This window comes from Massilia sp. HP4, assembly GCF_005222695.1.
Lineage (GTDB): Bacteria > Pseudomonadota > Gammaproteobacteria > Burkholderiales > Burkholderiaceae_D > Telluria.
On the sequence record NZ_STGG01000047.1, the window covers coordinates 113,533 to 169,335 of the forward strand.

Below are 55,803 nucleotides of genomic sequence, written 5' to 3' on the forward strand. Positions count from 1 at the left end.
GCCGAAGCTCGAACGCGTGCTCAACGGCTACCTGGACGACGGGGAAGTGCGTGAAGAACGCCGCGGACAGTGATCTCGCGCGCCTGCGCGATATCGTTCGTACGTTCGTGGACGAGCGGGACTGGGACCAGTTCCACACGCCCAAGAACCTCGCCTCGGCCTTGAGCGTCGAGGCGGCCGAGCTGCTGGAGCATTTCCAGTGGCTGCAGTCGGGCCAGCTTGGCGAGCTCGGCGCCGCCAAGCTGCAAGAGGTGCGCCACGAGATGGCCGACGTGCTGGTCTACCTGGTGCGCCTGGCCGACAAGCTCGACGTCGACCTGTTCGCAGCCGTCGAAGAAAAAATGGTGCTCAACCGCGCCAAGTACCCGGCCGACAAAGTGCGCGGCGACGCGCGCAAATACGACGAATACAAATCGTAGGGTGGAAGGCTTCGCCTTCTACCCGTCCAACCCACGCCGGATATCTCCCGGCTCCACATCCGCAAAAAGCCGGCCCCGATCGGGATGACCGGGGCCGGCCGTTGCACGCGCGCGATCAGGCCTGGCGCATCTTCCGACGACGCGCAGCCGCCAGGCCCAGCAGGCCGGCGCCAAGCGTGAACAGCGTGGCCGGTTCGGGCACTTCGGCCGCCGGCAGCGCGTTGATCGTGGCCGTCAGGGTCGAGTAGGCAAACACCACGTCTTGCGGAACGACGCAGCCGAAGATTGGGATGCAGGTGCTTCCCACGCTGATGGAAACGTTCAGGAGGCCGCTCTCGAGCAGCGATGTCACCAGGTCGAAGGTATAGACAGCGCCTTCGTAGGTCACGTTCTGGACCGTCCTCGCATCGTTGCCGCTAAAAAGCAGCGTGACGGTTTCGGGGAACTTCACCCAGCCGCCGTCGGTCACGTCGAACAGGCCGACGTCCAGCTTCGCCGATTCGATGACTTGCGTCTCAGGAACGCCGAACCGCGTCAGGGTATGGGTGTAGTTATAGGGGAAACCCGTGACGACAGGAACAGGGAGGAACGGCGTATGCGTGTCGGTAACGACGATTGCTTGCGCAGCGCCTGCGCCGAACACGGTCAATGCCACAGCGGCCAGCAAGTTTTTCAGGACTTTCATGGTTTTTCTCCGTTTTGGTTTTATATCGAGTCAGTTTCGCTTCATGAGGAAGCGAGAGTCACTATGCAATTCGCGTGCCACTGATGAGCACTTGATTAGAATCAACGAGTTACCCGAAGAGCATGGAAGTTTCATCGACGGTATGTAAGTTTGCTCGACACCATGAATTGATAACCGGAGGCTTGGCGTGAGGTCTTTTTCCAACATTTAATTGGACAGTAGCTATTTCGTGATGGCCCCGTAACGTGTGGGCAGGGCTCGCCGGTTAACGTTAAACTTTTGACATGGAATCGTAGTTTCTAGCGGACCGGTGCGAGGTGGATGCCCTGTGCCCAGTCTGGATCAAAAGGCCCTCGCGCCAGGACCGGCTTGCTGCGGTCGCGCGCGTTCATCACAAGGTAGAGACCATGCGCCCCATCGTCATCGTTCCCGCATGCACGCGTGATTTCGGCGAGCACCCGTACCACGCGGCCCAGCACAAGTATGTCGACGCCGTCACCCTCGGCGCCGATTGCGCTTCGTTCATTCTTCCTTCGCTCGGCGCGAACCTGGACCTGGAAACCCTGTTCGGCACCATCGACGGCATCATGCTGACCGGCTCGGCATCGAATGTGCATCCCAGTTATTACTCTGAAGAAGTACTAGATCCATCGCTGCCGCAGGACCCGGCGCGCGACCAGACCACCTTGCCGCTGATCCGCGAAGCGGTGCGGCGCGGCGTGCCGATCATTGCGATCTGCCGCGGGTTCCAGGAGATGAATGTGGCATTGGGCGGCAGCCTGCACCAGGCGGTGCAGGCGGTGACGGGCAAGTTCGACCACCGCGAGAATCCCGAACTCGGCATGGACGAGCAGTATGGCGACGCCCACAATGTTTCGCTGTGCCCGGGCGGCCTGCTGGACCGCATCCTCGGCGTGCCCGAGATTCCCGTCAATTCGCTGCACGGGCAGGGCGTCAATGAACTGGCGCCCGGCCTGACGGTCGAAGCCCTTGCAGAAGACGGCCTGGTCGAAGCATTCACGGTATCGAACGCGCCGGGCTTTACGCTCGCGGTGCAGTGGCACCCCGAGTGGCGCATCCAGCACAACCCTTATTCGATGAAGATGTTCGGCGCCTTCGGCCAGGCTTGCCGCGAGTATCGCGAACGCCGCGTGGGCGGCGCATGAATGGCAAATGAGTGGCAAATGAGTGGCAAATGAGTGGCAAATGAGCGGCCAATGAGCGGCACATGAACGTCTTCGTTCAACGACAGTGAGAGACACAATGGCAATTCGCGACAATTTCAGCTATACCGATATGGAAGAGTGGCTCGACGCAAAGCGGGTCACCGAGATCGAATGCCTGGTGCCCGACCTGACCGGGGTAGCGCGCGGCAAGATCCTGCCGCGCGTAAAATTCACCGACGACCGCGGCATGCGCCTGCCCGAAGTGGTGCTGGGCATGACCGTCACCGGCAATACGCCCGAGCGCGATGCCGCCTACGAGCGCGCCATCTCGAGCATCGACCGCGACATGATCCTCAAGGCCGACCCTACCACCATCACTATGGTGCCGTGGGCGGCCGATCCTACCGCGCAAGTGATCCACGATTGCTATTACGCCGACGGCCGGCTGGTGGACTTCGCGCCGCGCAGCGTGCTGCGGCGCGTGCTCAAGCTGTATGAGCAGCGCGGCTGGAAGCCGGTGGTGGCGCCCGAGCTCGAGTTCTATCTCACCGCCAAGAACATCGATCCCGACCTGCCGCTGGCGGCCCCGATCGGCCGCAGCGGCCGCGCCGAGACCAGCCGCCAGGTGTACAGCATCGACGCGGTCAACGAATTCGATCCGCTGTTCGAGGACATCTACGATTACTGCGAGATGATGAACCTCGATGTCGACACCCTGATCCACGAGATCGGCGCCGGCCAGATGGAAATCAACTTCCAGCACGGCGAGCCGCTCGGCCTGGCCGACAAGGTCTTCTATTTCAAGCGCACCCTGCGCGAGGCCGCGCTCAAGCACGATATGTACGCCACCTTCATGGCCAAGCCGATGGCCGGCGAACCCGGTTCGGCGATGCACGTGCACCAGAGCGTGGTCGACGCCGAGACCGGCAAGAACATCTTCAGCAACGACGACGGTTCGCCGTCGACGCTGTTCCAGCAGTATATCGGCGGCCTGCAGCGCTATATGCCGTCGGCGATGGCGATCGTCGCGCCCTACGTCAATTCCTACCGCCGCATCGTGCGCGAGACGGCGGCGCCGATCAACCTACAGTGGGGCATCGACAACCGCACCGTGGGCTTCCGGGTGCCGGTCTCGGGCTCGCAAGACCGCCGCGTGGAAAACCGGGTAATCGGGGCCGACGCCAATCCCTACCTGGCGCTGGCGATCACACTGGCCTGCGGCTACCTTGGCATGACCGAGGCGCTTGAACCGTCAGCGATGGTCGAAGGGAACGCCTACGATATGCCGGTGGAGCTGCCGCAGGGGCTGTCCGAGGCGATCACCCTGCTGCGGCGCGAGGACCGGCTGCGCGACGTGCTGGGAGAGAGGTTCATCGACGTGTACACGGCGGTGAAGGAGCTCGAGCATCGCGAATTCATGCAGGTGATCAGCCCTTGGGAGCGGGAGCACCTGCTGCTGCATGTTTGATTCAACGATCGCGATCAGCCCTGCGCTTCCAGCACATCCTGCGTCTGCCCACGATTCTTGAACACCTGCGGCGCCAGCGACCCCGCCACCATGCCGACGAAGGCCGCGATCAGCCCCGCCAGCTGGCCCGGGAAATGCTCGCCGAGCGCCGTGATCTGCTCGAAGAACAGGATCCAGGTAAACAGCCCCGCGCCAATCGAGAAGATGGCGCCCTGGGTGGTGGCGCGCTTCCAGTAGATGCCCATCACCAGCGGAATGAAGGCGCCGACCAGCGGCACCTGGTAGGCGCCCGACACCAGCTCGTAGATCGAGGTGCCTTCCATCGCGATCGCGTACAGCAGCACCAGGGCCGCGAACACCACGATCGAGATCCGCATCGCGAACAGCTGCTCACGGTCGGTCATGCCGGGCCGCAGGTTCTTGAGGATGTTCTCGACAAAACTGGTCGACGGCGCCAGCAGGGTGGCCGACGAGGTGCTCTTGATCGCCGACAGCAGGGCGCCGAAGAACAGGATCTGCATGAACAGCGGCATCTGCGTCATCACGAAGGTCGGCAGCAGGCGCTGGTAGTCGTTCTGCGCCAGGTCGAGGGCGGTACTGCCCATCACGACCACGGCGGCGGCCACGATGAACATCGGCACGAAGGCGAACACGATGTAGCTGGCGCCGCCGACGATGGCGCCGGTGCGCGCGGTCGGCGCGTCCTTGGCCGACATCACGCGCTGGAACACGTCCTGCTGCGGGATCGAGCCGAACATCATCGTGATCGCGGCGGCGATGAAGAACAGGATGTCATTGAAACTCGGCTCCGGCAAGAAACGCCACAAGTCGGCCTGCTGCGCCATTGCCAGCACATTGCCGGCGCCGCCGGCCAGGTCGGCGGCGAACCAGGCGATCACGCTCATGCCCACCACCAGCACGATCATCTGGATGAAGTCGGTCACGGCGACCGCCAAAAAGCCGCCCACCACCACATAGATCAGCACCGTCAGGGTGCCGACGATCATGCCCACGGCCGGCGACATCGCGCCCGCGGTCAGCACCGTGAACACCAGGCCCAGCGCGGTGATCTGGGCCGCGACCCAGCCCAGGTAGCTCATGATGATGGCGACCGAGCAGAACACCTCGACGCCCTTGCCGTAGCGCTGGCGGTAGTAGTCGCCGATCGTCAGCAGGTTCAGTTTGTAGAGCCGGGCGGCGAAGAACATGCCGACCAGGATCAGGCACATGCCGGCCCCGAACGGATCCTCGACCACCGCGTTCAGGCCGCCCTGCACGAACTTGGCCGGGATGCCCATCACGGTCTCGGCGCCGAACCAGGTGGCGAAGGTGGTGGTGATCACCATGACCAGCGGCAGGCTGCGGCCGGCGACGGCGAAGTCGCTGGTATTCTTGATCCGCGTGCCCGCCCACATGCCCAGGGCAAGCGTACCGAGCAGGTAGAGCGCGACGAAGGAAATGAGGGTGATATTCATGCTGGTGAATGCTCCGGGGCCAGGAATTATTATCGGGCGGAAAATCCGCGATTATAAAGGCAGAACCCGGCGGTATGATCAGATTGCGCTGATTTGTTTTCGTGAAAATGCGGTCTAGATCGCCATCTCGCGCAGCAGCTTGGAGGCCTCGCGGTTGGCCCCGATGCAGGCGCCGTCGCGCATGCGGATCTGCAGCTGCGACTGTTCGTCGGCGCGCATCGACTCGACGAAATCGAGGTTCACCAGCGCCGAGCGGTGCACGCGGATGAAGCGTTGCGGGTCGAGCTGGGTTTCCAGCTCCGAGATCCCGATCCGCACCAGGAAATGCTGGCCGCGCGCCACGATCACCGTGTACTTCGAATCGGCCTTCATGTATTCGATCTCGCCCACGGCCAGCGGAAAGATGCGGCCGCGGTCGCGTACCAGGATGCGCTCGAGCCGCGCCGGTGCGCTCGCCGCCCGTGCCAGCGCGTCTTCCAGCGCCGGGCGCTCGTGCGCCGCGCCTTCCATCAGGCGCGCCACGCTGGCCGCGAACCGCGCCCGCGTGAAAGGCTTGAGCAGGTAGTCGACCGCGTGCAGCTCGAAAGCGGTGACCGCGTACTGGTCGTAGGCGGTGGTGAACACGATTTGCGGCAGGTAGTCGAGCCGGCGCAGCACTTCGAGGCCGGTCATCTCGGGCATCTGGATGTCCATGAAGACGACATCGGGCCGCAGCAGCCCGATGCGCTCCAGGGCGCTGGCGCCATCGGCGGCTTCGCCCACCAGGCGCAGGCCTGGATGGGCATAGATGGCGTCGCGCAGCACGTCGCGCGCCAGCGGTTCGTCTTCGGCGAAGAATACGGTCTTGGTCATGGTGTCAGGCAAGGGGCAAGGTGATGCAGGCGGCGAAGCCGGCGCCGGGACGGGAATCGATGGCCAGTGCAGCGCGGCCGGCGTAGTCGAGTTCGAGACGGCGGCCGATGGTGCGGATCCCCAGGCCGGGCGAGGCGGCGATCGTGTCTTGCGCGGCGCCGGGACCGTCGTCGCGCACCGTCAGGCGCAGCAGGCCGGCATCCAGGTCGCGCCGGCCTTCGATGCGCAGCATGCCGGGCCGGGTGTAGGGATTGAAGGCGTGCTTGATGCTGTTCTCGATCAGCGGTTGCAGGGTCAGGGCCGGCAGCACGAAGTCGCCCATGTCGGGATCGACATCCCACTGCACCTGCAGGCGCGTCCCGAGGCGCAGCTGCTCGAGCTCCAGGTAGTCGCGCACGAACTGCAGCTCGGCATCGAGCGTGACGCGGTCGGCGCCGCCGCGTTCGGTGTCCAGCACATAGCGCAGCATGTCCGAAAACTGGAATAGCGCGGTCTCGGCCGCGGCCGGATTGCGCTGGGTGAGGGCGATGATCGAGTGCAGGGTATTGAACAGGAAGTGGGGATTGAGCTTGCTGCGCAGCGCGCCCAGCTCGGCGGCGACCAGCAGGGTTTGCGCCTGCTGGGCCGCCAGCGCCTGGCGCTGGGCGGCGGCATTGGCGCGCACGGTCTGGAAGATGCCGGCCATCAGGGCGTAGCCCATCACGCTGTACATCAGCGGCCAGGCATGCCAGGACAGCGGGCGCCCGTCGCCCTTTTGAAGTGACAGGATGATCAGGTGCGCAAAAATCGCGAAGGCGACGGCCCCGGCCAGGTGGATGGCCAGGCGCGCGCCGGTGGACAGGTCGCGCCGCTCCATCCAGCCGGTGAGCGGCCATACGAGCGCCAGCAGCACGCCGCCGGAACCGGTGGTGACGAAGGCATAGGCGATCAGCATCGGATCGAACCGCCCGGCGGCCAGCTCGTCGGCCTGTACCACCAGGCCCACCAGGACCACATAGGTGACCCAGGCGCCGATATAGATGCGCCACATGGGCGAAAGTGACATGGGCTTGGTGAAGTTCATTCCCGCAGTATCGTCGAGATCGGGCCGCCTGCGCCATGCCATGCGCCCGGATGCGGGAATATGGCGCGAATTGCCAGCTACGCGTGACGAGTCGCGGCGGTGCGTGTTTTTGCATGTTGTTGCACGAATCTGCATGTTTGCGTAAAGTGAGGCACCGAATTCGAAGGAGCGAACCCATGCAATTGCCAGAAGAACGGCGCCAGATGATCGTCGACGCCGTCGAGCGCGAGGGCCGGGTGCTGGCCGCCGAACTGGCGGGCCGGCTGGCGGCGTCCGAAGACACCATCCGGCGCGACCTGCGCGACCTCGACGCCGCCGGCCTGCTGCGGCGCGTGCACGGCGGCGCGGTGCGGCTGCGGCCGGCGGCGAACTTCGGCGCGCGCGCCGAGACCGACCTGCCGCGCAAGCAGCTGCTGGCGCAGGGCCTGCGCGCCTGCATCCGTCCCGGCGACACGGTGCTGGTCGACGCCGGCTCCACCCACCTGGCGCTGGCGCGGCAGCTGGACGACGGCTGCGCCGCGGCCATCGTCACCAACAGTCCGCAGATCGCGCTCGCGCTGGGGCATTTCCGGCGCACGCGCATCGTGCTGCTGGGCGGGACCTACCATCCCGACGAAGGCGCGACCTATGGCGCTGCCACCCTGGCCGAAGTCGGGCGCCTGCGTCCCGACCTGGCCCTGGTCGGCGTCTGCGGCGTGGACGTCGAGCGCGGGCTGGCGGCCTCGAACCCTGAAGAAGCGGCGCTCAAGCACGCGATGCTGGAGGCCAGCGCACGCTGCGCCGCGGCGGTGCTCAACGAACGGTTCGACGACCGCGCGCCTTTCGTGTTCGGCGCGCTCGACCGGATCGACCAATTGGTGCTGGAGTGCGATGCGCCGCCGCCGGCCGTCGCCCGCCTGCGCGCGCTCCATCCTGCACTCGACCTCACATTCACCACCAAGGCCCAAGCATGACCCACGTCACCACTGCCATCCCCCGCGGCGTCGAGGCCGGCCGCTGGGCCATCTCGACCGTCTTCCTGCTCAACGGCGCCGGCATCGGCCTGTGGGCGGCCCATGTGCCGACCGTGCAGGCGCGCATGGGCATCGATACCGGCATGCTCAGCCTGGTGCTGCTCACCATCGCCGGCGGCGCCCTGATGGCGATGCCGCTGATGGGCGGCCTGACCGGGCGCTGGGGCACGCGCCGCATGGTGCTGCTGTCGGGCTTTGCCTTCGCCCTGATGACGGCCGTGATCATGAGCATGCCGAGACTGCCGCTGCTGTTCGTGGCGGCCTTCCTGTTCGGCGTGTCCAACGGCGCGCTCGACGTCGCGATGAACGCCAACGCCAGCGAGATCGAGACCGCGCGCGGCCTGCCGACCATGTCCTCGTTCCACGGCTTCTTCAGCCTGGGCGGCCTGTTCGGCGCCAGCCTGGGCGGGGTGCTGGTCGGCCAGGGCCTGGGCCATGGCGAAGGCGCGCTGATGGTGGGCGTGGCCACCGCCGTGGTGCTGGCCCTGACGGCGCCGCGCGTGATGGGCTTCGCCGCGCACGCCAGCGGCAGCCACTTCATGCTGCCGCGCGGCGCGGCGCTCGGACTGGGCATGCTGGCGCTGCTGTGCTTCGCGGTCGAAGGCGCGCTGGTCGACTGGAGCGCGCTGCTGCTGGAAGAGCGCACCGGCGCCTCGCCGGCGTCGGCCGCGCTGGGCTATTCGGCGTTCTCGATCGCGATGGCGGCCTGCCGCTTCGCGGGCGACCGCATCATCCTGCGTGTCGGCGCGGTGCGGGTGATGGTGATCGGCGGCCTGGCGATGTTCGCCGGCCTTGCCCTGGCGGTGCTCAGCACGAACTTCGTGGTCTCGAGCGCCGGCTTCGCCCTGGTCGGCCTGGGCGCGGCCAATGTCGTGCCGCTGCTGTTCGGCGCCGCCGCGCGCATCCCGGGCATGCATCCGGGCGCCGGCGTGGCGGCGGTGGCGACCCTGGGCTATGGCGGCCTGCTGCTGGCGCCACCGGTGCTGGGCTGGGGCGCGATGCACTCGAGCGTGATGGTGGCGCTCGGCGCGCTGTCGCTGTCGGGGCTCGTGATCGCGCTGAGCGCGCGCGTGCTCAAGAAGTAGGGTAGTGGCGCAGGACGGTGTAGATGCCGTCGCGCGATTCGACCAGCGCATAGCCGCCCACGTCCCAGGCGATCGGTGCGTCGATCCCGGGCAGGGCGACGTCGCCCGCGCGGCGCGCCATCGTGACGTGGGGCCGGTAGGCACGCGCCTCGGGCTGCAGGCCGAGGTCGGCCAGTGCCTTTGTCAAGCGCCCGTGCAGGGCCAGTAACTGCGGTGGCGTCGCCAGCGGCTCGAGCACAGCAATCCCGTGCGGCCATAGCACTGGCGTGCCGACGTCCAGCCGGAACGGTTCGAACGGCACGGAAAATCCATCCACGCATCCGGGCAGGCGCTCGGTCGGAACGCTGCCCAGGAAGTGCAAGGTCAGGTGCAGCTTGTCGGTGTGGACCGGCGTTGCTCCGCGCGGCCAATGCCAGGCATCGCGCGCTTCGCGCAACTGGTGGCGCACGGCAGTGTCGGGCCACAGGGCCAGGAACAGACGGGAAGTCTCCTGCTGGCCCATGCCGATCCCCTTAGAAGCAGTGCTCCGGCGCCGGGAAGCTGCCGTCCTTCACCGCCGCCACATAGGCCATCACGGCGGCGTCGATGCTGGTCTGGCCGTCCATGAAGTTCTTCACGAAGCGCGCCTTGCGGCCCGGGAACACGCCCAGCAGATCATGCATCACCAGCACCTGGCCCGAGCAGTCGGGGCCGGCGCCGATGCCGATGGTCGGCACCGACAACAGCTCGGTGACTTCCTTGCCCAGCACCGCCGGCACCGCCTCGAGCAGCACCACGGCGGCGCCGGCCGCCTGCAGCGCCAGCGCATCGGCCTTCAGGCGCTCGGCGCCTTCGCCGGTCTTGCCCTGCACCTTGAAGCCGCCCAGCTGGTGCACGAACTGCGGGGTCAGGCCGATGTGCGCGCACACCGGGATGCCGCGCTCGACCAGCAGGCGCACGGTGCCGGCCAGCCAGGCGCCGCCCTCGATCTTGACCATGTGGGCGCCGGCGCGCATCAGCTGCACCGCGCTGTCGTAGGCCTGCTGTGGATTGCCGTAGCTGCCGAAGGGCATATCGGCCAGCACCAGCGCGTTCTTGTTGCCGCGCGCGACCGAGGCCGTGTGGTAGACCATGTCGGCCACCGTCACCGGCAGGGTCGAGTCGTGGCCGGCGCAGACCATGCCCAGCGAATCGCCGATCAGGAGGATCTCGACGCCGCAGCGGTCCATCAGCGAGGCGAAACTGGCGTCGTAGCAGGTCAGCATCGCGATCCTGTCGCCGGCTGCGCGCTTGGCGAGCAGCGCGGGAACGGTCACGGCCTTCGGCAATGCCGGCACCGGCGTCGGCACCGTGGCCGCTGCGGTCGGGGTCATGTCGTTACCCTGCAAATAAGAGCTCATACAAAAAATCCTTTGAAAAACGGAAACGTCCAGACTGCGTAGTGTAATGCGGCGCCCGCGAACGTGCATGCGGGCGTGGAGATCCGGGCAAGCGCCCGGCGCCCGCCCGGCGCGACCGGTACGGGACACCTATCGAAAAACCCATTCAATTAAATCATGTAATCACTCCGCCTTTCGGCGGAGTCGAATATATTTACAGTGCATAAAAGCCGGAAAGTCGGATCGCTGAATAATCAATGGTTTATGCGGTTGGCATGATTCTGGCTTTGCGATAAATCACGCAAAACGACCAGAAAGGAAAATGTAAAACCGACGATTGGATAAGTTGCAAACAACAGCTTGAAATGAAAAACTCATATCCCTGAAAGGACAAGCAAAATGTTGAATCTTCGTTCCGCAATCGGCACCATGACCCTCGCTTTTTCCCTCCTGGCCGTTGCCGGCAATGCCAGTGCAATCACGGTACAAGGCAGTTCGAGTGGCACGTTCGATCCGCTTATTCCCATATTCAATTGCCTTGGGACTTGCAGTACCACGCCGGATGGCAAGCAGATCGAATGGGGGCAACTCGCCACCCCCGGATCCACCCTCAGGACGAACGATCAGGCATGGACCGAAGAAACCAATGCCGTCGGCGTCGTACTGGGTGAACTGGTATGGCTGAACCGTACCACGGCGGATCTTTGGACGCCGGATTTATTCAACGCCATTTTTACGCTGAATATCGGCTTTAGCCAGCCGGATATATCGGACGATAGCGAGCAATTCAATTTCTCCATCACTAATACCAGTAACGGAGACGATACCATCCAGGGCTTGTTGCTGGATGACCTCGATAATTTATCGTTCATCCTTGGTAATGTTACCGTTTCCAATATCCGGTATTCGCTGGTGCCGGGTGCAGGGGAGTTCACATCGAATATCTGGTCCAATGAAGAAGGCGGCACTTCCACCTTGCGCATCCTGGCCGATTTCACCGAAGTGGTCGTCAGCGAAGTGCCTGAACCCGGCTCGCTCACGCTGCTCGGCGCCGGATTGCTCGGATTCGGCCTGCTGCGCCGGCGCCGCAATCATTAATTCGCTGCTGCTGCTGCCGCCGCCGGGTTGCCGGTGAAATGAAAGGGTTGCGCCTTTGCGCAACCCTTTGTCGCTCGTCCTCAGGAACGGAAAATGAAATACACGGCTCCAACCAGGCACAGCCCCGCCCAGACATAATCGAGCTTGAACGGCTCGTTCATGTAGGACATCGCGAACGGCACGAACACGGTCAGGGTGATCGCCTCCTGCATGATCTTGAGCTGGGCCAGCGAGAACTGGGTGTGGCCGATCCGGTTGGCCGGCACCTGCAGCAGGTATTCGAACAGCGCGATGCCCCAGCTGATCAGCGCCGCCACATACCAGGCGCGGTGCTGCAGGCCTTTCAGGTGGCCGTACCAGGCGAAGGTCATGAACACGTTCGACAGGATCAGGAGGCCCGTGGTCTGGGCCCAGACGGGCAGGTTCATGGCGTGTCTTCCGGGGCGAGCCTGGCGATGACCTGGCCGGCCACCAGCGCTGCGAAATTGCGCGCCGGGCCGTGGCCGGGAATGACGATGTCGGGTGCGATCTCGAGCAATGGCTGCAGCACGAAGGCGCGTTCATGCATGCGCGGGTGCGGCACGCTGAGGGTCGGGCTGGCGATCGTCTCGTCGCCATACAGCAGCAGGTCGAGATCGAGCGTGCGCGGCGCGTTGTGGTAGGGCCGCTCGCGGCCATGGGCCTGCTCGATGTCCTGCAGCGCCTTTAACAGGTCGTGCGGCGCCAGGGTGGTGTCGAGGCAGGCCACGGCATTGATGTAGTCGTCGCCGCCCGAATCGATCGGGGCGGTGCGGTACAGGCTCGAGGTATGCAGCAAGGTGCTGCCATCGAGCCGCGCCAGGCGCGCGAGCGCATCGAGCACGTTCGCCTGCGCGTCGCCCAGGTTGGCGCCGATCCCGACCCAGGCCTTCATTCCGACGAATCGCCCGGTGCCGATGGCGTGCCTGCGCCGCCCTCGCCATTGCTCTTGCGCGGACCGCGGCGCGGACGACGCTTCTTGGGCGCACCGCCATTGGCGCCGCCTTCGCGCTCGCGCGTGCTGGCCACGGCCACCAGGCGTTCGCGGTCGCCGCCTTCGGCCGCATAGAACTCGGTCCACCATTCGCCGACTTCGGCCGGCAGTTCACCCGAGGCGCAGCGCAGCAGCAGGAAATCGTAGCCGGCGCGAAAGCGCGGATGTTCCAGCAGCTTGTACGGCGCGCGGCCGGCGCGGCGCTCGAAGCGCGGCTGCATGGCCCAGATGTCGCGCATATCGGTGGCGATGCGGCGCTGCAGCGCCAGGTTCTCGGTCTGCGTTTCGAGCACGGCGTCGGCCGCCAGGTGCAGTGCCGGGATCGGCGCTTCGCCGGCGGCGCGGTAGGCGGTCCATTTCTCGAGCACCTGGTGCCACAGGAGCGAGGCGAACAGGAAGCCGGGAGAGACGCCCTTGCCGGCTTTGACGCGCGCGTCGGTCGAGTCCAGCGCCAGGGTCACGAACTTCATGCCGATCGGCTGCTCCAGCACCACGTCCAGCAATGGCAGCAGGCCGTGGTGCAGGCCGGCCGAGCGCAATTCTTTGAGGCAGGCCAGAGCGTGGCCCGACAGCAGCAGCTTGAGCATCTCGTCGAACACGCGCGCCGCCGGCACGTTGTCGATCAGCGGCGCCATCACGGGGATCGGCGCGCGCGTGGTCGGCTCGATCGTGAAGCCCAGCTTGGCCGCGAAGCGCACCACGCGCAGCATGCGCACCGGGTCTTCGCGGTAGCGCGCCTCGGGCATGCCGATGATGCGCAAGGTCTTGGCGCGGATGTCCTCGATGCCGCCGTGGTAGTCGAGCACCGACTGCGTGGCCGGATCGTAGTACATCGCGTTGATGGTGAAGTCGCGCCGCGCGGCGTCTTCGTGCTGCGGGCCGAAGCTGTTGTCGCGCAATACGCGGCCATGCTCGTCCTTCGGCGCGTTGTCGCTGCCGTTGCCGCGGAAGGTCGTCACCTCGAGCAGGTCTTGCCCGAACATCACGTGCACGATCTGGAACCGGCGGCCGATGATGAAGGCGCGCCGGAACAGTTTTTTCACCTGCTCGGGCGTGGCGTCGGTGGCGATGTCGAAGTCCTTGGGCTTGACCCCCAGCAGCAGGTCGCGCACGGCGCCGCCGACCACAAAAGCCTTGAAGCCGGCTTCCTGCAAGGTCTGCGTGACGCGGATCGCGTTGGAAGAGACGTTCTTGGGGTCGATGCCGTGCTCGGCGGGGCCGAGGATGACAGCTTCGGTCGTGTCGCGCTGGTCTTTCACACCCAGGATTTTACGGATGAATTTTTTAATCATTGAATAGTTGGATGGTTGGCCAGCCCTGCGTGCGCGCATGGGTCGCGAGCGCGGCGCTCGGATTGGTCGCGACCGGATGGGAGACGATGGACAGCAGCGGAATATCGTTGTGCGAATCGCTGTAGAAATGGCTGCGGCCGAAGCTGCCGAACGGCTGCCCCAGGCGTTCCAGCCAGGCGTGCATATGCGTGATCTTGCCCGGGCCCGAGGTCGGGGTGCCGGCCAGGCGTCCGGTGAGTTTGCCTTGTGCATCGACCTCGGGCAGGGCCGCGATATGGTGCTCGACGCCGAAGGCGGCCGCGATCGGCGCCGTGATGTAGTGGTTGGTGGCGGTGATGATCGCCACCAGGTCGCCGGCGTCCTGGTGCTCGCGCACCAGCTTCAGGGCTTGCGGGGTGATCGCCGGCTCGATCACTTCGCGCATATAGCGTGCATGGAGGGCGTCGAGTTCATGGCGCGGAAAGCTCGCCAGGGTGCCGAGCGCGAACTCGAGGTATTCGACCGGGTCGAGCACGCCGGCGTTGTACTGGGCGAAGAAGGCGTCGTTGCGGGCGCGGTAGGCATCGCCGTCGACCGCGCCGACCCGTGCCAGGAACTCGCCCCATTCGTGGTCCGAATCGAGCGGCAGCAGGGTGTGGTCGAGGTCAAACAGGGCAAGGTTTTTCATTCTTTGGGTTCGAGCGGCAGGTTCTCTTGCAACAGCAGGTCGCGCAGCAGGGGCAGCGTGACCGGGCGCTGGGTTTCCAGCGAATACTGGTCCAGCGCGTCCAGCATGGTCGACAGGGAACGCATGTCGCGTTTGAAATGAGACAACAAATAGGGTAACACGCTGGCCGACAGCGTCAAACCGCGCGCCTCGGCGGCGTGTGTCAGCGCTTCGATCTTCTGATCGTCGGACAGGCCATGGATCTGGTACACCAGGCCCCATCCCATGCGCGTGCGCAGGTCTTCGCGTACCCCGAGCACGGCCGGCGGCACCGGGCCGGTGCAGACCATATAGGCACCGTGTTCGCGGATCTGGTTGAACAGGGCGAAGGCGTCGATCTGGCGCTGCGGGCTCAGGCGGTCGCAATCGTCCAGCAGGTAGAGCGTGACGTCGGGGGCGTGCAAGAAAGAGGCGGCCGGCGCGTCGGCCGCGATATAGCGCGCGCCGGGGCTGGCCGCCAGGCCGTGCAGCAGGTGGGTCTTGCCGGCGCCGGTGTCGCCCCACAGGTATGCGAAGTGCTCGCGCGAGCTGCGCTCGGCGAACAGGTGCATCAGGTGCGCCAGTTCGGCATTCGCCCCGACCTGGAAGGTGTCGAGGCTCTGGGCCGGCTCGGCGCCTAAATCGAGCACCAGCTGTTTCATGGCGTGGGCCGTTTCATGCCTGACGTGGGGAAAAATGGCATGCCAGTAAGGTCAAGTTTCGTTGTTATCTTCGTTAAACGGCTTATGAGTGGAACCGTTTTGCTAAAATAGTGGATTGACCAGTTTCGCCGGTCGCCTCCTATTTTACCGCCTCCGCTGCCAAATACCATGAGCCAACCATCTAATGTTTCTCTCTCCTACCGCGACGCGGGTGTCGATATCGATGCCGGCGACGCCCTGGTCGAAGCGATCAAGCCCCTCGCCAAGCGCACCATGCGCGAAGGCGTACTGGGCGGCATCGGCGGCTTCGGCGGTCTGTTTGAGATCAGCAAGAAGTTCAAGGAACCGGTCCTGGTATCCGGCACTGACGGCGTGGGCACCAAGCTCAAGCTGGCGTTCGAACTGAACCGCCACGACACGGTCGGCATCGACTTGGTCGCCATGAGCGTCAACGACATCCTGGTGCAGGGCGCCGAGCCGCTGTTCTTCCTCGATTACTTTGCTTGCGGCAAGCTGGATGTGGCGACCGCCACCGCCGTGGTCTCGGGCATCGCCAAGGGCTGCGAAGAGTCGGGCTGCGCCCTGCTGGGCGGTGAAACCGCTGAAATGCCGGGCATGTACCCGGACGGCGAATACGACCTGGCCGGCTTCGCCGTCGGCGCGGTCGAAAAATCGCAGATCATCGACGGCTCAAGAATCGTTCCCGGCGACGTGGTGCTGGGCCTGGCGTCGTCGGGCATTCACTCGAACGGCTACTCGCTGGTGCGCAAGATTATTCAAGTAGCCAATCCCGACCTCGAATCCGATTTCCACGGCCGCAAGCTGGCCGACGTGCTGATGGCGCCGACCCGCCTCTACGTCAAGCCGCTGCTGGCGCTGATGGCGTCGATGGAAGTCAAGGGCCTGGTGCACATCACCGGTGGCGGCCTGGTCGAGAACATCCCGCGCGTGCTGCAAGACAACCTGACCGCGGTGCTGGACGGTTCGTCGTGGACCATGCCGCCGCTGTTCAAGTGGCTGCAGCAGCACGGCGGCGTGGCCGATGCCGAGATGCACCGCGTGTTCAACTGCGGCATCGGCATGACCGTGATCGTCTCGAAAGAGAACGCGGATGCCGCGTTCGCCCAGCTCGAAGCGGCCGGCGAGACCGTGTACCGCATCGGCGAGATCCGCGCCCGCGAAGAAGGCCAGGCGCAGACCGTCGTCCTGTAAGCGCATGACCTTGCCCGCGCCGTCCACTCCCGTCCTTGGCGACGAGCGGCGCGCGCGGGCCGGCCACGGCGGCGCCGTGGTCTGGATCACGGGGCTTTCCGGCGCCGGCAAGACCACCCTGGCCGAAGCCGCCGAGCGTGCCCTGTTCGAACGCGGCTGCAATGTGTTCGTGCTCGATGGCGACAAGGTGCGCGGCGGGTTGTGCGCCGACCTTGGTTTTTCCCTCCCCGAACGTTCCGAGAATATCCGCCGCATTGGCGAAGTGGCGCGCCTGTTCCATCGGGCGGGCCAGGTCGTGCTGGTGTCGGTTATTTCTCCGCTGCGCGCCGACCGCGAGCGTGCGCGGGCGCTGGTGCCGGCGCCAGATTTCATCGAAGTGTATTGCCGCTGCCCGCTGGCGGTGTGCGAAGCGCGCGACCCGAAAGGCTTGTACCGCAAGGCGCGGGCCGGCCAACTGCCGGAGTTCACCGGCATTTCCTCTCCCTATGAAGCACCCGAGACGCCAGAGGTGCTGGTCGACAGCGCCACCTCGTCGGTCGGCGACGAGGTGGCGAAGCTGCTGGACGCGTTGCAGCGGCGCGGCATCATCGCCGCCTGAGATCAGCGCGCGGCGCCGCTGCCGATATGCTTGTCGAGGAATTTCTCGACCCGGGTATAGAAGTCGATGCGGTTCTTTTCCAGGCCCCAGCCGTGGCCTTCGTCAGGATACTCGACCCACTCGACGTTCTTGTTGGTGCGCGTGACGGCGTTGCGGAAGCCGGTGCCGTGGTTGATCGGCACGCGCCGGTCGACGCCCCCATAGGCCAGCAGCAGCGGTTGCGTGATGCGCGCGGCCTGCTGGATCGGCGACGTGGCCTTGAAGCGCTCGGCATCCTTGACCGGGTCGCCGATCAGTTCGGGCATGCCGTATACCTTCCATTCCTCGGACATGTCCGAAGTAAAGTTCCAGCCATTGTCGAACAGCAGGCCGATGTCGGTGACGCCGACCCAGTTGATGCCGCATTTGTACAGGTCCGGATCCTTGACCAGGCCCATCAGGGTGGCATAGCCGCCATAGCTGGCGCCGGCGATGCAAACGCGCTGCGGGTCGACCGTTCCCTGCTTGGCCAGCCAGTGCACGCCGTCGGCCAGGTCGTCCTGCATCGACAGGCCCCATTGCTTCCAGCCGGCCTTGAAGTGCTTGGCGCCGTAGCCCGTGCTGCCGCGGAAATCGGGCTCCAGCACGGCGTAGCCGCGCGAGGCGAGGAATTGCGCGTCCGGGTTCCAGCCCCAGGAGGCGCCGCGCACATAGGGGCCGCCGTGCACCAGCATCACCATCGGCAGGTTCTTGTGTCCCTTGCCGGGCGGTAGGGTCAGCAGGGCGGGGATGTCGAGGCCATCGCGTGCCCTGTAGCGCACGAACTGCTGGCGTCCCATCCGGGCCGGGTCCAGGCCGGGGCGGGAGTCGCCGATCTTGTTCAGCAGGCCCGTCGTCTTGTTGTACAGGGCGTAGCTGGGCGCATACACGTCCGAATACGAATACACCAGCACCCATGGCGAATCGGCCTGGGCCGGCACCGAGACCAGGTTGATGGTGGCCGGCAGCAGCTTGTCGAGTTTTTCCTGGACCTGCTTCATGCCCGGGTCGAACCATTCGTTCGAAGAGGCATCGGTAGTGAAGGCCACGCCCAGCATGGCGGCGCGGTTGGCGACCAGCCGGCCCGCGAAGTCGTAGCCGGGCGCGACCAGCACCGGCTCGGGACCGAGCTTGCCGGCGGCGACGTCGAAGGTATGCAGGGCGGTGGTGTCCTTGCCGTTGCGCGCCGCCACATACAGCGTGCCGTCCGGCGCGAAGCCGACCGGTTCGATGGCGTGGCTGCCGTCGCCATAGGCCTTGTAGCTGGTCATCACGCGCCAGTCGCCGCTGGCCGGCTCGCGGTAGTGCAGGGTCACGGTGCCTTCGGCGATGGTGGTGACGATGCGCGGCTCGCCCTTGTGGTCGAGCATCCAGCCGCGCGCATTGCCGGGGCGCGGGACGGTCCGGCTGAAGCCGGTCACCGTGTCCACGCGCAGCAGGTCGACGTAGCGTGGCTCGCCGCGCATATCGAAGGCGGGCTGGACGACGTAGATTTCGTTCGAATCCTGCAGGCCCTTCTGGCCCAGCAGGAAGGTATTCCAGGGCAGCAGCTTGCGCGCGGCCCTGGGGCCGCCGGCCACCATGCCGCCGCCGGTGCGCTCGGCCAGTTGCACGAACCTGCCGCCGTCGCGGTCGACCGCGTACAGGCCGGGGGCGGTGCGCATATTGCCCTGGCCGACCGTCCGGTCGCGGGTGTCGAACACGATGCGTTCATTATTGACCCACTCGAATTCCCCGACGTCGGAGTCGGTATACGAGGCGACGATCTTGCCGCTATTGTTCTGCAGGTCGACCACGACCAGGAAATCGCGCTGGTCCTTGGCGCTTGAACGCGCCGCCAGGTAGCGGGCATCGGGCGACAGCTTTGCGCCGCCGAGGGCGACATTGGCGTAGAAGGCGGAGATCGGCGGCGGCGCGGCCGCGGCGGCTGGCGCCTGGGCCAGGGCCGGGACTGCGCACAGGGCGGACGCGGCAAGAAGCGCGGCGCCTACGGCGCGGGTAAATACAGGCATGGGGTTTTTCCGTGAAAATCGTTGTTATATGGCCGGTGTCGGCAGTGCCAGCCTAGCATTTCATGTGTGGCTGAAATCTCATCAATTTTCACGACCGAGGCAGCGTCTTTGAGTTGTCATGCTGAAAATACCACGGGTATCGATTGTTGTTGTTGCCTTGAGGCTACTTCTCAAGCATTATCGGCCGATACTCGATCGCGTTACCATCCTGCCTGTCGGTGCCCCATGACTTCCTTGCCTGCCGTTTCACAGCAAAAATTCCATTTCATCTCCGGCCTGCCGCGCTCGGGCTCGACCCTGTTATCCGGCATCCTGCTGCAAAACCCGCGCTTTCATGCAGGCATGAGTAGTCCAGTGGGGTCGCTGTGCAATGCCGTGTTGGGCCAGGTCAGCGCCGGCAGCGAATTCGCATCCATGGTCGGGCGCGACAAGCGCCGCCAACTGCTGCGCGGGCTGTTCGATTCCTATTATTCGGATGTCGGACGCGAGGTCGTGTTCGACACCAGCCGCTCCTGGTGCGCCCGTATGCCGCTGGTGCGCGATCTGTTCCCGGAGGCGAAAGTGATCGCCTGCGTGCGCAGCGTGGCCTGGATCATGGACAGCTTTGAACGCCTGTACCGCGCCAATCCGTATGAACACACACGCCTGTTCGGCAGCGCGGGCGCGCGCGGCACCGTGACCAGCCGCCTGGAAGGCCTGGGCCAGCACGACGGCACCGTCGGCCATCCCTGGGCCGCCCTGCGCGAAGCCTTCTATGGCGAGCATGCGTCGTCGCTGCTGCTGGTCGATTACGAATTGCTGGCGCGCGCGCCGGCCAAGGTCATCCCGCTGGTGTACGACTTCCTGGGCGAACCGCATTTCGCGCATGACTTCGACAACGTCGAGTATGACGCCGAGGAGTTCGATACCCGGCTCGGCGCGCCGGGGCTGCACAAGGTGCGCTCGCGCGTGGAGTACAAGCCGCGCCAGACCATCATCCCGCCCGATTTGTTCGACCGATTCGACAAGATGTCCTTCTGGACCGATACGGTCGGCAGCGCCGCCAATGTGATCGCACCGCAGAACGCACAACAAGGAAAACAAGCATGACGTCCAAACACCAGCAGGCCGCCCTCGGTGAATTGTTCATCGCATCGACCCCGAACCCGGCCATCGACGCCGCCGTATTCAGCCAGACCGTGCCGGAACTGGCAATTGCCGCCGCGCGCAAGGAAATCGTCTTCATCGACGATCAGGTGCCGGATATCGAGGTGCTGGTCCGCGGCTTCGGCGCGGGCAAGGAGATTGTGATCCTGGACTCGAGGCAGGACGGGTTGCGGCAGATCGCCGACGCGGTGGCGGGGCGTACAGGCATCGATGCCCTGCACATCATTTCGCATGGGGCCGAAGGACGCATCGCATTGGGGTCGACGACCATCGACGGCGCCAACCTGCCCGCCAACAGTGCGCTGCTGCAGACGATCGGCGCCAGCCTGGCCGAAGGCGCCGACATCCTGCTGTATGGCTGCAAGGTCGGCGCCGGTGCCGGCCAGGCGTTGGTCGACCAGTTGGCGATCGCCACCGGCGCCGACGTCGCGGCGTCGGATGACCTGACCGGCAACGCGGCGCTCGGCGGTGACTGGCGGCTGGAGATCAACAGCGGCGACATCGAGACGGCGGCCCTGGTCGATCCAGCGCTGGCGGCGCTGTACCAGCACACCCTGGCCATTTCCAGCACCATCAACTTCAGCACCGCCGGGAACTTCGACAGCAAAGGTACGCAAGTGTACGCGAACGCGAACGCCGCCTACGATGTCGTCTATAACGTCCGCGGCGACAGCAACTATCAGTTGACCATCGATGGGAAAACCCGCGATGTCGCGTTCTATGACAAAGGCTACGTTGGGAATGACGTCCAGGGCAAGCATGAGACGATGCTGACCTTCTCGTTCGGCGCCGACAAGGTATTCACGCCCAATTTGATCAGGATCGCCAATGCCAATACCCAATTCCAGGTGCAGAATCTGATTTTCCAGGCCTATGACGCCAAGGGCGACCGGATGGGCGCTCCCGTGCCCTTCGATACCATCAGGACCGGCAACGAAGTCGCCTACGTCGATGTGTCGTTCCTGAACCTGGTCGGCATCGCCAAGCTGACGCTGAAGGCCGACCAATCGTCATTCGGCGGCATGATGTCCCCGCTGATGATCGACGAATTCGTGGTGTCGGACATCCGGCCCGCGGTCACCGTACCGGCCGTGGTCTCGGTGTCGGCCGCCCCGGCGTACGACACGGCCCATAAGGAGGGCGGCACCATCCTGGTCAGCGTAACCTTCGACCAGGCGGTCGACGTCACCGGCACCCCGGCCCTGCTGCTGGCAACCGGCGTCCCCGGCAGGCAGGCGACCTATGTCGACGGCAGTGGCACCAAGGTGCTGGTCTTCAGCTACACGGTGGCCGCCGGCGACGACTCGCCTGATCTCGATTACGCCGGCACCACGGCGTTACTGCCCAACGGCGGCAGCATCCGGCTCGCCGGTGACAGTACCGACGCCGTGCTGACCCTGCCCGCGCCGGGCACAGCCGGCTCGCTCGGTGCCAACAACGCCATCGTGCTCGATACGACGGCCCCGACGCTGGCCATCACCGATAACGCCAGCGCCCCCCTGAAGGTCGGCCAGAGCACGACCATCAGCTTCACCTTCAGCGAAGCAGTCAAGGATTTCACGACCGAGGACATCAAGGTCACCGGCAGCGGCGGCATCATCACCTCCCTGACGCCCAATGGCAACAACACGATCTTCACCGCCACCTTCAACCCGCAGGCGGGTGTGGATAATGGGTCGGCAACCATCACGGTGGACCCGGGCGTTTACACCGACCAGGCCGGCAACGGCGGCGGCGGCAACTCGGATGCGATCGCCTTCGATACCAGGGCGCCGGGCACCACCGTATCGAACGTGACGTTCTCGGCGGATACCGGCGTCCCTGGCGACCTGGTGACGTCGGTTGCGGCGCAGACCCTCAGGGGCGCGATCAGCGCCGACCTCGGCGATGGGGAAAAGGTCCAGGTATCACTCGATGGCGCGACCTGGAACGAAGCCACGACCAGTGGCCGTACCTGGGAACTGGCCGCGACGCTGGCCCTGGCAGAAGGCACCCTGCGGGTGCGCGTCGTGGACGCCGCCGGCAATGCCGGCCCGGTCTTCGACGAAGACTACCGGTACGACTTCAGCGCGCCAGGCAAGCCGTCCACCCCCGACCTGACGGATGCGTCGGACAGCGGCAACGACAAGCAGGACAACATCACCGGCGTCACCACGCCCACCGTCACCGGCACCGCCGAGAAAGATGCGACCATCACCCTGTATGCCGATGGCGAAGCGGTCGGCACCGCCAAGGCCGATACCGACGGCAAGTGGAGCGTCACGGTCGACGAGGCGCTTGGCGGCGGTGCCTATGCCTTCACGGTCAGGGCGACCGACCTCGCCGGCAACCAGGGTGTGGCCTCGGATGCGCTCGACGTCACGATCGTCACCGCCTCGCCAGCAACGGTCAACCTGAGCTTCAGCCTGGAGATGGACACCGGCATTCCGGGCGACCGCATCACCAACGTCGCGGCCCAGCTGCTGCAGGGCGAGCTGTCCGCCGCCCTCGGCGCCGGCGAGAAGGTCCAGGTCCGTATTGCCGATGGCAGCTGGCAGGAAGCCACGATCGTTCAGGGCACCACTGGCTGGACGCTGCACACGACCCTCGCGCCGGGCGCGAATGACGTCGAGGTGCGGGTCATCAATGCAATCGGCAATCCCGGCCCGGTCAGCGCATACGAGTATGAGCTCGACACCGACGCGCCGACCATCGAGATCGAGAGCGACAAGCTTGAGCTCAAGGCCGGCGAGACCGCGACCATCACCTTCACCTTCAGCGACGCGCCAGGCGCGGCATTCACCGAGGACGACATCGAGGTCACCGGCGGCACCCTGTCCGAATTCGATGGCGAGGGCCTTGTCTGGACCGCGCTGTTCATGCCGGATGCCAACACCGAGAATGGGACGGCCAGCATCTCGATCGGCGCCGACCTGCTCACCGACCTGGCCGGCAACAAGAGCGCGGCCGCGGTGCCGGTGGCGCTGACCTTCGACACGCTGCGGCCCGTGACCAGCGCGCCGGTGCTGGCGGCGGCTAGCGACATCGGCTGGTCGAACGCAGACGGGGTCACCGCCATTTCACGGCCGAACTTCACCGGCACCGCCGAGTCCGGCGCTACGGTCACCCTGTACGACGCTAACGACAACGTGATCGGCAGCGGCACCGCCGTCAACGGCAACTGGTCGATCACGCCGGTCGCCGACCTGGCCAACGGCAAGCACACGATCAGCGCCAGGGCGCTCGACGTCAACGGCAATGAGAGCGAGCTGGTCGCGGGCCAGGAAATCACGATCGATACCACCCCGCCGACCGTGACGATAACCAGCGACGTCGACAAGCTCAAGATCGGCGAAACCGCCACCATCACCTTCACCTTCAGTGAGGACCCGGGCGCCACCTTCACCCGCGCAGACGTCACGGTCGCCGGCGGCACGCTGGGCGAGCTGGAGAAAGACGGCCTGACGTTCACCGCCGTGTTCACCCCGACCGACGACGCCAACGCCACTACCGCCAGCATCACGATCGGGGCCGGCTCTTATATCGACCAAGCTGGCAATAATGGCGGCCCCGGCCTCACCCCGATGCTGTCGTTCGACACCAGGGCGCCGGGGGCGCCATCGGTCCCCGACCTGGACCCTGAGTCGGACACCGGCACCTCGGACGAGGATGAAATCACTGGCGACACCATCCCGACTTTCAGCGGCACGGCCGAAGCGGGCGTCACGGTTACGCTGTTCGCCAACGGCGTCGAGATCGGCTCGGCCGTCGCGAACGGCGGCAGCTGGAGCATCACCAGCCAGGTCGTGCTGGTGGCGGACGAATACGACATCACCGCCGTTGCGACCGATGCGTTCGGCAACGAGGGGCCGCCATCGGATCCGCTCAGGATCGAGATCTCCACCAACGCGCCGACGACCGTGGCGACCAGCCTGAAGTTTTCCGCCGATACCGGCGTCTCGCAGACCGACCTCGTCACCAAGACCGCGGCGCAGACCATCAGCGGTGCGCTCAACGCAGACCTGAAGGCCGGCGAATACGTCGAAGTGTCGGTCGACGGCGGCAAGAACTGGAACCGCGCGAGCGTCGAAGCCGACGGCTGGTCAATCGCGACCACGCTGGTCGTGGGCGAGGAAGCCGTCGCGGTGCGGGTGGCCAACGCCATCGGCAACACCGGCACGGAATACTCCAGGAACTACCATCTCGACACCCTGGCCCCGGGTGTGACGATCACCAGCAATGTGGATGAACTCAAGCGCGGCGAGAACGCGACCATCACCTTCACATTTACCGAAGATCCGGGTGCGACCTTCACCTGGAACGGCGCGGCGGGCGACGTGGTCGTGAGCGGCGGTACCCTGACAGAGATCAGCGGCAGCGGCGCCACGCGCACGGCCACCTTCATGCCGACCGACGGCTTCGAGGGCAACGCCAGCATCACGGTCGCCGGCGGCGGCTATACCGACCTGGCGGGTAATGTCGGTACCGATGGCGCGACTCCGACGCTGGCGATCGACACCAGTGCGCCGGATGCACCGGACGCGCCGAAGCTGGCCGTCGACAGCGATACCGGCGAAAAAGGCGACGGCCGCACCGAGAGCACCACCCAGGTCATCGAGGGCGGTGGCGCGCAGCCGGGCGCCATGGTTCACCTGTACAACGGCAACCAGCGGATCGGTTCCAGCCAGGCCAATGCCGAAGGTCTGTGGAGCATCGACGTCGCGTTGGGGGGCGGTACCTATGCCCTGAGCGTGACCCAGGATGACGAGGCCGGCAATGAATCGGCCAAGAGCGATCCATTCCAGTTGACGGTCACGGTATCGAACCCGAACCCGAACCCGAACCCGAACCCGAATCCGGATCCCGATCCGACCCCGAATCCGACCCCGAATCCGCCGACCGTGATCGACGGCATGCCGGTCACGACCACGCCGGTGACCCTGCCGGGAGGCGTGCGCGGCACGACGGTCGCCGTGCCGATCGTCACGGGCGGGCGCGACGAAACGGATGGCCAGGCCAGCCTGGCCGACATCCCGCTGGCCACCAGTGGTGGCCAGACCCAGTTGCTGGCGCAACTGCCGACAGGTTACGGCTTGTCGACCAGCGGCGCCAGCGTCGGCGCAGCAAGCGGGCTGGAATTCCTGATCGCCTCGATCAGGGCCGCCACGCCGACCCATGCGCCGGACGACCAGGGCCACCTCGTCCAGAACGGCACCACGTTCCTGCAGGGCCTGAGCTACAGCTCGCTGCTGGTGCACACCGTGAAGCCTGTCAGCAACCTGGGCACGACCAATGCGCTGGTCCTGACCGGACCCAATCCGGGCGGCAACCTGGGCACTGCCCTGGTGATCGAGACCGCCGGCCTGGCGAACGATGCGAGGATGGAACTGGTCGACATCGATTTCGCTGCCCTGGTCGGCGCCGCGACGGTGTTCACCGGCAGCAACGGCGCCATCCTGGCAGGCGACGGCGCCAGCCAGCACTTCACGGTCCTGGCGGGCGGCAACAACGGCGTGTTCGCCGGCGGCGGCAGCGACCTGCTCACGTTCGCCCCCGCTGTACCGGTGGATCAGGGCTCGGCCAGCGGCCGCGCCAGCGCGCAGCAGGTCGCGGCCAGCGGCGCCTCGACGCTGCACGGCGGCCAGGGGAGCGACGCGGTCACGTTCGCGGGTAAGCGCGAGGACTTCGACGTCGTGTTCCACCACGGCCATGTGGTCGTCAACAGCAAGGCCGCGCCGGATGCCAAGGCGCTGGTGGTCAATGTCGAGCAACTGCAGTTCAGCGATGGCGCTGTCGCGGTGGAGAATGCCGCGGGCTTGACGACGCTGGCCGGCATGTACCAGACCGTGCTCGGACGCCAGGCCGACCTGTACGGCTTCGAGTTCTGGGCCGAGCGCCGTGACGATGGCGTCAGCTGGGGCGCGATTGCGCTGGACATGGTCGCATCGGCCGAGCGCCTGGCGCAGCATGGCGATTTCAACGGCGATGCCGCCAACGATATCGGGCTGCTCTACCAGGCATTGTTCGACCGCGCGGCGGATGCGGCTGGGCTCGCGTTCTGGACGGCGGCGATGACGGAGCGCGGCATGACCCTGGAACAGGTCGCCGGCAACTTCGTCGAGTCGGTCGAGATGGTCGGCCACCAGCGCGGCGCGCTGGACTGGGACTTCCAGGTCTGAGCCACGGGCAGGGGCGGGGCGCCGGCCCCTGCCGGCGGCTCACTCCGGCGCGCGGATGTAATCCACCATGCCCTCGCTGCCGCGGCTGGGCGGCGCGGTGAGCAGGCTGACCGCCACCACGGCCATCATCCCGGCCGGCACCCCGAACACGCCGGCCGCCATCGGCAGGATGCCGAACCAGGTGGCGTCCAGGCTGCCGCCCAGGGCCGGGCTGGCGCGCAACATGTAGACCAGGCAGACCGCGAAGCCGGCGATCATGCCGGCGATCGCGCCCTGGTGGTTGGCGCGTTTCCAGAACACGCCCAGCACCAGCACCGGAAAGAGGGTGGAACCGGCCAGCGAGAACGCCGCCGCGACCAGCGACAGGATGTCGGCCGGCTTTTGCGACGCCACGTAGGCGGCGATGAAGGCCACCCCCAGCAGCAGCAGCTTGGAGATCGTCACCCGCTTCTGGGTCGAGGCGCTCGGGTTGACCATCTTGTAGTAGACGTCGTGTGACAGCGCGTTGGAGATCGCCAGCAGCAGGCCGTCGGCGGTCGACAGCGCTGCCGCCAGGCCGCCGGCCGCGACCAGGCCCGCGATCACATAGGGCAGGCCGCCGATCTCGGGCGTGGCCAGCACCAGCACGTCGGCGTCGATCGCGAATTCAGCCAGCTGCACGATGCCGTCGCCATTGATGTCGGCCACGCTCACCAGGGGATTGGCCTTGTCCACATTGGCCCAGTACGAGATCCAGGTGGGCAGGGCCGAGAAGTCGCTGCCCACCAGCGAGGTATAGATGTCGTACTTGGCCAGCACCGCCAGCGCCGGAATGGTCAGGTACACCAGCAGGATGAAGAACAGGGTCCAGAACACCGAGACCCGGGTGTCGTTCACCGACGGCGTGGTGTAGGCCCGCATCAATATATGGGGCAGGGAGGCGGTGCCGAACATCAGGCAGAACACCACCGCCAGAAAGTTGTTGCGGCGGTTGTCCGATTCCTCTTTGGTGGCGCCGGGAAAGGGTTCGGCATGCGGCTCGGGCGGCCTGGCGCGCGCCAGGTTGGCGTCGCGCCGCTCGCTCCATTGCGAGCGCGCCTCGTCGACCGAATTCGGATAGGTAGCCAGCGCGCGCTCGGCCTGGCGCACCTCGGTCAGCGAAGCATTGCGCGCGCGCGCGGCCGCCAGCTGGCGCTGGGCGTCGACCTTGCCGGTCTCCCACGATTCGGGGAGCAGGGCTAGCCGGCCCGCGTATTCGGCGGCGCGGCGGCGGAACTCGGCGCGCACTTCTTCCTCGCGCGGGTCTTGCGCCAGCGCCGCTTCGCGCGCGGTCAGCTTGGGCAGCAGCGAGCCATAGGCCACGGCGGGAATCGGGTTGTCGGCGTGCTTGGCCGACAGCCACATGGTCGGTATCAAGAAGGCGACCAGCAGGATGATGTATTGCGCCACCTGGGTCCAGGTGATGGCGCGCATTCCGCCCAGGAACGAGCACACCAGGATGCTGGCCAGGCCCAGGAAGATCCCGATCGAGAAATCGACGCCGGTGAAGCGCGAGGCGATCAGGCCGACCGCATAGATCTGCGCCACCACGTAGGTGAACGAGACCAGGATGGTGGCGCCCACCGCCAGCGCGCGCACCGCGGCGCCGCGGCCGCCGGCGCCGCCGCCATAGCGCGCCGCCAGGAAATCGGGCACCGTGTACTGGGCAAACTTGCGCAGATAGGGCGCGATCAGCAGCGCGACCAGCACGAAGCCGCCGGTCCAGCCCATGATGAAGGCCAGGCCGTCGAAACCCTGCAAGTACAGGCCGCCGGCCAGGCTGATGAAGCTGGCCGCCGAGATCCAGTCGGCGGCGGTGGCCATGCCGTTGAACATGGCCGGCACACGCCGGCCGGCGACATAGTATTCGGTGACGCTCGACGTGCGGCAGATGACGCCGATGATCGCGTACAGGGCGATGGTGGCGAACATGAACAGGTAGCCGATCCACAGGCGCGGCATGCCTTCCTGCTCGAGCAGGGCGACCGCAACCAGGAACAGGGCGAAGCAACCGGTGTACCAGAGATAGTAGCGCGCCAGCTTGCTGAAATAAGGGGGCTTGCCGCTCATCGTGGTTCGTCCCCGGCCGCAGTCCTGGCCTCGCGGTCAAGCCGGCGCATGCGCCAGGCGTAGAAGCCGATGATCGCCAGCGACACCAGCGACGCTCCCTGCGCCGCCATGTAGAACGACAGCGGCCAGCCAAACACTTCGAAGCGCGACAGCTCGCGCGCGAAGAACACGGTGCCGAAGCCGGTCGCCAGCCACAACACCAGCAGCAGCATGGTCATCTTGCGGCTGCGCTCCCAGTGCGCGGCGCGGGCGGCCGCGCGCCGGCGCGCGGCGTCGTCATGATCGTTGCGGGGTTCAGGTGGCGTCGTCTGGTTCATGGACCGGGGGTGGGAAAGTCAGGCGGAACAGGCTGCCCGGGAAGCGCATGGACTGGCTGCGCGGGTTATTGAAGATGTCGATCTCGGCGCCGTGCTGCTGCGCGATCTCGCGCACGATCGCAAGGCCAAGGCCGCTACCTTCGGTATTGCTGCCCAGGATGCGGTAGAAGCGCTCGAACACGCGTTCGCGCTCGTTGGGGGCGATGCCGGGGCCGGTATCCTCGACCTCGAGCAGCGCCCTCCCGGTGGCGGCGTCGCGGCGCACGCGCACCGTGACGCTGCCGCCGGCCGGGGTGTAGCGCAGCGCATTGTCGATCAGGTTCGACAGCAGCTCGCGCAGCATCAGGGGCTGGCCGGCGATCACGACCGGCTCGTTGTCGTTGGCGGGCGGCTCGAAGCCCAGGTCGATCTCGCCCGCGAACGAGGCTTGCACCCAGTCCTGCACCGTCTCGCGCGCGAGCAGCGGCAGGTCGATCTCGGCGAAGGCCAGGCCGGCCTGCGGTTGATTTTCGGCGCGCGCCAGCGCCAGCAGCTGGTTCACCAGGCGCGTGGCCGATTCCGAACTCTTGGCCAGCTGCTCCAGAGAGCGGTGGATCTCGGCCGGGTCGAGCTGGCGCAGGGCCAGCTCGGACTGCATGCGCATGCCGGCCAGCGGCGTCTTCATCTGGTGCGCGGCGTCGGCGATGAAGCGCTTCTGCATCGCCACCGATTCGCCCAGGCGCTCGAGCATGTCGTTGAAGGAGCCGACCAGCGGCGAGATCTCCTCGGGCACCTGGCGCGGATCGATCGGCGACAGGTCATCCTGGGGCCGCGCGCGGATGCGCTGCTGCAGCTCGGCCAATGGCGAGAGGCCGCGCGACAGCGCAAACCACACCAGGGCCAGGATCACCGGCAAGATGATGAATTGCGGCAGGATCACGCCCTTGATGATTTCGCCCGCCAGATGCGCGCGTTTGTCGAGGGTTTCGGCCACCTGCACCAGCGCGAGGGGAGGCAGATGAGGCGGCTCCAGCGGCTGCTGCACGGCGCGTTCGTGCAGCGGGTCGAGGTTGACATAGGTGTAGGCAACCCGGATCGGCGTGCCGTGGATGCTGTCGTTGCGGAACTCGACCGCGCCGCTGCGCGCATGCTCGTCGGCCGCGTCCATCCTGGGGCGCGGCAGGTCGCGGTCGCCGTCCAGCAGTTCGCCGTCGGGGCCGGCCAGCAGGTAGTAGACGCTGTCGACGTCGTCGGCGCGCAGGATGTCGCGGCCGGACGGATGCAGCTGGCCCGCGGCCTTGCCGCCCACGCTGCGGACCTGCTGTCCCAGCACCGTGACCCGGTCTTCGAGCGCGTCGTCGAAAGGCTGGTTGGCGATCGACTTGGCCACCAGGTAGGTAATCGCAATGCTCATCGGCCACAGCAGCAGCAGCGGGGCCAGCATCCAGTCGAGGATTTCGCCGAACAGCGAATGCCGGATGTTTTCGTCCGGCTCGGGATTGGGCGGGATATAGGTCGGCTCGGTCGGGGTGGCCGGGGCCATCGGCACATGGCTCGGCCCTTGCACCGGCTCGGCCGTGAAGCCGGCGTCGCGCTCGTTCACCTGTCGGCGGCGACGGTTGCGCTCGCTGCGGCACGTTCGGCCGCACGTTTGTCCGATTCTGCCGCGGCGGCCTCGGAAAATTTCTCGAGGCAGTAGCCCAGGCCGCGCACGGTGGCGATGCGCACGCCGCCGACCTCGATCTTCTTGCGCAGCCGGTGCACATAGACCTCGATCGCATTGTTCGAGACTTCCTCGCCCCATTCGCACAAGTGGTCGACCAATTGCTCCTTGGAGACCAGGCGGCCGGTACGCGCCAGCAGCACTTCGAGCAGGCCGAGCTCGCGCGCCGACAGGTCGAGCATCTGGTCGTTGATATAGGCGCTGCGGCCGACCTGGTCGTAGACCAGCGGGCCGTGGCGCACCACGGCCGGGCCGCCGCCGGCGCCGCGCCGGGTGAGGGCGCGCACCCGCGCTTCGAGTTCGGACAGGGCGAACGGCTTGGCCATGTAGTCGTCGGCGCCGAGGTCGAGGCCTTCGACCCGTTGCTCGACGGAATCGGCGGCGGTGAGGATCAGGACCGGCAGCAGCGAGGCGCGCGCGCGCAGGCGGCGCAGCACCTCGAGGCCCGACATCTTCGGCAGGCCGAGGTCGAGGATGAGGAGATCGAACTCTTGCGTGGAGAGGGCGGTGTCGGCATCCTGGCCGTTCTTGACGTAATCGATGGCGTAGCCAGACTGGCGCAGGGATCGCGTCAGGCCGTCGGCAAGTACGCTATCATCTTCAGCGAGCAGAATTCGCATAGGGGCACCTCGGTTATCGCGTTAGACAAACTCAGACCCGTATTGTGTTTGATTTGTCGCAACAATGCGAGCCTCGACCAATTTATTGACAAGATGATCACGTATTAGTGCTTGCAAAAACCACTGGATTTTTATACAGTACTGGCTCTTGAAGTGCGCGTGCGCGCCCACACCTTGCCTACTCCACGATTGAAAGTACACCATGGACGACAAAAAATCCGCATTGAACGCCGCTGAAAAGGGCAAGGCGCTGGCAGCCGCCCTGGCGCAAATCGAAAAGCAGTTCGGCAAGGGCTCGGTCATGCGCATGGATGCCAATGCGCCGGTCGAGGAAGTGCAGACTGTTTCCACCGGCTCGCTGGGCCTTGACATCGCACTGGGCGTCGGCGGCCTGCCGCGCGGTCGTATCGTCGAGATCTACGGCCCTGAATCGTCGGGTAAAACCACCCTGACCCTGCAGACTATCGCCCAGATGCAAAAACTGGGCGGCACCTGTGCCTTCATCGACGCCGAGCACGCGCTCGACGTCACCTATGCCCAGAAATTGGGCATCAACCTGAGTGACCTGCTGATCTCGCAGCCAGACACCGGCGAACAGGCGCTCGAAATCACCGACGCGCTGGTGCGTTCGGGCAGCGTCGACCTGGTGGTCATCGACTCGGTGGCGGCACTGACCCCGCGCGCCGAGATCGAAGGCGATATGGGCGACTCGCTGCCGGGCCTGCAGGCACGCCTGATGTCGCAAGCGCTGCGCAAGCTGACCGGTTCGATCAACCGCACCAACACCCTGGTGATCTTCATTAACCAGATCCGCATGAAGATCGGCGTCATGTTCGGCAGCCCAGAGACCACCACCGGCGGTAACGCACTGAAGTTCTACGCCTCCGTGCGCCTGGACATCCGTCGTACCGGTTCGATCAAGTCGGGCGACGAGGTGATCGGTAACGAAACCAAGGTCAAGGTCGTCAAGAACAAGATCGCGCCACCGTTCAAAGAGGCCCACTTCGACATCCTGTACGGAGCAGGCACCTCGCGCGAAGGCGAAATCCTGGACCTGGGCGCCGACAACAAGATCGTCGAGAAGGCGGGCTCGTGGTACAGCTACAACGGCGAGCGTATTGGCCAGGGTAAGGACAATGCCCGTCAATTCCTGGTGGATCGCCCAGCCCTGGCGCGTGAAATCGAGAACAAGGTCCGCGCCGCCCTGGGCGTGCGCGAACTGCCACCGGTGGCGCCAGGCGACGGCGACAAGCCGAAGCTGCAGGCTGTTGGTGAGTAATCGCCTGGTGCGGGCAGTACGGCAGGGTAGCGCCGTGCTCGTCCGCACCATGTTGTCGTCGACGGTGACCTCATGCCAGCACCCGTACTGAGCCTCAAGGCGCGCGCGTTGCGCTACCTGTCGCAGCGCGAGCACAGCCGGTTCGAGTTGCGGCGCAAGCTAGCCAAGTATGCGCAAGAGGACGAAGACGTCGACGCCCTCCTGGATTTCCTTGAAAAGAATAACTGGCTGTCGCAGGAGCGTTTCGCCGAATCCCTGGTCAACCGTAAGGCCAGCCGCTACGGCAATAGCCGTGTGGTGGCCGAGCTGCAAAGCCATGGGGTCACCGGCGATGCGCTGGTCGAGATCAAGGCCGAGCTGTCCGACAGCGAGACCGCGCGCGCCATCGAAGTCTGGCAGCGCAAGTTCGGCACCGTCGCTGCCGATGCGGCGATGCGGGCCAAGCAGATGCGTTTTTTATTGCAGCGCGGCTTTTCCCAGCGCGCGGCGCGAACGGCGATGCAGGGCAGCCCGGCGGACGATGAGTTCGACGAAGGCTGACCGCTACGAAGCTTCATCGGCTGAGATACCGACTGCTCCAGGCGCCAGCGTGGAGCGTCATTCCCGATATGCCCAGGCATATTCCTCAACGGGAAATGGCGCTGCACGCTGGCGCTTTTTGCTTCCTGCTCCTACCGGGTCTTCGACCGATCCCCATCCCGGATACATATCTTTCATTCACGTCGTGAATGGGGTGGCGTCTCCTACTAAAGACAGGCAAATAATATAAGCGGCAAACGCGCCGTCATAGTCCTGTGAAGTCCCCGCATCTCCCCGTAGTTTCCCTTACCAGCCTTTCTTTCCCAAGCGCCGCTGTGGACGCTGTGCTAAACTTTGCGGGTTTAAGCAGCGCCGCATGAGCGGTTGTTGTCGCAGAAGCTGCGGCGACGTGCAACGTAGCACACCGGCTGCATCACTAACCGCCGTCTCGACGGCACTGGTATTTATGCCTTTGTCACCTCCCGTATCGCGCTCGCTCCGGCATACGCGCGCCATCACAGTCGAAGCGTTCGCGCGCGACGATGGCTTGTGGGACCTCGATGCCAGCATCCGCGATGTGAAGACGCGAACTGTCGCACTCGCTTCCGGCGAACGGCCCGGCGGCACGCCGGTGCACGACCTCAAGCTGCGCGTAACCATTGACCGCGACCTGACCATCGTCGATGCCGAAGCCGCATCCGATGCCGTCCCGTATCCGGGCTACTGCGATACCATCGGCCCTGCCTACAAGAAGTTGATCGGGCTCTCGCTCGTGAACCATTTCCGGCTGCATCTGAAAGACCGCCTATCCGGCGTGCTCGGCTGCACCCATCTGACCGAATTGGCCCAGGTGCTGCCGACCGCAGCCTTGCAAGCCTTTGCTGACGACAATGTCGATGCCCCAGGCGGGCTCGGCGGTTCGTCAACCGACCGTCCATTTGAGCTCGACCGTTGCCATGCACTGCGCAGCGACGGCCCTGCCGTGGCCAAATACTACCCACGCTGGTCGATCAAGGCCGTCTCGGGTTAGCGTTCGTCGTTTTTATTTTTGTAGTTCAACCGTATTTCTAATTCAGTAAATAGAAGAAGGGAAGCCAGCATGAAGATCCATGAGTACCAGGGCAAAGAGATCCTCCGAAAATTCGGAGTGACCGTTCCGCGCGGCATTCCGTGCATGTCGGTCGAAGACGCTGTCAAAGCCGCTGAAGAACTGGGCGGTCCGGTCTGGGTCGTCAAGGCACAGATCCACGCTGGTGGCCGTGGCAAGGGCGGTGGCGTCAAGGTCGCCAAGTCGATCGAACAAGTCAAGGAATACTCCGAGCAGATCATGGGCATGCAGCTGGTGACCCACCAGACCAGCCCTGAAGGCCAGAAAGTGCGTCGCCTGATGATCGAAGAAGGCGCCGACATCAAGCAGGAACTGTATGTCTCGCTGGTCACCGACCGCGTCACCCAGAAAGTCGTGCTGATGGCTTCGTCGGAAGGCGGCATGGACATCGAAGAAGTCGCGCACAGCAACCCTGAAAAAATCCACAACGTCGTGATCGATCCGGCCGTCGGCCTGACCGACGCCGACGCCGATGCCGTCGCCGCCAAGATCGGCGTGCCTGCCGGCTCGATCGCCGACGCCCGCGCCAACCTGCAAGGCCTGTACAAAGCCTACTGGGATACCGACGCATCGCTGGCCGAAATCAACCCGCTGATCGTCACCGGCAGCGGCAAGATCATCGCCCTGGACGCGAAATTCAACTTCGACGCCAACGCCCTGTTCCGTCATCCAGAAATCGTCGCCTACCGCGACCTGGACGAAGAAGATCCAGCCGAAGTCGAAGCATCGAAATTCGACCTGGCCTACATCTCGCTCGACGGCAACATCGGCTGCCTGGTGAACGGCGCCGGCCTGGCCATGGCGACCATGGACACCATCAAGCTGTTCGGCGGCGAGCCGGCCAACTTCCTGGACGTGGGCGGTGGTGCTACGGCCGAGAAAGTGACCGAAGCATTCAAGATCATGCTGAAAAACCCCGAACTGAAGGCCATCCTGGTCAACATCTTCGGCGGCATCATGCGTTGCGACGTCATCGCCGAAGGCGTGATCACCGCATCGAAAGCCGTGTCGCTGCAAGTGCCGCTGGTCGTGCGCATGAAGGGCACCAACGAAGACCTGGGCAAGAAGATGCTGGCTGACTCGGGTCTGCCGATCATCGCCGCAGACACGATGGAAGACGCAGCGAAGTCGGTCGTCGCCGCCGCCGCTGGTAAAGCATAATTCGGCCTAATTCGCTAAGGAAATAAAAATGTCGATTCTGATCAATAAAGACACCAAAGTCATCACCCAGGGCATCACCGGCAAGACCGGCCAATTCCACACCCGTATGTGCCGCGACTACGCGAACGGCAAGGAAGCCTTTGTTGCAGGCGTGAACCCGAAGAAAGCCGGCGAAGATTTCGAAGGCATCCCGATCTACGCAACCGTCAAGGAAGCCGCATCGGAAACCGGCGCGACCGTGTCGGTCATCTATGTCCCACCAGCAGGCGCAGCCGCTGCGATCTGGGAAGCCGTCGAAGCCGAGCTGGACCTGGCAATTTGCATCACCGAAGGCATCCCTGTCCGCGACATGATGGAAATCAAGGATCGCATGGCCAAGGCCGGTTCCAAGACCCTGCTGCTGGGCCCGAACTGCCCAGGCCTGATCACCCCTGACGAAATCAAGATCGGCATCATGCCGGGCCACATCCACCGCAAGGGCCGTATCGGCGTCGTGTCGCGTTCGGGCACCCTGACCTATGAAGCAGTCGGCCAGCTGACCGCGCTGGGCCTGGGCCAATCGTCGGCAGTCGGCATCGGCGGCGACCCGATCAATGGCCTGAAGCACATCGACGTGATGCGCATGTTCAACGACGATCCTGATACCGACGCGGTCATCATGATCGGCGAAATCGGCGGTCCTGACGAAGCGAACGCCGCTCATTGGATCAAGGACAATATGAAGAAGCCAGTGGTCGGCTTCATCGCTGGCGTCACCGCGCCTCCAGGCAAGCGCATGGGCCACGCCGGCGCGCTGATCTCGGGCGGCGCCGATACCGCGCAAGCCAAGCTGGAAATCATGGAAGCCTGCGGTATTACCGTCACCAAGAACCCGTCGGAAATGGCGCGTCTGTTGAAGGCGATGCTGTAATCCTGGCGATCTCTTGATCGACTTCTAAAACGGGGAGCTTCGGCTCCCCGTTTTGTTTGCAGTTCCATTTTTCATCGCCAAGAATCGTCACCTGACAAAAATTGCTGTGCGGCACTGACAATTTTTGTCACCTGACACGCCAAATTTTGTCGTGGCACAGGGTTTTGTTATCTCGGGATTAATAAAATCGACCGTTTTCTGCTGTTTTCGGGCTGGCACAGCGCTTGCATATAGGAAAGCGTAGCAGCAGAGCAGCACAAGACACGTAGTCCCAACTTTGACATACCACCCTGGAGAGAAAAATGAACTTCAAGCAAATGCAAACCAAGAAGGCCGAAGGCGGCTTTACTCTGATCGAACTGATGATCGTTGTCGCGATTATCGGTATCCTGGCTGCTGTCGCTATTCCAGCATACAGCGACTACACTGCGAAAGCGAAGGCTGCAAACGCATTGTCGGCTGTCGATCCGTTCAAAACCGCGGTCGCAATGTGCGGTCAGGAAGCTGGTAGTCTGGATGATTGCAATACTGATGATGCCGAAGGCACGTTCCGCGCCTTCACCGAGACCAATGAAGTTGCATCGCTGACCGTAGAAGACGCAGGCGTCATCGAAATTACTCTGAAAAACATCGGATCCGACACTGATACCTCGACCGTGACGTTCACCCCGACCCTCGGCTCGAGCGCGATTACCTGGGAAATCGAAGCCAGCACCGAGAACGAAGCTGTGAAGCTGGCCTTCGAGAAGAACAGTGTTACTCCTGCAACTACCCCACCAGTCACGCCTCCGTAATTCCGAAAGATCGACAAAAAGCCCGCTTCGCAGCGGGCTTTTTGCTTTCCAAGCTTTACTTTCCAGCAGGCTGCGTCTTCAAATACTGATCCAACCACCCCACCACAGTGTGATGCCACTGCACCGAGTTCGCCGGCTTGAGCACCCAGTGGTTCTCATCCGGGAACACCAGCAGCTTGCTGTCGACACCCATGCGCTGCAGCGCGGTGAAGGTCCCCAGCGCCTGCGCCGTCGGAATCCGGAAATCGAGATCGCCCTGGATCACCAGCATCGGCGTCTTCCACTTGTTCACATGATGAACCGGATTGAAGCGCTCATGATTCTCCGGCACCTTGAAGTAAGGACCGCCACTCTCCCAATCGGTAAACCACTGCTCCTCGGTCGAGTACGCCATGCCGCGCGTATCGAACACGCCGTCATGGTTGACGATGCACTTGAACTCATCCGACCAGTTGCCGGCGATCCAGTTCATCATGTAGCCGCCGTAGGAAGCCCCCAGCGCGCAATCGCGTGAACGGTCGAGCCACGGGAACTTCTGCACCGCCGCGTCATATCCTTTCTGCAGGTCGACCAGCGGCTTGCCGCCCCAGTCGTTGCTGATCGAATCGGTGAACTTCTGGCCATAGCCGGTCGAGCCGTGGAAGTCGATGAACACCGCCGCGTAGCCCGCGCCCGCATATACCTGCGGATTCCAGCGATAGCTCCAGCTATTGCCGAAGCTGCCCTGCGGGCCGCCATGGACGATGAAGGCGACCGGATACTTCTGGCCCGGCTGTGCATTCCATGGCTTCATCACATGGCCGTAGACGGTCTGGCCATTGGCGCCGGCAAACGAGAACTGCTCGAACTCGCCCCAGCGCACATCCTTGAGGCGCTCGGCGTTCAGGTCGGTCAGCTGATTCGGCTTGCCGCCCAGTTTCATCGAGAACAGCTGCGCGCCCGACTGCAGGTTCGCGTGGGTGTAGACCAGGGTATCGCGCCGCAGGTCATAGGCGCCCACCGCACCCTTGTCGGTCAGCGGCGTCACCTTGCCGCTGGCGACGTCGATCGAGAACAGTCGGTGCTGGCCGATGTCTTCGGCATCGACGATCAGCGCCTTGCCGTCCGTGCGCCAGGCCAGGTTGCCGGCCGAGCGGTCCCAGTCGGCCGCCAGCTTGCGCTTCTGGCCGGTAGCGACATCCATCAGCATGACCTGGTAGCGGTCGGCCTCGAAGCCGGGGCGCGCCATCGCCAGGTAGGCCAGGGTGCGGCCGTCAGGAGAGAACGTGCCTTTCGTGTCCCAGGCCGGATTGTCCTGGGTCAGGTTGCGCGGCGCCGCGCCGCCGGCGGCCGGCACGCTGTACAGGTCGAAGTTGGTCGACCAGGCTTCGGTCTTGCCGGCGATGCGCGCCGAGAACACGATGGTCTTGCCATCCGGGCTGAAACGATATTCTTCGCGGTCGCCGAACGGCTTCGAGGGCACGTCGCCGTCGAGGGAGCCGGACAGGCTGACAGGCTCGCTGCCCACTTTGCCATCCGCACCCAGCGGTGCCGAGAACAACACCGCGTTGCGGTGGTCGCCCCAGGTATCCCAGTGGCGCACGAACAGGCGGTCATAGACCTTGCCGGTGGCCTTGTCCTTTTCTTTCGCATCCAGGCGCGACTTGGTGCAGGCCAGGTCGGTGCAATCGCGGAACACGGCCAGGCTGAAGGCCAGGCGGTCGCCCGTGGGCGCCAGGCGGAAATTGTCGACGTCCAGCGGCAGGTTGGTGACCTGCACCGGCTCGCCGCCGGCGGCCGGCTGGCGCCATACCTGCGACGAGCCCGAGCGCGCCGACAGGAAATACACGGCGTCGCCCGACGGCGACCATTCCGGGTCGCTGCTGCTGGACGCATGCTGGCTCAGGCGCTGCGGCGCCGGCTTGGCGGCGCGCAGGTCGACCATCCACAGTTGGGTATTGCCGCGGTTCTTTTCCATGTCCGTGCTGCGCACGGTATAGATCACGCGCGTGGCGTCCGGCGACACGGCCGGGCTGCCGACCCGCTCCATATTGACCAGGTCTTCCACGGTAAAGCCGCGCGGCGCGGCCGTCGCGGTGGTGGCGGCCAGCAAGGCCGCCGCCATCGTCAGCAAGCGAAATGTCATTCCATCCTCGTCGATCAGTGCCACGGCCGGGTGCCGTAGACAAGCCGGCAATTTACCACGATGTCATCAGGCATGAAGCCGACATCTTTCTCCGCCATTGGCGTGGCGGGGGCACTGACCGGCAAGGAAGGAGCCCGCTTACTTCGGCATGATGACCGTATCGATCACATGGATCACACCATTGTCGGCTGCGATGTCGGTCTTGGTGACGGTGGCCTTGTCGACCATGACCTTGCCGCCTGCCACTTTCACCGCGAACGCGCTGCCTTCGACGGTCTTGACGTCGCCAGGCTTGACGTCGGCCGCCATGACTTTGCCAGGCACCACGTGGTAGGTCAGCACCTTGGACAGCGCTGCCTTGTCTTTCAGCAGGGCGTCGAGCTTGGCTTTGGGAATCTTCGCGAATGCCGCATCGGTCGGGGCGAAGACCGTGAACGGACCCGGACCTTTCAGCGTGTCCGTCAGACCGGCAGCCTGGACCGCGGTGACCAGCGTATTGAAGGTGCCGGCCGACTTGGCGGTATCCACGATATCCGCTGCCTGGGCAGAAGCGAAGGCGAAGGCGAGGGGCAAAGCGATCAGGATCTTTTTCATTGTCGACTCCATGGTGAGTTTCGATGGTTCACGATGAACCGATCTCGATGTGAATTTATCCAATTTTGCCCGTGCGGTCTAATGTGTGACGCATTCTTGTCCTATAAAATAGGTTCAATTATGGTTCGTTCTACGATTTGGCTGTGAAAAGGCAAATCGTGCGGCTGAACCTGGCGCACGATTTGCGCACTGTTGAGCATCGCAGTACGATACTCTTGAGGTTGTGACATCATTTATTTTCAAAATCAATTGGCTTAATGGCGGGATGTTCGATGACGGATTCATTCAAGACGGGACAAGAGCGGATCATGTACCGCACGGGCGCCGCCGCACGGCTTGCGGGGCTGCCAGTTGAAACGCTGCGCGTATGGGAGCGCCGCTACAGCTTGTCGGACGCCCAGCGCTCCGAGCGCGGCCAGCGCCTGTATTCGGCCGAGCAGGTCGCGCGCCTTGGCTTGCTCAAGCAACTGGTCGACCAGGGACACTCGATCGGCGTGCTCGCTGGCCTCTCCCGCGACCAGCTGCAATCGATGCTAGGCCTGGATGGCCAGGCCCGCGCCGTCCAGTCCGCGCCGGTGCGCGTGCTGCTGGTCGGCGCCATGCTGGCGCGCCGCGTGGCCGCGATGGGGCAGAATTCCCTTGGCCTGGACATGCGCGGCCACAGCGCGGGTCTTGCAATGGCCGAAGAATTGCCGCGAGATTCCGGCGCTGACGTGCTGGTCATCGAACAATCCGAGCTCGACGAGCGGGTGATGCCCGCGATCGCCACCGCACGCGAAGCGACTGGCGTCGCCGCGGTTGTCGTGCTGTACCGGTTCTGTTCCAGTGCGACGATCCGCGCCTTGCGGGCACAAGGCTGCCTGGTGGCGCGGATTCCCGCTGACCTGAACGAGCTGGCCCTGCTGTGCCAGTCGGCCCTGATCGGCCATCGCCCGCCGCCGCAAGAGGCTCCTGCCACCGCCCTGGCGCCGCCGCGCTTCGCCGACGAAGATCTGGCCAATATTTCGGCGGCCGGAAACCGTCTGACCTGCGAATGCCCACGCCACCTGTCCGAACTGCTGTTGATGGTGGGAAGCTTCGAGCGCTACAGCCAGCATTGCGCCTCGCGCAACCCGGAAGACGCCGCGCTGCACGCCGAACTGGCGCTGGCCTCGGGCCGTGCGCGGGTGGTGCTGGAAGCGGCAATGGAGCGGCTGGCGATCGAAGAGGGATTGCCCCTGCCGAAAGGCTGGGCCTAGACGATCTTGCCGCGATCGGCCAGCAGCGCTTCGTAGGTCATGTTCTGCAGCAGCGTGTAGTGGACCGGATCGAGGTCGAGAAATTGCACGCCATAGCTGTACATCTCGGCCCGGCCATCGGCGGGCTTGCCGACCGCCAGGTTCTTGATATTGGCCCGGGTGCGCACCTGCGTTTCCTTGTTGTCGGGCGCGACCACCAGCGCGAACTGCAGGTCGACGATGTCTTCTTCGGGCGGCAAGGGCTGCGAAGAATCGATGCGCGCGCCGGTCACCGACACATTCGCCAGCAGGCAATCCATCGGCGCCATGCCGTGCCTGGCGCCCGTCACCCGCACCGGCAAATCGGCGCGTACCCGCATCGCGCCGCGCAGGCTGGTGCCCTGGATCGAGGTGGGAAAGGACAGGTGGACGTAGTTCAGCGGACGGCCAAAGACGCGCTCGACCGAACAGGCGAACGAACACACATTCACGCCCGAGAACACGCGGATGGTCACCCGCTCGCCTTCGGTCAGCCCGATCGGCACGCCATCCTCGAGGGGGATCCTGACGATCAGGTATTCGTCCCTGACGTAGCCGATGAGGCTGGAAAAATGCGGCACTGGCTTGACCCGCCGGTGAGTAATCAACTGCAGGCGGACGCCGACCTGCATATTGAGCGTCTCGAATTCGAATTCCTGGGGCTTCAGCTCATGGGCTTGGGCACTGTTCATATCGGTAAGACAAGCAAGTGGACGTTGCCGAAGAGAAAAGCTTGCATGATAGCAGCAGGCTCATGCCTTCAATGTATCGGAATGTCACTGCCTGCAACCGATAGGTGGTAGCAAGAAGTTAATGCAGCGCGTGCTTAGGAGAGGTTAAGTTGCTCAGCGCGGGGGTTTCCAGCCGGCCGACAGCGCCTCGGCGAAGCTCTGGCCCATGATCTCGACCGCCTTCTGGTTGGCGCCGATGAGCCGGCCGAACGACTGCTGCTGGACCGAAACGGCGTTTTTCGTCAGCGCTTGGGCGCACGACTGCGATGCCGCGATGAAGGCCTTCATCGTCTCTTCCATGACGATCTTGGACGAGCTGATCCACAGCTGCTCGATGCTGGTGCGGGTCGAATCCGCGTACACATTGGCGATTTTCAGGAACGTGACTTGATAGGGCAGGGCGTTCAATTGGACAGTCGCTGCGGTGAACTGCGGGGTTGCGTTCGTCATGACACATCCTCTTGGGCAGAAGCAGGTTGAATTAGGAAACGCGGTCAGTGCGTTGCCCATCAGTATAGGCCGAGTAGTGACGATGTATATAGCGTTGCGCAGCTTACCGGATCGTCTGGTGTCAATATCGGTCCTTCAGTTTCCACACCTACCTCCGCCTCTCGAACCCCCGTATGCCGGAACGAACTCCACGCGCTTCTCGTGCGAAGCGCACACAAGGGAGGCGCCTGGATTCTTGCCGGCTGCGATCCAGAAAAACCATCCGAGAAATGCTTCCACTCGACAAGATTAGTGCAAAGCTTGTATCTATTTCGCTATAGCGTAAATATTCTTGCAACTGCTCTAAATTTCAGTGCTAAATTATCTCGATAGCATAAATCTAGATCAATTTCCAAATGGAAAATCGGGTCTGGGCATTGAGTAAATCCCGAGAATAGCTAATGGATCCGGGCGAATCGCTGCCATCCTTTACTTGCAGAAAAGAAAATCTCAACTTGATTAATCGCACAGTAAAGGAGGTCCGAGGCACAGCTGACATCATGGCCAATAATTATATTTTGAAACTCGGCAGCTCGCGTTGCTAGATGCGCCGGTCGAGCTGCCTGGCTCATTCACATATTGAAGTCGATTCTAGGGGAATACTGTGAACCGAAAAACTCGCCTATTAGCGATGGCGTCTGTAATTTTGCTCGGGAGCATTTCTTCCGCGCATGCAGGATTCATCGGACGTCAACTTAGTGTGGACTATTTCTATCCAAACCCATCTACACCCTATGGTCAATCCGTGGAGACACCGCCGGTATTTATCGTCGGCGACGGGATCGAAACCGTGGTCAATGTTGAAAACGTCACTTCCATCACCGTTGATGTCACCGATACGTCCATGCAGTTCGATTTTTCCACCAGCCATCCCGGGCCAACCTGGCTTTCAAACACATTCAACGGCCTGATATTTAACTTGATCAGCGGAAATTCTTTTGATTTCTCCACTGCGAGTATCGATTCCAGTTCCACATTCGCGGGCTTCGATATATCCAGGGTTGATTTTAATGATTCTCGGGTTGCAATCAATTGGCAAGGGTTGTCGTATAACTCCGATACGATACTACGCATTAATTTTGAGCCAAATGCCACCGAAGTGCCGGAGCCAGCAACGCTGTCGCTGCTTGGCCTGGGATTCATGAGTGCCGTAGCCGTGCGTCGCCGCCGCGGTCCTGGTGAATTTCCCGCGCAGCACCGGCAGCAATAAATTTGGTCGACCTCGAGCGCAATACCACGCACTTGGCCAGCCCGCTATGCAGGCCTGACGAATGTGCGTGAATAAAGCGCCCTGATTGAGATGATGCCGCCCAGCTGACACTGAGCGGCATTGTCGATGCTGTTACTGATCTACTTCAGCCATCCAGTCGCCACTCTTGCCGCCGTGCTTCTCCAGCACCCGCACATTGGTCATCACCATCCCGCGATCGACCGCCTTGCACATATCGTACACAGTCAACAGGCCAACCTGCACGCTCGTCAACGCTTCCATCTCGACCCCGGTCTTGCCGATGGTTTCCACCTGCGCCCGGCAGTGCACGCTATTGGCCGCCTCGTCGATCTCGAAATCCACCGCCACCCGGGTGATCGGCAGTGGATGGCATAGCGGCACCAGGTCGCTCGTGCGCTTGGATGCCATGATTGCCGCAATCCGCGCAATCCCGATCACATCCCCCTTCTTCGCATTCCCTGAGGTAATCAGGGCCAGCGTCTCGGGTTTCATGCGGATGGTCCCGGCCGCGACCGCAATGCGATGCGTGTCCTGTTTCGCGCCGACGTCGACCATATGGGCCTGGCCGGTGGCGTCGAAGTGGGTCAAATGGTCTGCGGTCGGGGTAGGATTCGTCATGACTCGGTGAATACGTTCAGGTTACAAAATGGTTCGCAGGGCAGCAACTCATGCCCGGATGCAGGTATGATAGCACCGTGAAATCCGTCGTCCGTCCAGCAATGACGCGCCGCTGGCGCTCTTCCCTGTCCGTCATGGCCTTGTGCCTGGTGACCGCATTCCCTGTTGCCGGGCAATCCGACGTGCTCCGGCGGCCCGATTCGACCCGCCTGCCCACGCTCGGCGATACCGCGCGCGGCGACCTGTCGCCCATCGTCGAGCGCAGGGTGGGCGAGGAGTTCATGCGCGACATCCGGCGCGACCGCGATTACCTCGACGATGAACCGATCTCCGAATACCTGAACAATTTTGGCAGCGGCCTGGTCGCCGCCGTGCCCGGCGCGCGCGGCGAGACCAATTCGGACTTTCACTTCTTCACCGTGCGCGATCCGGCCCTGAACGCGTTCGCGATGCCGGGCGGCTTCATCGGCGCCCACTCGGGCCTGATCATCGCGGCCCAGACCGAGTCGGAGCTGGCCGGCGTCATGGCGCACGAGATCGGCCACGTCACCCAGCGCCATATCGCCCGTAGGCTGGGTCAGCAAAAGCAGGATGTGCTGCTGCCGCTGGCCTCGATGCTCCTGGCGGCGCTGGCGGCCCGGGCCAGCTCGGATGCAGCCATGGGCGTGCTGATGGGCGGCCAGGGCCTGGCTGTCCAGCGCCAGCTGAACTTCAGCCGCGACGCCGAGCGCGAGGCCGACCGGGTCGGCTTCCAGATCATGGAGGCGGGCGGTTACGACACCACCGGCATCGTCGCCTTCTTCCGGCGCCTGCAAGCCGCCTCCAGGCTGTATGGCGACCTGCCCCCTGGCCTGGCCAGCCTGAGCAGCCACCCGCTGACCCAGGAGCGGATCACCGACATGCAGGCGCGCATTCGCGAGATTCCCAAGAAGCAGCGCGTCGACAGTCTCGACTTCCACCTGGTGCGCGCGCGCATCCGGGTGCTGCAGGACCCGAGCGAGCAGGGGCGGCGCGACACCCGCATCGCCTTCGAGAACCAGCTGAAGGAGCAGCCCCACCGCCAATGGCAGGTCGGCGCGCAGTATGGCCTGGCCTACCTGGCGCTCAAGCAGAACGACCTGGCCGGGGCGCAGCGCTGGCTCGACAAGGCGCGCGAGACGATAAAGCCGCGCGAAGGCGTGCTGTCGGTGGCCTCGACGAACGTGGGCGATGGCGCGACCATGTTCGCCGGGCTGTCGCTGGAGATCAAGATGGCGCCGGGCCAGCCGGCATCGGTCCTGGAAGAGGCGGTGAAAGAGGCCGATGCGGCGCGCCAGCGCTACCCGCTGTCGCGCGCGCTCGCGCACCAGTATGCGGAGGCCTTGATCGCGACCAGCCGCTTCGACGAGGCGGCGCGCTTCCTGCGCGACCAGACCCAGCAGTACCGCGAGGAACGCAAGCTGCACGACTTGCTGGCCAGGACTTATGCCAAGCAGGGCAAGATGGCGCTGCAGCATATGTCGCTGGCGGAGTCGTACGTGCTGGCCGGCGCCGTCCCGGCGGCGATGGCCCAGTTCGAACTGGCACGCAAGGCCAGCGATGTGTCGTTCTACGACCAGGCCGTGATCGATGCCCGCGTGCGCGAACTGGAGGAGCGCCAGAAGAAGGCGAAGGAAGAAGCCGAGGAGCGGTGATTACGACGCCGGCATCCGGTTGAATCCGAATGTCTCCTGAAGGTCGTCGCCGTCGATCTGTTCGACGGCAAGCCGCTTGCCATTCCATGGCAGCAACAGCGTGCCTGCGCCATGCTCCAGCCAGCCCATCACCGCCTCGTCGGACGCCGCCGCGCCATCGAGTTCGAGCAGGCCCAGCACCTGGGCCACGTCGCGGTCGTCCAGCTGCGCCACCACCTCGCCGGCCACGAACACCAGCGCGCCGGCATCGCTCAACAGCACCCGTTCGATGTCCGCCAGCGCCTGCCCGGTCTGCAGCACCAGTCCCTGCTGCGGATCGGTGCGCGCGATGAAGGGCGTCGCCTCGAGGTTCACGTACACCCGCTGCGGCCCGTTCTGGAAATACCAGTTGCCGCGCTCGTCGTGCAGGTAGTTACGGTTGATGAAACCCACCAGTTTTTCATTGTTCAGCCGGTCGCCTGCCGCATCGGCACGCTGGGCCGCTTCGTCGCGCATGCGCCAGCCGCCGCGGGCGTCCAGCGCAAGCCAGCCGTAGCAGTGGGGTACGTTCGGCCACTTGGCCATTGCCTGTTTTACGATATCGTCCATAGTGTCAGGCAGCATCGCATGATTCGGGCCGTTCCAGCGCGCGCGTGCCGGCGTGCCGGTCGAAATGGTGCAGCATCCGCTGCGGCAGCCAGGCTATCCGTCCCGGGAACGGGCCGGTGCTGAAACCGACATGCCCGCCCTGCGCCGGATACTCGAGCGTCACCGCGCTTGACGCGGATGTGGGCAGGTGGACGCCCGGCAGGAATGGATCGTTGCGGGCATTGAGCACCAGCGTCGACACCGTGATGGCGTGCAGCACGTGGCGGGCGCTGGCGCGGTGCCAGTAGTCGTCGGTGTCGCGGTAGCCGTGCAGCGGCGCGGTGACGACATTGTCGAAGGCGTACAGGTCGCGCGCGGCCAGCAGGGCGGCGCGGTCGAACAGGCCGGGAAACTGCTCCAGCTTGGCCAGGCACTTGGGCTTGAGCGTCTGCAGGAACATCCGGGTGTACAGCAGATTGAAGCCGGACGACAGCGCTTCGCCGCCGCGCGCCAGGTCGAGTGGGGCCGACACGGCGCAGGCCGCATCGACGATCTCCGCGCCGTGGCCCGACTCGCCCAGCCAGCGCAGCAGCGCATTGCCGCCCAGCGAGACGCCGGCCGCATACAGCACGCCTTCGTGCCGGGCGCGCAATGTGCGGACGATCCAGTCGATCTCGCCGGCGTCGCCCGAGTGATAGAAGCGCGGCGCCAGGTTGGCTTCGCCCGAGCAGCCGCGAAAATGCGGCACCACGCCCGACCAGCCGCGCGCTGCCAGCGCCGCCATCAGGCCGCGCGCGTAATGGCTGTTCGAACTGCCTTCCAGGCCGTGGAACAGCACCACCAGCGGCTGGCCGGGCTGGCCATCCACGAAATCCAGGTCGACGAAGTCGCCATCCGCGCTATGCCAGCGCTCGCGCCGGTAGGCGACCGGCGGCTTGGCGACGCAGGTCGCCGGATAGATGGTCTGCAGGTGGCCGCCGGGCAGCCACGAGGGGGCGGGATAGTGCATCGAAAAGAGGCACTGCGTGCCTCCGGAGATCAGTGGTGCTTGAGCACGGTGCCCGGCGCCAGGCGGTAGCCGGTGCCGCAGTACGGGCACTTGGCCTCGCCGTGGTGGTCGAAGTCGAGGAAGACGCGCGGGTGCGAGGACCACAGCGGCATTGCCGGGTTGGGGCAATAGGCCGGCAGGTCCTTGGCCGTGAGCTCCACCACTGGCATCGTCTTTTGGTTCATCTGTTTCTCTCCGTCAGGCAAGTTGGGCAAAGACTGGATTTTAACGGATTCGCTCTATTGTCGAAATGACCGTAAAATAATGCACCCAACATAAAGAGCAAGAACGCCGCCTGTTATATTGGGCGTCCAACTGGTGCCACATCCTTACATGCGCTTCATGCCCGACCGTTTCACGCCCGCCGTCATCGCCGTCATCCCCGGTTGCCGTTGCAAGAATGCCACAACTCATATCGTGATGTGCGCGCTGCGGCCTGCAATATGAGCGCGGTCGACGGACAGGGATCGCATCCCGCCGCCATCGGCGACGCGCCCGACCGCGATGCCTGGAACGAAGGCTTCAAGACCGGCTTGCCGACCCTGTTCGGCATCGCCGCCTGGGGCCTGGTGGTCGGCATCGCCATGGTCAAGAGCGGCCTGTCGGTGCCGCAGGCGCTGGGCATGACCCTGCTGGTGTTTGCGGGCTCGGCCCAGCTGGCCTCGCTGCCCTTGATCGCCGCCCAGGCGCCGATCTGGGTCATCTTCGCCACCGCGCTGGTGGTCAACCTGCGTTTCGTGATCTTTTCCGCGCTGCTGGGGCCGCATTTCGCCCACCTGCCATGGAAGCAGCGCTTTTATCTCGGCTATATCTCGGGCGACCTCACTGTCGCGCTTTTCCTGCAGCGCTATCCTACCTTGGAACCTGCAATTGGGAAATTATCCTATTTGAAGGGGTTGATGTTCCCGAACTGGATCGCGTGGCAGGTCGGTTCGTTCATCGGCATCTTCCTCGGCAGTGCGGTGCCGGCCGAATGGGGGCTGGGTTTTGCCGGCACCCTGGCCATCCTGTGCATCATGGTGCCGCTGATGATCAATAACGCGGCGCTGTGCGGCGTGCTGGTGGCGGGCGCTGTCTCGGTGATCGCCTACGATCTGCCATACAAGCTGGGGCTGCTGCTGGCGGTGCTGGTGGGGATGGTTACCGCGATGGTGATCGAAGAGACGTTGGCGAAAGCGAAGGTGCGCCGTGGCTGATTGGGAAATCTGGGTCGTCATCGGCGTGCTGTGCGTGGCCACGGCCGCCACCCGCAGCTCGTTCTGGATGATCGGCCACCGCGTGACGATTCCGCCGCGGGTGCAGGAAATGCTGCGCTATGCCCCGGCTTGCGCGCTGGCGGCCATCATCGGTCCCGATTTTCTGATCGATACACAGGGCGACATCCAGCTGACGCTGGCCAATCCGAAACTGCTGGCGGGCGTCGCCGCCTTCCTGTTCTACCTGTGGCGCCGGAATATGCTGCTGACGATTTTATTCGGCATGCTTGTATTTACGTTGCTGCGCGTACTCCACGTTTTCGGCGCCGCAGCCTAATGTACAATGACGTTTTTTCACTATTGCCACGCTGACCAAATGGACGCTCTCCGTTTCACCCGCCTGCAAGACCTGATCGACCGACAAGCGCTGCAGGGCAAGCGCGTCTTTATCCGCGCTGACCTGAACGTTCCACAAGATGATGCTGGCAATATTACCGAAGACACGCGCATCCGCGCCTCGGTGCCGGCGATCCAGGCCGCGGTCAAGGCTGGTGCGGCGGTGATGGTGACGTCCCACCTCGGTCGTCCGACCGAAGGCGAATTCAAGCCCGAAGACAGCCTGGCGCCGGTCGCCAGGCGCCTGTCGGAGCTGCTGGGCCAGCCGGTCGAACTGAAACAGGATTGGGTGGACGGCGTCGACGTTGCCCCAGGCTCGGTCGTGCTGCTGGAGAACTGCCGCGTCAACAAAGGTGAAAAGAAAAACAACGACGAGCTGGCGCAGAAGATGGCCAAGCTGTGCGATGTGTATGTGAACGATGCCTTCGGCACCGCCCACCGCGCCGAAGCGACCACCCATGGCATCGCCAAGTTCGCCCCGGTCGTGGCTGCCGGCCCGCTGCTGGCCGCTGAACTCGACGCCCTGGGCAAGGCCCTGGGCCAGCCGCAGCGTCCGCTGCTGGCCATCGTCGCCGGCTCGAAGGTATCAAGCAAGCTGACCATCCTGCAAAGCCTGGCCGACAAGGTCGATAACCTGATCGTCGGCGGCGGCATCGCCAATACCTTCATGAAGGCCGTGGGCCTGAACATCGGCAAGTCGCTGGTCGAGAACGACCTGGTCGACGAAGCCCGCGCCATCATCGAGAAAATGGCGCAGCGCGGCGCGCAGGTGCCGATTCCCGTGGACGTCGTGTGCGCGAAAGAATTCGCCCCGACCGCGGCCGCAACGGTAAAAGACGTGGCCGATGTGCTCGATGACGACATGATCCTCGACATCGGCCCCAAGACCGCCGCCATGCTGGCCGAGCAGGTCGCCAAGGCCGGCACCATCGTCTGGAACGGTCCGGTCGGTGTCTTCGAATTCGACCAGTTCGCACAGGGCACGGAGACCCTGGCGCTGGCCATCGCCAATTCCCAGGGCTTTTCGATCGCCGGCGGCGGCGACACCCTGGCCGCGATCGCAAAATATAAAATTGCCGACCAGGTCGGCTACATTTCGACCGGCGGCGGCGCCTTCCTGGAATTCCTGGAAGGCAAAACGTTGCCTGCTGTCGACATCCTGCTGCAACGCAGCGCCTCATAAGAAACTGCTTGAGACCCTAGCGCAGCCAGTCTGCGCTTTGTTTTTATACAAGGACAATCCATGTACCGTGGCACCAAGATCGTCGCAACCATCGGCCCTGCTTCGACCGACTTCGATATTCTCGTCAAAATGATCCGCGCCGGCGTCGACGTCGTGCGCCTGAACTTCTCGCACGGGAAGGCGCAGGACCATATCGATCGCGCGACCTTGGTACGGCGCGCTGCCGCGGAGTGCGGCCGTGAAGTGGCCATCATGGCCGATATGCAGGGTCCCAAGATCCGTGTCGGCAAGTTTGAAGAAGGCAAGATTGTCCTGGCCAATGGCGACCGCTTCATCCTGGACGCCAAGTGGGGCGATAACGGCGAGCTGGGCAACCAGGAGCGCGTCGGCCTCGACTACAAGGCGCTGCCGCGCGACGTCAAGCCGGGCGACAAGCTGCTGCTCAACGATGGCTTGATCGTGCTGATCGTCGACCGCGTCGTCGGTCACGAGATCTTTACGACGGTGAAGGTTGGCGGCGACCTGTCCAACAACAAGGGCATCAACCGCCAGGGCGGCGGCCTGACCGCGCCGGCGCTGACCTCGAAGGACATGGAAGACATCAAGACCGCGATGAGCTTCCAGGCCGACTACCTGGCCATCTCGTTCCCGAAAAGCGCGACCGATATGGAAATGGCGCGCCAGCTGGCCAATATCGCCGGCGAGCCCTATGGCCACAAGCCGATGATGATCGCCAAGATCGAGCGCGCCGAAGCGATCCCACTGCTGCAAGAGATCCTGGACGCATCGGACGGCATCATGGTCGCCCGCGGCGACCTGGCGGTCGAAGTCGGCAACGCCGCCGTGCCGGCGCTGCAAAAGCGCATGATCAGCATGGCGCGCGCATCGAACAAGCTGGCCATTACCGCGACCCAGATGATGGAGTCGATGATCGTCAACGCGGTGCCGACCCGCGCCGAAGTGTCGGACGTCGCCAACGCCGTGCTGGACGGCACCGACGCCGTCATGACCTCGGCCGAGACCGCATCGGGCAAGTACCCGATCGAGACGGTCGAGATGATGGCCGCGATCTGCGTCGAAGCGGAACAATCCGAGTACAACAAGACCGACGTCGATTTCCTGAACCAGCAGTTCACCCGCATCGACCAGACCATTGCCTACGGCACCTTGTTCACCGCCCACCACCTGAGCGTGAAGGCGATCGTGGCGCTGACCGAGTCGGGTTCGACCGCCCTGTGGATGAGCCGTCACAGCATCGAGACGCCGATCTTCGCCCTGACCCCGTTGCAGGCGACGCAGCGCAAGGCGTCGCTGTACCGGAACGTGCGAGCATTCAACCTGCCGCAGGGCGGCGGCAGCAATGCCGTGCTGCGCAAGGCAGAAGAGTTGCTGATCAGCGAAGGTTTCATCCGCAAGGGCGACCTGATCATCGTCACCTGGGGTTCGCCAATGGGCGAGGCCGGCGGTACCAATGCACTCAAGATCGTGCGCGCCGGCGACCGCGCGCCCGAATTCGATTAAAGGGAACCCACGAGTGGCCTGAGACGCAATAGCGGCATTTGCCCGGCGCTATCCAGGACGGATGGCGCCGCGCTCGGCATTCGGGATTCCCGAACAAGTTTCTTTATTGTTTTGGAGTACAACCATGGCACTCGTATCACTGCGTCAATTGCTGGACCACGCCGCCGAAAACGGCTACGGCTTGCCCGCATTTAACGTCAACAACCTGGAGCAGGTGCAGGCCATCATGGCCGCCGCCGACGCTGCCAACAGCCCGGTCATCATGCAGGCCTCGGCCGGCGCGCGCAAATACGCGGGCGAAGCCTTCCTGCGTCACCTGATCGACGCCGCCGTCGAAGCCTATCCGCACATCCCGGTCGTCATGCACCAGGACCACGGGCAATCTCCGGCCGTCTGCATGGCCGCGATCCGTTCGGGCTTTTCTTCGGTGATGATGGACGGTTCGCTCGAGGCCGACGGCAAGAGCGTCGCCAGCTATGAATACAACGTCGAAGTATCGAAAGAAGTCGTCAAGTTCGCGCACTCGATCGGCGTGACCGTCGAAGCCGAACTCGGCGTGCTGGGCTCGCTCGAGACGATGAAGGGCGACAAGGAAGACGGCCACGGCGCGGACGGCACCATGACCCGCGAACAGCTGCTGACCGACGTCGACCAGGCGGCCGACTTCGTCAAGCGCACCCAGTGCGACGCACTGGCGATCGCCATCGGCACCTCGCACGGCGCCTATAAATTCACGCGCAAGCCGACCGGCGACATCCTGGCGATCGACCGCATCAAGGAAATCCACGCCCGCATCCCCAACACCCACCTGGTGATGCACGGCTCGTCGTCGGTGCCGCAAGAGCTGCTGGCCATCATCCGCGAATTCGGCGGCGACATGAAGGAAACCTATGGCGTGCCGGTCGAAGAGATCCAGGAGGGCATCAAGCACGGCGTCCGCAAGATCAATATTGACACCGACATCCGCCTGGCGATGACGGCCGCGATCCGCAAATACATGTTCCAGAACCCGTCGAAGTTCGACCCGCGCGACTACCTGAAACCGGCGCGCGAAGCGGCGATGGAAGTGTGCAAGGCGCGCTTTTTGTCCTTCGGCTGCGAAGGCCAGGCCAGCAAGATCAAGCCGATTCCGCTGGACAAGATGGCCGAGCGCTACAAGGCCGGCGAACTGGCCCAGATCGTCCAATAAGTCGGATTGCCGGCCTTTTTGACGTAAAATATCGTATTGCACAGGCTTACACGGCCTGACTTTCTCAACCGGCGGCCTTTGTCGCCGGTTTCCGCTTTCCTGATAGCCATCTATGAACAGCCTCTACCAATCCTCCATCCAGTCCCTGCCACTGCTCGGTCACGGCAAGGTGCGCGATAACTATGCCGTCGGCGACGACAAGATCCTGATCGTCACCACCGACCGCCTGTCGGCCTTCGACGTGGTCATGAACGAGCCGATTCCGGGCAAGGGCATGGTATTGAACCAGATGAGCGATTTCTGGTTCGAGAAGCTCGGTCACATCGTGCCGAACCACCTGACCGGCGTGGCGCCGGAAAGCGTGGTCGCCGAGAACGAGGTGGAGCAGGTGCGCGGCCGCGCCGTCGTCGCCAAGCGCCTGAAGCCGATCATGGTCGAAGCCGTCGTGCGGGGTTACATCATCGGTTCGGGCTGGAAGGACTATCAGCAAAGTGGCGCGATCTGCGGTATCGAGCTGCCGGCCGGCCTGCGCCAGGCCGACAAGCTGCCCGAGCCGCTGTTTACCCCGGCCGCCAAGGCCGATATCGGCGAGCACGACGAAAACATCTCGTTCGCCCAGATGGAAGAAAAAATCGGCGCCGAACTGGCCGCGAAAATGCGCGATATCAGCATCAAGCTGTACACCGCCGCTGCCGAATACGCCGCGACGAAAGGCATCATCATCGCCGACACCAAGTTCGAATTCGGTCTCGACGACAACGGCGTGATGCACCTGATGGACGAAGTCCTGACTGCGGATTCCTCGCGCTTCTGGCCGGCCGACTCGTACGCGCCGGGCATGTCGCCGCCGTCGTTCGACAAGCAGTTCGTGCGCGACTACCTGGAAACCCTGACTGACTGGGGCAAGACCGCACCGGCCCCAAGCTTGCCGGCCGACGTCATCGAAAAAACCCAGGCCAAGTATTTCGAAGCCATCGAACGCCTGACCGGCGAAAAGCTGAAGGCGTAACGCGATGTCCGAACAAGCAAAACCGCTGGTCGGCGTGATCATGGGTTCCTCGTCCGACTGGGACGTGATGCAGAACGCGGTCGCCATCCTGAAGCAGTTTGGCGTCCCGTTCGAGGCGCAGGTGATCTCCGCCCACCGCATGCCGGACGAGATGTTCACCTATGCCGAACAGGCCCGTTCGCGCGGCCTGCGCGCCATCATCGCCGGCGCCGGCGGCGCGGCCCACCTGCCGGGCATGGTGGCCGCCAAGACCATCGTGCCGGTGCTGGGCGTGCCGGTGCCGTCGAAATACCTGCGTGGCGAGGACTCGCTGCTGTCGATCGTGCAGATGCCCAAAGGCGTGCCGGTGGCCACCTTCGCCATCGGTGAAGCCGGCGCCGCGAATGCGGCGCTGACCGCGGTGGCGATCATCGCCGCGGGCGACGAGGCGCTGGCCGACAAGCTGGAGCAGTTCCGCCGCGACCAGACCGCCGCCGCCCAGGCCATGACTCTTCCCGTATAAACCCATGAATCAACCGTTTCTTCCATCCGCCGATTCCTCGACCTGGCTCGGCGTGATGGGCGGCGGCCAGCTCGGCCGCATGTTCGCCCACGCCGCCCAGGCCATGGGCTACAAGGTCGCCGTGCTCGAGCCGAGCGCCGATTGCCCGGCCGGCCAGGTGGCCGACCGCACCATCGAAGGCGACTACGACAACGCCGCCGCGCTGGCCGAACTGGCGGCGCTGTGCGCGGCCGTCACCACCGAATTCGAGAACGTCCCTGCCGACAGCCTGGCGCGGCTGGCTGCCGACAGTTTTGTGGCGCCATCGAGCCTGTGCGTGCAGATCGCGCAAGACCGCATCCTCGAGAAGAAGTTCTTCGTCGACTGCGCGCCGACCTCGAAGGTGTTGCCGGCCCCGCACAAGACCATCGCCTCGCATGCCGACATCGACGCCATCGATGACAGCCTGCTGCCGGGCATCCTCAAGACCGTGCGCATGGGTTACGACGGCAAGGGCCAGGTGCGCGTGCGCTCGCGCGAGGACGTGCGCACGGCCTTCGACGCCATGGGTGGCGTGACCTGCCTGCTGGAGAAGATGCTGCCGCTGGCCTACGAGGTGTCGGTCCTGACCGCGCGCGGCCACGATGGCGAGTCTGTCGTGTATCCGATCGCCGAGAACGTGCACCGCGACGGCATCCTGTTCACCACCACCGTGCCGGGCCCGAACGTGTCCGAGGCTTGCGCCAGGCAGGCGCAGGATGCGGCGCGCGCGATCGTCGCCCAACTGGGTTATGTGGGCGTGCTGTGCATCGAGTTCTTCGTGCTCGAAGACGGCGCCCTGGTCGTCAACGAGATGGCGCCGCGCCCGCACAACAGCGGCCACTACACCATGGATGCCTGCATCACCAGCCAGTTCGCGCAGCAGGTGCGCGCAATGGCGCGCCTGCCGCTGGGCGATGTGCGCCAGCATTCGCCCGCCGTCATGCTCAACATCCTGGGCGATGTCTGGTTCGAGGGCGACAGCGAAGATGCACGCGAACCGGCCTGGGACAAGGTGTTGGCGCTGCCTGGTGCCAACCTGCACCTGTACGGCAAGAACGACCCGCGCCGCGGCCGCAAGATGGGCCACGTGACCTTTGTCGCGCCGACGCTGGCCGGGGCGCAGGACAGCCTGCGCGCCGCGTGCGCCATTTTGGGAATCGAGCCCTGAGATGGACACCCAGCAGTTCGACCCGGCGGCCATCGACGCCGCCGCCCGCGCGCTCGAAGCGGGCGCGCTGGTAGCCTTCCCGACCGAGACCGTGTATGGCCTGGGCGCCGACGCCGAAAACCCGGCGGCGGTGGCCGCCATCTACGCCGCCAAGGGCCGTCCGCAAGACCACCCGGTGATCGTGCACCTGGCGCCAGAAGCGCCGCTCGACTACTGGGCCTGCGGCATCCCGCCCGAGGCGCGGGCGCTGGCCGATGCCTTCTGGCCTGGCCCGCTGACCATGATCCTGAAACGCGCCCCGAATATCCCGG

General features: G+C 64.4%; 53 protein-coding genes (2 of these 53 cut by a window edge). 29 read left to right on the top strand and 24 right to left on the bottom strand.

All coding sequences use genetic code 11. From position 1 onward, the window contains the following. Nucleotides 1–73, top strand: the end of a protein-coding gene (gene can, locus E8M83_RS17485; RefSeq protein ID WP_137174626.1) for a carbonate dehydratase. 626 nt of this gene lie to the left of the window's left edge; only the last 73 of its 699 coding nucleotides appear in the window; its start codon lies beyond the left edge, outside the window; its stop codon occupies nt 71–73. Further along, nucleotides 51–419 (top strand): nucleotide pyrophosphohydrolase, encoded by a 369-nt coding sequence (locus E8M83_RS17490; RefSeq protein WP_137174627.1) that lies wholly within the window; start codon nt 51–53, stop codon nt 417–419. The genes can and E8M83_RS17490 overlap by 23 nt, the downstream gene beginning before the upstream one ends. A 115-nt stretch (nt 420–534) precedes the next feature. Here the strand turns inward: E8M83_RS17490 and E8M83_RS17495 are convergent, their stop codons facing one another. Next, nucleotides 535–1,104, bottom strand: coding sequence for a PEP-CTERM sorting domain-containing protein (locus tag E8M83_RS17495; protein ID WP_137174628.1), 570 nt, complete (start codon nt 1,102–1,104; stop codon nt 535–537). 407 nt (nt 1,105–1,511) lie between these two features. Between E8M83_RS17495 and E8M83_RS17500 the strand changes: the two genes are divergently transcribed. Together E8M83_RS17500 and E8M83_RS17505 are read left to right on the top strand one after the other, a co-directional pair. Next, nucleotides 1,512–2,270 (top strand): gamma-glutamyl-gamma-aminobutyrate hydrolase family protein, encoded by a 759-nt coding sequence (locus E8M83_RS17500; RefSeq protein ID WP_137174629.1) that lies wholly within the window; start codon nt 1,512–1,514, stop codon nt 2,268–2,270. A 97-nt stretch (nt 2,271–2,367) separates the two neighbouring features. After that, complete coding sequence (locus E8M83_RS17505; protein WP_137174630.1) at nt 2,368–3,738, top strand: glutamine synthetase family protein; 1,371 nt, start codon at nt 2,368–2,370, stop codon at nt 3,736–3,738. Nucleotides 3,739–3,752: 14 nt separating this feature from the next. Here the strand turns inward: E8M83_RS17505 and E8M83_RS17510 are convergent, their stop codons facing one another. The 3 genes from E8M83_RS17510 to E8M83_RS17520 form a co-directional block, all read right to left on the bottom strand. Continuing rightward, a complete protein-coding gene (locus tag E8M83_RS17510; RefSeq protein ID WP_137174631.1) occupies nt 3,753–5,213 on the bottom strand; it encodes a sodium:solute symporter family protein in 1,461 nt (486 codons plus the stop codon). Nucleotides 5,214–5,327: 114 nt separating this feature from the next. Further along, on the bottom strand, nt 5,328–6,065 hold the full coding sequence (locus tag E8M83_RS17515) for a LytTR family DNA-binding domain-containing protein (protein ID WP_137174632.1): 738 nt from the start codon (nt 6,063–6,065) through the stop codon (nt 5,328–5,330). Nucleotides 6,066–6,069: 4 nt separating this feature from the next. Further along, entirely contained in the window at nt 6,070–7,128 is a 1,059-nt protein-coding gene (locus tag E8M83_RS17520) for a sensor histidine kinase (protein ID WP_137174633.1), read from the bottom strand. 176 nt (nt 7,129–7,304) lie between these two features. Between E8M83_RS17520 and E8M83_RS17525 the strand changes: the two genes are divergently transcribed. Both E8M83_RS17525 and E8M83_RS17530 read left to right on the top strand, forming a co-directional pair. After that, entirely contained in the window at nt 7,305–8,081 is a 777-nt protein-coding gene (locus tag E8M83_RS17525) for a DeoR/GlpR family DNA-binding transcription regulator (protein WP_170976850.1), read from the top strand. Continuing rightward, complete coding sequence (locus E8M83_RS17530; protein WP_137174635.1) at nt 8,078–9,226, top strand: MFS transporter; 1,149 nt, start codon at nt 8,078–8,080, stop codon at nt 9,224–9,226. Before E8M83_RS17525 ends, E8M83_RS17530 begins: the two co-directional genes overlap by 4 nt. On the opposite strand, the gene thpR is transcribed toward E8M83_RS17530, so the two are convergent. Next, a complete protein-coding gene (thpR, locus tag E8M83_RS17535) occupies nt 9,216–9,728 on the bottom strand; it encodes an RNA 2',3'-cyclic phosphodiesterase (RefSeq protein WP_137174636.1) in 513 nt (170 codons plus the stop codon). The genes E8M83_RS17530 and thpR overlap by 11 nt on opposite strands. 10 nt (nt 9,729–9,738) lie before the next feature. Further along, complete coding sequence (gene panB, locus E8M83_RS17540; RefSeq protein ID WP_373995059.1) at nt 9,739–10,605, bottom strand: 3-methyl-2-oxobutanoate hydroxymethyltransferase; 867 nt, start codon at nt 10,603–10,605, stop codon at nt 9,739–9,741. A 378-nt stretch (nt 10,606–10,983) separates the two neighbouring features. Between panB and E8M83_RS17545 the strand changes: the two genes are divergently transcribed. After that, on the top strand, nt 10,984–11,682 hold the full coding sequence (locus E8M83_RS17545) for a choice-of-anchor K domain-containing protein (protein WP_137174637.1): 699 nt from the start codon (nt 10,984–10,986) through the stop codon (nt 11,680–11,682). Between the two features lie 80 nt (nt 11,683–11,762). Here the strand turns inward: E8M83_RS17545 and E8M83_RS17550 are convergent, their stop codons facing one another. The 5 genes from E8M83_RS17550 to hda are packed head-to-tail and all read right to left on the bottom strand — an operon-like array spanning nt 11,763 to nt 15,333. Beyond that, nucleotides 11,763–12,110 (bottom strand): DMT family protein, encoded by a 348-nt coding sequence (locus tag E8M83_RS17550; RefSeq protein WP_137174638.1) that lies wholly within the window; start codon nt 12,108–12,110, stop codon nt 11,763–11,765. Further along, a complete protein-coding gene (gene folK / locus E8M83_RS17555) occupies nt 12,107–12,595 on the bottom strand; it encodes a 2-amino-4-hydroxy-6-hydroxymethyldihydropteridine diphosphokinase (RefSeq protein ID WP_137174639.1) in 489 nt (162 codons plus the stop codon). The genes E8M83_RS17550 and folK overlap by 4 nt, the downstream gene beginning before the upstream one ends. Next, complete coding sequence (gene pcnB, locus E8M83_RS17560; RefSeq protein WP_137174640.1) at nt 12,592–13,986, bottom strand: polynucleotide adenylyltransferase PcnB; 1,395 nt, start codon at nt 13,984–13,986, stop codon at nt 12,592–12,594. The genes folK and pcnB overlap by 4 nt, the downstream gene beginning before the upstream one ends. Next, nucleotides 13,979–14,653, bottom strand: coding sequence for an HAD family phosphatase (locus tag E8M83_RS17565; RefSeq protein ID WP_137174641.1), 675 nt, complete (start codon nt 14,651–14,653; stop codon nt 13,979–13,981). Before E8M83_RS17565 ends, pcnB begins: the two co-directional genes overlap by 8 nt. Beyond that, nucleotides 14,650–15,333, bottom strand: a complete 684-nt coding sequence (hda, locus tag E8M83_RS17570) for a DnaA regulatory inactivator Hda (RefSeq protein WP_137174642.1) — start codon at nt 15,331–15,333, stop codon at nt 14,650–14,652. The genes E8M83_RS17565 and hda overlap by 4 nt, the downstream gene beginning before the upstream one ends. Before the next feature lie 168 nt (nt 15,334–15,501). Between hda and purM the strand changes: the two genes are divergently transcribed. Together purM and cysC are read left to right on the top strand one after the other, a co-directional pair. Continuing rightward, a complete protein-coding gene (gene purM / locus E8M83_RS17575) occupies nt 15,502–16,545 on the top strand; it encodes a phosphoribosylformylglycinamidine cyclo-ligase (RefSeq protein ID WP_137174643.1) in 1,044 nt (347 codons plus the stop codon). Nucleotides 16,546–16,549: 4 nt separating this feature from the next. Further along, the gene (gene cysC, locus E8M83_RS17580; protein ID WP_137174644.1) at nt 16,550–17,143 is read left to right on the top strand and encodes an adenylyl-sulfate kinase; all 594 of its coding nucleotides are present in this window, start codon (nt 16,550–16,552) and stop codon (nt 17,141–17,143) included. Between the two features lie 2 nt (nt 17,144–17,145). Here cysC and E8M83_RS17585 read toward each other — a convergent pair whose 3' ends face one another. Further along, nucleotides 17,146–19,173: a prolyl oligopeptidase family serine peptidase gene (locus tag E8M83_RS17585; protein ID WP_137174645.1), complete on the bottom strand. Its 2,028-nt coding sequence runs from the start codon at nt 19,171–19,173 to the stop codon at nt 17,146–17,148. Between the two features lie 225 nt (nt 19,174–19,398). Between E8M83_RS17585 and E8M83_RS17590 the strand changes: the two genes are divergently transcribed. Continuing rightward, complete coding sequence (locus tag E8M83_RS17590; protein WP_137174646.1) at nt 19,399–20,262, top strand: sulfotransferase; 864 nt, start codon at nt 19,399–19,401, stop codon at nt 20,260–20,262. Beyond that, on the top strand, nt 20,259–26,477 hold the full coding sequence (locus E8M83_RS17595) for an Ig-like domain-containing protein (RefSeq protein ID WP_137174647.1): 6,219 nt from the start codon (nt 20,259–20,261) through the stop codon (nt 26,475–26,477). The genes E8M83_RS17590 and E8M83_RS17595 overlap by 4 nt, the downstream gene beginning before the upstream one ends. Before the next feature lie 39 nt (nt 26,478–26,516). On the opposite strand, the gene E8M83_RS17600 is transcribed toward E8M83_RS17595, so the two are convergent. From E8M83_RS17600 to E8M83_RS17615, 4 genes are read right to left on the bottom strand one after another with little or no spacing between them, the layout of a single operon-like run. Next, complete coding sequence (locus E8M83_RS17600) at nt 26,517–28,565, bottom strand: sodium:solute symporter family protein (protein ID WP_137174648.1); 2,049 nt, start codon at nt 28,563–28,565, stop codon at nt 26,517–26,519. Then, entirely contained in the window at nt 28,562–28,882 is a 321-nt protein-coding gene (locus tag E8M83_RS17605) for a DUF4212 domain-containing protein (protein WP_137174649.1), read from the bottom strand. The genes E8M83_RS17600 and E8M83_RS17605 overlap by 4 nt, the downstream gene beginning before the upstream one ends. Further along, nucleotides 28,860–30,464 carry a sensor histidine kinase N-terminal domain-containing protein gene (locus tag E8M83_RS17610; protein ID WP_373995060.1) on the bottom strand — a complete coding sequence of 535 codons (1,605 nt, stop codon included), beginning with the start codon at nt 30,462–30,464 and terminating at the stop codon, nt 28,860–28,862. The genes E8M83_RS17605 and E8M83_RS17610 overlap by 23 nt, the downstream gene beginning before the upstream one ends. After that, nucleotides 30,461–31,204, bottom strand: a complete 744-nt coding sequence (locus E8M83_RS17615) for a response regulator transcription factor (protein ID WP_137174650.1) — start codon at nt 31,202–31,204, stop codon at nt 30,461–30,463. Before E8M83_RS17615 ends, E8M83_RS17610 begins: the two co-directional genes overlap by 4 nt. Nucleotides 31,205–31,406: 202 nt before the next feature. Here E8M83_RS17615 and recA point away from each other — a divergent pair, with 202 nt between their 5' ends. The 6 genes from recA to E8M83_RS17645 all read left to right on the top strand — a co-directional run bounded on the left by recA (nt 31,407) and on the right by E8M83_RS17645 (nt 36,975). Beyond that, on the top strand, nt 31,407–32,483 hold the full coding sequence (recA, locus tag E8M83_RS17620) for a recombinase RecA (protein WP_137174651.1): 1,077 nt from the start codon (nt 31,407–31,409) through the stop codon (nt 32,481–32,483). 72 nt (nt 32,484–32,555) lie between these two features. Continuing rightward, nucleotides 32,556–33,023: a recombination regulator RecX gene (gene recX, locus E8M83_RS17625; protein ID WP_137174652.1), complete on the top strand. Its 468-nt coding sequence runs from the start codon at nt 32,556–32,558 to the stop codon at nt 33,021–33,023. Nucleotides 33,024–33,468: 445 nt separating this feature from the next. Further along, the gene (locus E8M83_RS17630) at nt 33,469–34,032 is read left to right on the top strand and encodes a DUF2889 domain-containing protein (protein WP_137174683.1); all 564 of its coding nucleotides are present in this window, start codon (nt 33,469–33,471) and stop codon (nt 34,030–34,032) included. Between the two features lie 69 nt (nt 34,033–34,101). Beyond that, a complete protein-coding gene (gene sucC / locus E8M83_RS17635; RefSeq protein WP_137174653.1) occupies nt 34,102–35,271 on the top strand; it encodes an ADP-forming succinate--CoA ligase subunit beta in 1,170 nt (389 codons plus the stop codon). A 28-nt stretch (nt 35,272–35,299) separates the two neighbouring features. Beyond that, nucleotides 35,300–36,181: a succinate--CoA ligase subunit alpha gene (gene sucD, locus E8M83_RS17640; RefSeq protein ID WP_137174654.1), complete on the top strand. Its 882-nt coding sequence runs from the start codon at nt 35,300–35,302 to the stop codon at nt 36,179–36,181. A 302-nt stretch (nt 36,182–36,483) separates the two neighbouring features. Further along, complete coding sequence (locus E8M83_RS17645; protein WP_137174655.1) at nt 36,484–36,975, top strand: pilin; 492 nt, start codon at nt 36,484–36,486, stop codon at nt 36,973–36,975. Between the two features lie 55 nt (nt 36,976–37,030). Here E8M83_RS17645 and E8M83_RS17650 read toward each other — a convergent pair whose 3' ends face one another. Both E8M83_RS17650 and E8M83_RS17655 read right to left on the bottom strand, forming a co-directional pair. Then, nucleotides 37,031–39,100 carry a S9 family peptidase gene (locus tag E8M83_RS17650; RefSeq protein ID WP_137174656.1) on the bottom strand — a complete coding sequence of 690 codons (2,070 nt, stop codon included), beginning with the start codon at nt 39,098–39,100 and terminating at the stop codon, nt 37,031–37,033. 138 nt (nt 39,101–39,238) lie between these two features. Then, nucleotides 39,239–39,694, bottom strand: a complete 456-nt coding sequence (locus E8M83_RS17655; RefSeq protein WP_137174657.1) for a fasciclin domain-containing protein — start codon at nt 39,692–39,694, stop codon at nt 39,239–39,241. A gap of 272 nt (nt 39,695–39,966) precedes the next feature. Between E8M83_RS17655 and E8M83_RS17660 the strand changes: the two genes are divergently transcribed. Further along, nucleotides 39,967–40,932, top strand: a complete 966-nt coding sequence (locus tag E8M83_RS17660) for a MerR family transcriptional regulator (RefSeq protein WP_137174658.1) — start codon at nt 39,967–39,969, stop codon at nt 40,930–40,932. Here E8M83_RS17660 and E8M83_RS17665 read toward each other — a convergent pair. After that, complete coding sequence (locus E8M83_RS17665) at nt 40,929–41,642, bottom strand: flagellar brake protein (RefSeq protein WP_137174659.1); 714 nt, start codon at nt 41,640–41,642, stop codon at nt 40,929–40,931. The two genes, E8M83_RS17660 and E8M83_RS17665, sit on opposite strands and share 4 nt — an antisense overlap. Before the next feature lie 153 nt (nt 41,643–41,795). Further along, nucleotides 41,796–42,131 (bottom strand): hypothetical protein, encoded by a 336-nt coding sequence (locus E8M83_RS17670; protein WP_137174660.1) that lies wholly within the window; start codon nt 42,129–42,131, stop codon nt 41,796–41,798. A 643-nt stretch (nt 42,132–42,774) separates the two neighbouring features. Between E8M83_RS17670 and E8M83_RS17675 the strand changes: the two genes are divergently transcribed. Continuing rightward, a complete protein-coding gene (locus E8M83_RS17675) occupies nt 42,775–43,380 on the top strand; it encodes a PEP-CTERM sorting domain-containing protein (RefSeq protein WP_137174661.1) in 606 nt (201 codons plus the stop codon). Nucleotides 43,381–43,512: 132 nt separating this feature from the next. Here E8M83_RS17675 and moaC read toward each other — a convergent pair whose 3' ends face one another. Further along, nucleotides 43,513–44,019 carry a cyclic pyranopterin monophosphate synthase MoaC gene (moaC, locus tag E8M83_RS17680; RefSeq protein WP_137174662.1) on the bottom strand — a complete coding sequence of 169 codons (507 nt, stop codon included), beginning with the start codon at nt 44,017–44,019 and terminating at the stop codon, nt 43,513–43,515. A 101-nt stretch (nt 44,020–44,120) separates the two neighbouring features. On the opposite strand from moaC, the gene E8M83_RS17685 reads away from it, so the two are divergent. Next, entirely contained in the window at nt 44,121–45,692 is a 1,572-nt protein-coding gene (locus tag E8M83_RS17685; protein ID WP_137174684.1) for a M48 family metalloprotease, read from the top strand. On the opposite strand, the gene E8M83_RS17690 is transcribed toward E8M83_RS17685, so the two are convergent. Genes E8M83_RS17690 through E8M83_RS17700 form a run of 3 tightly spaced genes read right to left on the bottom strand, consistent with a single transcriptional unit; the run spans nt 45,693 to nt 47,492 of the window. Further along, a complete protein-coding gene (locus E8M83_RS17690) occupies nt 45,693–46,280 on the bottom strand; it encodes a DUF2946 family protein (protein ID WP_137174685.1) in 588 nt (195 codons plus the stop codon). A gap of 4 nt (nt 46,281–46,284) precedes the next feature. Next, entirely contained in the window at nt 46,285–47,268 is a 984-nt protein-coding gene (locus E8M83_RS17695; RefSeq protein WP_137174663.1) for a YheT family hydrolase, read from the bottom strand. Nucleotides 47,269–47,297: 29 nt separating this feature from the next. After that, complete coding sequence (locus E8M83_RS17700; protein ID WP_109346137.1) at nt 47,298–47,492, bottom strand: zinc-finger domain-containing protein; 195 nt, start codon at nt 47,490–47,492, stop codon at nt 47,298–47,300. Between the two features lie 258 nt (nt 47,493–47,750). Here E8M83_RS17700 and E8M83_RS17705 point away from each other — a divergent pair, with 258 nt between their 5' ends. The 9 genes from E8M83_RS17705 to E8M83_RS17745 all read left to right on the top strand — a co-directional run. Then, on the top strand, nt 47,751–48,503 hold the full coding sequence (locus tag E8M83_RS17705; protein ID WP_137174664.1) for an AzlC family ABC transporter permease: 753 nt from the start codon (nt 47,751–47,753) through the stop codon (nt 48,501–48,503). Continuing rightward, a complete protein-coding gene (locus E8M83_RS17710) occupies nt 48,496–48,840 on the top strand; it encodes an AzlD domain-containing protein (RefSeq protein WP_137174665.1) in 345 nt (114 codons plus the stop codon). The genes E8M83_RS17705 and E8M83_RS17710 overlap by 8 nt, the downstream gene beginning before the upstream one ends. A gap of 39 nt (nt 48,841–48,879) precedes the next feature. Continuing rightward, nucleotides 48,880–50,082 (top strand): phosphoglycerate kinase, encoded by a 1,203-nt coding sequence (locus E8M83_RS17715; RefSeq protein ID WP_137174666.1) that lies wholly within the window; start codon nt 48,880–48,882, stop codon nt 50,080–50,082. 60 nt (nt 50,083–50,142) lie between these two features. After that, nucleotides 50,143–51,603 carry a pyruvate kinase gene (gene pyk, locus E8M83_RS17720; RefSeq protein WP_137174667.1) on the top strand — a complete coding sequence of 487 codons (1,461 nt, stop codon included), beginning with the start codon at nt 50,143–50,145 and terminating at the stop codon, nt 51,601–51,603. 124 nt (nt 51,604–51,727) lie between these two features. After that, on the top strand, nt 51,728–52,792 hold the full coding sequence (gene fba / locus E8M83_RS17725) for a class II fructose-bisphosphate aldolase (RefSeq protein ID WP_137174668.1): 1,065 nt from the start codon (nt 51,728–51,730) through the stop codon (nt 52,790–52,792). 112 nt (nt 52,793–52,904) lie between these two features. Continuing rightward, nucleotides 52,905–53,801 carry a phosphoribosylaminoimidazolesuccinocarboxamide synthase gene (locus E8M83_RS17730; RefSeq protein ID WP_137174669.1) on the top strand — a complete coding sequence of 299 codons (897 nt, stop codon included), beginning with the start codon at nt 52,905–52,907 and terminating at the stop codon, nt 53,799–53,801. 4 nt (nt 53,802–53,805) lie between these two features. Next, entirely contained in the window at nt 53,806–54,303 is a 498-nt protein-coding gene (gene purE / locus E8M83_RS17735) for a 5-(carboxyamino)imidazole ribonucleotide mutase (protein ID WP_137174670.1), read from the top strand. Nucleotides 54,304–54,307: 4 nt separating this feature from the next. Next, complete coding sequence (locus E8M83_RS17740; protein WP_137174671.1) at nt 54,308–55,492, top strand: 5-(carboxyamino)imidazole ribonucleotide synthase; 1,185 nt, start codon at nt 54,308–54,310, stop codon at nt 55,490–55,492. A 1-nt stretch (nt 55,493) separates the two neighbouring features. Next, nucleotides 55,494–55,803 carry the 5' portion of an L-threonylcarbamoyladenylate synthase gene (locus tag E8M83_RS17745; RefSeq protein WP_137174672.1) on the top strand. Its footprint extends 716 nt past the window's final position, so 310 of the gene's 1,026 nt are visible here — the first part of the coding sequence; the start codon lies at nt 55,494–55,496; the stop codon falls past the right edge of the window.

What these genes read in the sequence shown, in the direction of transcription:
- E8M83_RS17495 (WP_137174628.1), bottom strand. Translation starts at nt 1,104, where the DNA reads ATGAAAGTCCTGAAAAACTTGCTGGCCGCTGTGGCATTGACCGTGTTC.
- E8M83_RS17500 (WP_137174629.1), top strand. Translation starts at nt 1,512, where the DNA reads ATGCGCCCCATCGTCATCGTTCCCGCATGCACGCGTGATTTCGGCGAG.
- E8M83_RS17505 (WP_137174630.1), top strand. Translation starts at nt 2,368, where the DNA reads ATGGCAATTCGCGACAATTTCAGCTATACCGATATGGAAGAGTGGCTC.
- E8M83_RS17510 (WP_137174631.1), bottom strand. Translation starts at nt 5,213, where the DNA reads ATGAATATCACCCTCATTTCCTTCGTCGCGCTCTACCTGCTCGGTACG.
- E8M83_RS17515 (WP_137174632.1), bottom strand. Translation starts at nt 6,065, where the DNA reads ATGACCAAGACCGTATTCTTCGCCGAAGACGAACCGCTGGCGCGCGAC.
- E8M83_RS17520 (WP_137174633.1), bottom strand. Translation starts at nt 7,128, where the DNA reads ATGAACTTCACCAAGCCCATGTCACTTTCGCCCATGTGGCGCATCTAT.
- E8M83_RS17525 (WP_170976850.1), top strand. Translation starts at nt 7,305, where the DNA reads ATGCAATTGCCAGAAGAACGGCGCCAGATGATCGTCGACGCCGTCGAG.
- E8M83_RS17530 (WP_137174635.1), top strand. Translation starts at nt 8,078, where the DNA reads ATGACCCACGTCACCACTGCCATCCCCCGCGGCGTCGAGGCCGGCCGC.
- thpR (WP_137174636.1), bottom strand. Translation starts at nt 9,728, where the DNA reads ATGGGCCAGCAGGAGACTTCCCGTCTGTTCCTGGCCCTGTGGCCCGAC.
- panB (WP_373995059.1), bottom strand. Translation starts at nt 10,605, where the DNA reads ATGAGCTCTTATTTGCAGGGTAACGACATGACCCCGACCGCAGCGGCC.
- E8M83_RS17545 (WP_137174637.1), top strand. Translation starts at nt 10,984, where the DNA reads ATGTTGAATCTTCGTTCCGCAATCGGCACCATGACCCTCGCTTTTTCC.
- E8M83_RS17550 (WP_137174638.1), bottom strand. Translation starts at nt 12,110, where the DNA reads ATGAACCTGCCCGTCTGGGCCCAGACCACGGGCCTCCTGATCCTGTCG.
- folK (WP_137174639.1), bottom strand. Translation starts at nt 12,595, where the DNA reads ATGAAGGCCTGGGTCGGGATCGGCGCCAACCTGGGCGACGCGCAGGCG.
- pcnB (WP_137174640.1), bottom strand. Translation starts at nt 13,986, where the DNA reads ATGATTAAAAAATTCATCCGTAAAATCCTGGGTGTGAAAGACCAGCGC.
- E8M83_RS17565 (WP_137174641.1), bottom strand. Translation starts at nt 14,653, where the DNA reads ATGAAAAACCTTGCCCTGTTTGACCTCGACCACACCCTGCTGCCGCTC.
- hda (WP_137174642.1), bottom strand. Translation starts at nt 15,333, where the DNA reads ATGAAACAGCTGGTGCTCGATTTAGGCGCCGAGCCGGCCCAGAGCCTC.
- purM (WP_137174643.1), top strand. Translation starts at nt 15,502, where the DNA reads ATGAGCCAACCATCTAATGTTTCTCTCTCCTACCGCGACGCGGGTGTC.
- cysC (WP_137174644.1), top strand. Translation starts at nt 16,550, where the DNA reads ATGACCTTGCCCGCGCCGTCCACTCCCGTCCTTGGCGACGAGCGGCGC.
- E8M83_RS17585 (WP_137174645.1), bottom strand. Translation starts at nt 19,173, where the DNA reads ATGCCTGTATTTACCCGCGCCGTAGGCGCCGCGCTTCTTGCCGCGTCC.
- E8M83_RS17590 (WP_137174646.1), top strand. Translation starts at nt 19,399, where the DNA reads ATGACTTCCTTGCCTGCCGTTTCACAGCAAAAATTCCATTTCATCTCC.
- E8M83_RS17595 (WP_137174647.1), top strand. Translation starts at nt 20,259, where the DNA reads ATGACGTCCAAACACCAGCAGGCCGCCCTCGGTGAATTGTTCATCGCA.
- E8M83_RS17600 (WP_137174648.1), bottom strand. Translation starts at nt 28,565, where the DNA reads ATGAGCGGCAAGCCCCCTTATTTCAGCAAGCTGGCGCGCTACTATCTC.
- E8M83_RS17605 (WP_137174649.1), bottom strand. Translation starts at nt 28,882, where the DNA reads ATGAACCAGACGACGCCACCTGAACCCCGCAACGATCATGACGACGCC.
- E8M83_RS17615 (WP_137174650.1), bottom strand. Translation starts at nt 31,204, where the DNA reads ATGCGAATTCTGCTCGCTGAAGATGATAGCGTACTTGCCGACGGCCTG.
- recA (WP_137174651.1), top strand. Translation starts at nt 31,407, where the DNA reads ATGGACGACAAAAAATCCGCATTGAACGCCGCTGAAAAGGGCAAGGCG.
- recX (WP_137174652.1), top strand. Translation starts at nt 32,556, where the DNA reads ATGCCAGCACCCGTACTGAGCCTCAAGGCGCGCGCGTTGCGCTACCTG.
- E8M83_RS17630 (WP_137174683.1), top strand. Translation starts at nt 33,469, where the DNA reads ATGCCTTTGTCACCTCCCGTATCGCGCTCGCTCCGGCATACGCGCGCC.
- sucC (WP_137174653.1), top strand. Translation starts at nt 34,102, where the DNA reads ATGAAGATCCATGAGTACCAGGGCAAAGAGATCCTCCGAAAATTCGGA.
- sucD (WP_137174654.1), top strand. Translation starts at nt 35,300, where the DNA reads ATGTCGATTCTGATCAATAAAGACACCAAAGTCATCACCCAGGGCATC.
- E8M83_RS17645 (WP_137174655.1), top strand. Translation starts at nt 36,484, where the DNA reads ATGAACTTCAAGCAAATGCAAACCAAGAAGGCCGAAGGCGGCTTTACT.
- E8M83_RS17650 (WP_137174656.1), bottom strand. Translation starts at nt 39,100, where the DNA reads ATGACATTTCGCTTGCTGACGATGGCGGCGGCCTTGCTGGCCGCCACC.
- E8M83_RS17655 (WP_137174657.1), bottom strand. Translation starts at nt 39,694, where the DNA reads ATGAAAAAGATCCTGATCGCTTTGCCCCTCGCCTTCGCCTTCGCTTCT.
- E8M83_RS17660 (WP_137174658.1), top strand. Translation starts at nt 39,967, where the DNA reads ATGACGGATTCATTCAAGACGGGACAAGAGCGGATCATGTACCGCACG.
- E8M83_RS17665 (WP_137174659.1), bottom strand. Translation starts at nt 41,642, where the DNA reads ATGAACAGTGCCCAAGCCCATGAGCTGAAGCCCCAGGAATTCGAATTC.
- E8M83_RS17670 (WP_137174660.1), bottom strand. Translation starts at nt 42,131, where the DNA reads ATGACGAACGCAACCCCGCAGTTCACCGCAGCGACTGTCCAATTGAAC.
- moaC (WP_137174662.1), bottom strand. Translation starts at nt 44,019, where the DNA reads ATGACGAATCCTACCCCGACCGCAGACCATTTGACCCACTTCGACGCC.
- E8M83_RS17685 (WP_137174684.1), top strand. Translation starts at nt 44,121, where the DNA reads ATGACGCGCCGCTGGCGCTCTTCCCTGTCCGTCATGGCCTTGTGCCTG.
- E8M83_RS17690 (WP_137174685.1), bottom strand. Translation starts at nt 46,280, where the DNA reads ATGGACGATATCGTAAAACAGGCAATGGCCAAGTGGCCGAACGTACCC.
- E8M83_RS17695 (WP_137174663.1), bottom strand. Translation starts at nt 47,268, where the DNA reads ATGCACTATCCCGCCCCCTCGTGGCTGCCCGGCGGCCACCTGCAGACC.
- E8M83_RS17700 (WP_109346137.1), bottom strand. Translation starts at nt 47,492, where the DNA reads ATGAACCAAAAGACGATGCCAGTGGTGGAGCTCACGGCCAAGGACCTG.
- E8M83_RS17705 (WP_137174664.1), top strand. Translation starts at nt 47,751, where the DNA reads ATGAGCGCGGTCGACGGACAGGGATCGCATCCCGCCGCCATCGGCGAC.
- E8M83_RS17715 (WP_137174666.1), top strand. Translation starts at nt 48,880, where the DNA reads ATGGACGCTCTCCGTTTCACCCGCCTGCAAGACCTGATCGACCGACAA.
- pyk (WP_137174667.1), top strand. Translation starts at nt 50,143, where the DNA reads ATGTACCGTGGCACCAAGATCGTCGCAACCATCGGCCCTGCTTCGACC.
- fba (WP_137174668.1), top strand. Translation starts at nt 51,728, where the DNA reads ATGGCACTCGTATCACTGCGTCAATTGCTGGACCACGCCGCCGAAAAC.
- E8M83_RS17730 (WP_137174669.1), top strand. Translation starts at nt 52,905, where the DNA reads ATGAACAGCCTCTACCAATCCTCCATCCAGTCCCTGCCACTGCTCGGT.
- purE (WP_137174670.1), top strand. Translation starts at nt 53,806, where the DNA reads ATGTCCGAACAAGCAAAACCGCTGGTCGGCGTGATCATGGGTTCCTCG.
- E8M83_RS17740 (WP_137174671.1), top strand. Translation starts at nt 54,308, where the DNA reads ATGAATCAACCGTTTCTTCCATCCGCCGATTCCTCGACCTGGCTCGGC.